The organism is Bradyrhizobium glycinis (genome assembly GCF_016031655.1).
Lineage (GTDB): Bacteria > Pseudomonadota > Alphaproteobacteria > Rhizobiales > Xanthobacteraceae > Bradyrhizobium > Bradyrhizobium glycinis.
This window is the reverse complement of the sequence record NZ_JACCHQ010000021.1, coordinates 1-57671: the sequence shown is the minus strand read 5'-3', so window position 1 is coordinate 57671 and position 57671 is coordinate 1. Positions and strand designations below refer to the sequence as shown.

Below are 57671 nucleotides of genomic sequence, written 5' to 3'. Positions count from 1 at the left end.
ACATGCGTGACGAACAACCGGCCCGTCAGATCTGACTGTTTCTCGATTTGGCCTTCGCGCGCAAGATAGCTGTGAGCTGCATAAACGCTGAGCGTGTAATCGGTCAATTTCGAGAAGATCAATCGCCCCTGTTTGGGCCGATCGAGAGTTATTGCAATGTCAGCTTCTCGGCGGGACAATGAAAAGGTGCGTGGAAGCGGCACCAGTTGAATGATCAGACCGGGATGTCTGGCCGCGAGTGCCCCGAGCTGATCTGCCAGAAAGTAGTTGCCCAGTCCATCCGGCGCCCCAACGCGCACGGTGCCAGTGATCGCTTCAGCGGCGCCCCGGATACTGGCGCCCACCCTGAGCAACTCGCTTTCGGCGCGTTCCGCCGCCACGACGAGGGCGTCCCCTGCCGCTGTCAACACGCAGCCAGAAGTATGGCGCTCAAGCAGCTTAACCTTGAGACTCCTTTCCAACGCCGTGACCTGGCGAGCAACTGTCGCATGGTTCAGGCGCAAATGCTTTGCCGCTTTCAAGAATTGCCCGGCACGCGCGACTTCGAGAAAGATCCGAACGCTTTCCCAATCCATCGACTACACTTTCTGCACAACGGAGCCGCGAATTTGGCCGTTGATGCGCATATCTATGCATCCATTATCAGACGCGATCAAGCGGTTTACAGAGGAGCCACTGCCGTGTCGGCAACCATTCGGAACTTCATCAATGGCGAACTGGTGCAAGGACGGAGCGGCAGGATCTCGCCGGTTTTCAATCCTGCAACTGGCCAACGATCCGGAACGCTCGGTTTGGCTTCGGCAGATGACGTGAGAGCTGCTGTAGGTGCCGCGCGTGCCGCCTTCCCGGCCTGGGCCGCTACGCCTCCCCTCCGACGAGCCCGGATTCTCAACCGGTTCCTGCGCATTTTGGAAGAGCGGACTGACGAACTCGCCCACGCCATCACAGCCGAACACGGCAAGGTGGTTTCAGATGCCAAGGGTGAAGTTCAACGCGGAATGGAAGTCGTGGAGTTCGCCACGGGCGCACCGCAGCTCTTGAAGGGTGAAATTACGGAGAACGTCGGTACGCGGGTTGACAGCCATTCGCTGCGGCAGCCATTGGGTGTTGTGGCGGGCATCACGCCATTCAACTTTCCGGCCATGGTCCCGATGTGGATGTTTCCCGTCGCCCTCGCCTGCGGCAACGCTTTCATTCTCAAACCATCCGAGCGCGATCCGTCTGCTTCGTTGATCCTGGCGAAATGGCTCGAGGAAGCAGGCCTGCCCCGTGGCGTCTTCAACGTCGTGCAGGGTGACAAGGAAGCGGTTGATGCGCTTCTTACCCATCCTGATGTTGCAGCCGTGAGTTTCGTGGGTTCGACGCCAATTGCCCGCTACATTTACGAGACCGCGACCCGGCACGGCAAGCGTTGCCAGGCGCTCGGCGGTGCCAAGAACCATATGATTGTCATGCCGGACGCCGACATGGATCAGGCGGTCGATGCACTCATGGGCGCCGCTTATGGCTCGGCCGGCGAGCGTTGCATGGCCATCTCGGTCGCTGTCCCGATCGGCGAGACGACTGCCCAGCGTCTGATCCAAAAGCTGGCCCCGAAGGTGCGCGCGTTGAACATCGGGCCCGGCACCGATCCCGATGCCGAGATGGGGCCCTTGGTGACCAAGCAGCATCTCGAGAAAGTTCGCGCCTATATAGATGGGGGTGTTGCCGAGGGAGCGGAGCTCGTGGTCGATGGGCGTGACTTTAAGCGTCAGGGTTATGAAGACGGCTATTTCATTGGGGGAACGCTGTTCGACCGCGTGAGGACGGACATGAAAATCTACCGGGAAGAGATCTTCGGCCCGGTTCTCGCCGTCGCTCGCGCCAATTCATACGATCATGCAGCAGAAATGATCAACCAGCACGAATTTGGCAATGGCACCGCGATATTCACCAGGGACGGCGATGCTGCCCGGGAATTCGCACATCAAATTCAAGTTGGTATGGTCGGGATCAATGTGCCAATTCCGGTCCCGATGGCATTTCATTCTTTCGGCGGCTGGAAGGCTTCTTTGTTCGGCGACCACCACATGCATGGACCGGAAGGCATTCGATTCTATACCAAGTTGAAGACGATCACGACCAGGTGGCCGACTGGTATTCGGGCCGGAGCCGAATTCGTGATGCCGACGATGGGATAGCCCTTTTTATGCTTAACAATTGCTTGGCACCGCCGGCGGCGCGCATTTCGAGCGGTCGCCGCTGCAGCGCCCGAATTCAGCGGACATCGCCGACGCAGGCTGCTGTCCCGAATGGACCTTAATGGGACTTCCGGGGCGCACGGGCTCCAAGCGTCGGATCGGGGCTCACCTGCACGAGCATCTTGCCGAAATTGTCGCCGCGCAGCATTTCGGCGAAAGCGCTCGGGATGATCTCCAATCCCTGGCGGATGTCCTCGCGGTACTTGACCTTACCCGCCTTCGCCAGGGGCGCGATGTAGGCCAACATCTCGTCGTGCTGCGCGGCGAACTCGCTGACTGAGAGATTCCTGACCCTCACGTTCCGCGCCTTGAACACCGGTTCACCTGTCTTGATCAGCGCTGCGCGTCTGTCGACGCCTCCGTCCTCATCACCGTAATGGGCGATGAGGCCGCAAATGGTCATCCGCGCGCCCTGATTGAACAGCGGAAGCACTGCCTCGAACACCTTGCCGCCCACATTCTCGAAATAGACGTCGATACCGGCCTGGCAAACGGCGGCGAGATCGGCCGGCAGAGTGGGCGAGAGATGGGAGACGCAGGCATCGAACCCCAGATCATCAGTCACGAACTTGCATTTGTCATCGCGCCCAGCGATCCCGATGACCCGCGCGCCCCGTTGCTTGGCGAGCTGCCCAGCGATCTGTCCGACGCCACCCGAAGCCGCCGAGACCACCACTGTCTCGCTCGGTTGAGGCGAGGCCATCAAATTCATGCCGGCGAAGGCGGTCAGCCCCAGCATTCCAAGCACGCCCACGGCCTGCGAGATGCGCCCGATGGACGGATCGAGCTTGCGCGGCACCATGTAGCCCGGGCGCCAGACCCCCTCACCCATGAGCGCATATTCGGTCCAGCCATTGGTGTTGAAAACGAAGTCGCCGGCCTCAAATCCCTCCATCCGGCTCTCGATGACCTGGGAGACAGTGCGAGCATGGCAGGGCGCGCCTTCTGGCCCGGTGCGCTCCCGCTGGTAGTACAATTGATACGGGTCGAGCGACACATAGATGGTCCGCGTCAGCGCCTGCCCCAAGGCGGGTACCGGAACTGCGCCCTCCTTCAGCACGAACGTGCCCTGCTGTGGCCATCCCGTCACCGGCTCGTTCGTCAACGCCCAATATCGATTTCTCACGACGTCACTCCCTTGTGGGCACCGGCCCTGATGCTCGGGTCTCAAGTCTGTCATCAATGCGTTGCGGCGATATTCCCCGGACTGTGAAGCGGGGCGTTCTGCCTTGCTAACAAGTCGGTTCAGAACTACTCCTCCAATTCCCCCGGTTTGCTGCTCATGTCTTCGGACCAACCGGGCAAGGCAAAGGATGCCAAAATAAAATCTGGGGAGCGCACCTGGATTCGGCGCGAACACGTTTCAACACATAGTACGCACTAAGCTCTAGGGTTTTAACTCCACTGCAATCCCGCCGGCTGCGCGAGTTCGATCTCGCGGTCTGGAGCCAGTCAAACCACTGGCCTTCATTGCTCCACCGACACGTGGCCTCATAGTAACGATGCCTGATGCAATTTTCGCCGATAATCGACGCTGACGCGCGTTATTCCAGCGCGAATGCCCCCAAGCATCGTATTAAGTTGTCGCACTGGGCTGACGGTGAGATTCTCGGTAGAGAGCAATGGGCTATGCTAGGCTCTTACTCATGGCAGCCAAACCCGAGACGCTCGGTTCGATGCGCATGCTGCCACACCTCGCCAAAGTGCCCCGAACCGCCGCCAGTCGATGCAGCTGGTCGTCAGTTCGCGCCGAAAGATGTTGTCGAACTTCGTTTTTTCTTGTCTTCAGCGGGCTTGTTGAGCCTGACGACAGCCTTCTCAAGATATCTGCTTGCCCACATGATGTCGTTTGCCAGAGCAAGCCGTGCGCCTGCGCCATCTTTTGCAGCGAGGCTAGCCAGGATCGCCCGGTGCGGATGATCCTTCGCGGTAGCTGATGCACTGAAATCATTCAGCGTGAGAAGCGGACCTATTTGAACCCACAGGCTTTCGATCAATCCGCAGACCACAGGCAAGTCGGATGATCTGTAGATCCTGAAATGAAATTCTTCGTTGATCGCGAGGACTGTCTGCACGTCGCGCTGCCGTCTTGCCAGCATCAGCTGCTCCTGCATCTTCTCCAGCGCGATGATGTCGCTCGGCGAGATGTTGTTCGCCGCAGCTTCTGCCGCACGCCCTTCCAACTCGATTCGAATGTCACGAATTTCCCTGAACCGGGCAACGCTTAAGACTGGGACCATCATCGTGCGCGACTGATGCGGAACAAGGCCGCGCTCGGAAGCCAGCCGCAGAAGCGCCTCCCTCACGGGAGTGACACTAACTCCAAGCTCTTCGGCCAATGGCTTGAGAAGAAGCCGCTGGCCCGGCCGGAACCGGCCAGCAATGAGAGCTTTGCGAAGCATCAGATATGCCCTCGCGTGTAAGTTGTCACGTCCGACGTGCGGCCAATCAAGTGCAGTGGACATGGGGAGTGCGGATGAGGAAGCAGAGCGGTTCGCGTGTTGAGATCCCGGTTTTCTCATTTTCTGTTCGCCGTCTCGACTGGCGCCCTTCTGGTAGGGCTGCTCCTCACAGGCAAGTCCGTGTATCACGGCGTTGGGGTGCCACAAAAGATTAAAGGGGCCGCCCGGCCCCTTTAAGACATGTCTGGCCAAGGGAGTACCGGCTTAGCTTCCGGAGGACGGGGTCCACGGCAAGGGAGCCAGCGCTTCAAACTCAGTCACCACGTCGATGACGGCGGGCTTACCGGATCGGCGCGCATCATCGAAGGCCTTTGCCAAGTCACCGGGCTTCTCGACCCGCACGCCGAAGCAGTCGAAATCGCGTGCGATTTTCGCGAAATCCGTGTCTCGATAGGCAAAGATCTCCTCTTTGTTACCCTTCCTTCCTTCGTAGGCAATATCGATGTTTCTCCTGCCCTGTCCAAGGCAATGATTGTTGTTCACGATCGTGATTACGTTAAGGCCATACCGCCGAGCCGTTTCCAGTTCGGGGAGATGATACATAAAACCACCATCGCCGGTTAAGCAGACGACGGGACGATCTGGCACCGCACACTGAACGCCGAGTGAAGCAGGAAAAGCCCAGCCCAACGACCCGGCGGCTCGCAGATATCCCTGGGCCGGGTCGGTTAAATAGACGAGCGTGCCGCTCCAGTGCGATGCGTATCCGGTATCGGCCACCAGCATTGCGTTCTTCGGAAGCCAGTCCGAGATCTCCCGGCATAGACGCTCCGGCCTGATCGGCGTCGCCTCAGAGGATCGCGCGATCTCCGCTTCCGCGCGCCATTCGGCGACGTAATCATCGACCTTTCGCTGCCAGCTTGCTCGCGCACGGGATGGCAGTTCCAAGGCAAGGCGATCGAGAGCCGCTTTCGGGTCACCATGTACACCAATCGCTTCGGGGAAGTTGCGGCCAAGCTCCGCCGGATCGATGTCGATCTGTACAATTTGTGCCTCCGGCCTTGGCAGCTTCCAGTGATTCGTGATCATGTCGCCCGTATCGCTGCCGACGAACATGACAAGATCCGCATCATGCAGGATCTTGTTTGCACAGCTCCGCGAGTAGGTCCCGGCTACGCCACCGTTTTGCGGATGAAACTCCGGAAGAGCGTGTTTTGCATCGAGCGACATCACAACTGGAATTCCGTGGCGTTCGACGAATGCCTTAAGGGCGTCTTCGGCGCCCGACATCATCAAGCCGGCGCCCGCAAGGATCACAGGGCGCTCTGAAGCCGCGATCGCGGCCGCAGCACGGCTGACCGATTCCGCATCCGGAGAAGGACGGAACGCTGGCACCTTTGCGAAGGTCTCTTCGGGAAAGATGCTAGCTGTGAATTCGGCGGCGCCAACGATGTCGCCCGTATAGCCGGCGATGTCGAGATGGACAGGGCGCGAGGCACCGGTTGTCGCTTCTCTGAATGCTTGACGAAGGAGATGAGGCAATTGCGCCACCTCATCGACTCGACCTCTGAACTTCGTGACGGCGGCGTAAAGCGGCTCGTGCGGAAGCTCCTGATACGCGTTTCGGTACTGGTAGTTGGCCGCGTGGCGCCCCGTCAACGCGACGACAGGCGCGTACGCAAACCACGATTCCTGGAGAGCCGCGGCAAGATTGGCAGCTCCCACTGACTGCGCCATGCAAACGGCAGGGCGTCGCAGCGCCCGCGCATAGCCATCCGCCATATACGCGATTCCCTTTTCGGAATGCCCAAGAATTCTTTTGATGCCGAGGTCCTCCATCTCGGTGAGTGCGCGCCGCAGAACAGCATCCATGAAGAAGACGTGAGAGATACCCTTCGCCTTGATGGTCTCGGCAATGAAGCGCCCCCCAGTCATGCGGCGCGACGGTTGGAGGGCGGGGCTAGCGTTCGGCAACTTAGACTTGTTCATCTTACTCTATCTCTTTGTCGGTTTGGCACGATGCAAACTGGCTCAAAGCGGCACTGTGCCTATTCCCTGGCGACCTAGCCAGGCGGACTATCTCGCGTTGCGCGAGCATTTTATATGATATAAAAAGTCACGTCAATGTGCGTTCACCGCTCGCGTCGGGCGCTGGCGCGTGCCGGCTCGCTCATCAGAGAAGCCAAAAAGGAGAGACCATGATCCGCTACGAACTGTCGGGAAAAAGAGCGCTCGTGACCGGTGCCGCTTCAGGCATCGGCTTGGCGACCTTGACGCGGTTGGCAGAGTCGGGGTGCAGTGTTGCGCTGAACCACCTTCCCGACGATCCGCGGGGGCCTGAGGAGGTGAGCAAGCTTCGCGCGGACGGTTACGACGTCTTCAGCGTACCGGGCGCTATCGGTGACGGAAAAGAGGCAGAGCTCGTAAACGCTGCCGTTGACAAGATGGGAGGGCTCGACCTTCTCGTTAACAATGCCGGGACGCCGGGAGCACGGAAGTCCATTTCGTCCTCCGATCTCGACCTTATCACTGACGAGCTGTGGTCGGCAGTATTGGATACGAACCTCATCGGGCTCTTCCGATGCACGCGCGCGGCTGCCCCCTCGTTGCGGCAATCGAGAGGCGCGATCGTAAGTTTGGCCTCAGTGTCAGCCCTGACGTCGAGAGGGTCTAGTTTGGCCTATGCGGCAAGCAAGGCTGGTATCATTGCGATCACGCGTCATCTTGCGCAAGGTCTCGCACCGGAGATCCGGATTAACGCGGTGGCGCCGGGCGCAGTTGACAGCACCTGGCAGATCGAGTGGACGGAAGCGCAGCGGCAAAGCTCGATCGAGCGAACTCCCTTGCGGCGCAGATGCGTTCCTGAGGACATCGCCGAAACGATCGTCTATCTTGGCTTCGCAGCGCCCATGATCACGGGGCAGACGATCGTCATCGATGGCGGCCTGACGCTGTAGCTACGGCGGGACTCGATCCTGAAGTTTCCATACAGAAATCATCATTTTTACCTGGATCGGTTCGAATGAGCTAGCAGCCTCCGCTGCTGAAAGAGGCGCCTGAAGTCGGATGCTGGCAACTAGATGCTGCCGTGCAAGAAGGCTGGCGAGTTGACCGCTAAGTCGCGCGAACCGCGGCTTTGCCGTTTGCTGTGACCCGGTCTGCGGAGACGTCCGCTTCTCGCGCGTTCTCACGACACAGCTACTCATGTTTGGAAGATGAATTGAGCGGCCAAGGGCTTGTTCGACGAGATCAGGTGTCGACGAGCGCGCGCATCTTGATGAGCCGGGCGGCCTGGAACTGCGCGAACTGGCCGAGGCGTAACGCAACTGTCGTCTTGGAATCGCGCGAGAGAAGCGAGCTGCGTAAAATGGAGGCCGCAGAATCCAAGCCAAGTATGGTCATCTCGCGTTCGAAACGCTGCACCTGAACAATGCCGCGATGTTGCGGATAACTTCCAGCACAGCATGCTTGTCCTGCCGGCTGCCGAGAAACGGAAAACATGTGAACGAGCCCGTAGAGCGCCCACTCAACATTTTCGTCAAGCAGAACTCGACCTCCGCAAAGCATTGATTGTTGATGGCGCGATGCAAGGCGACCGATAAGCGCCAATAGCAATGCTCTGTCACGCGGGTACTTTCTGCAGGTCCGTTTTGAGAAAAGAAGCGGTTGCGTTGGCGTCTATCCGGATAAGCTCAAAGGTCGTTCGATTTCACTTATTCGCGGAATGTGAACCGCGTGTAGCAACGCGGGTGACTCTATCAGCATCCCGATGATCGAAATGCTGGCGCGTCTTGATCGATCGGGAGCTAGCAGCGCCCGACCACAGAATATCGCTGGCGTTAATCAGCAGGCCGTCAACGATCCTTCACAGACATGAAGCAGTGCCCCCAGATTGCGTTCTGTGGGCGCAAACGAACGAGAAACTGCGCCCGCCGCCAGTGCGACACGGACACGGACGCCAAGTTCAGAGCCAGGCGGCCGGCTTGGCATCAATCCATCAAGCTGACGTGAAACATTCACCAGCGAATCTTCACGCCGCGGTAGTCCTGAAAGACGCCGCTGGTGGCTGGCGTGAGCTCCGCGATCCGAGCGATAAGGCCGCTCGCGCACTCGTCAGCCGATATGAAAGCAACTTGTCCCTTGACCATCTCTGTTTGTACATAACCTGGATTTAGCAGCGCCACCAGGATCCCATCTCGAGCCCAGGCACGCGACAAGCCACGCATGCCATTGTTGAGCGCCGCCTTCGAGGCTCGATAAGCATACTTGCCGCCTGCAGCGCTGCTCGTCGAGCCCATAATGCTGGTGATTGCCACCAGCTTCTTCTGCGTGCTGTGTCTCAAATTGTCGTAGAGGGTCTGCGCGATCAACATGGGGGCCAGGGCGTTGACCCGCATCGTGGTCATGTAACCTTCGGCCTCGATCCAGTCGGCCGATAGACCGCTGATTCCGGCATTGTTGATGAGAATGTCGATTGGTTGATCGCCCAGGGTACGCTTAAGGGACGCGATCGAGGATTCGTCAGCGACATCCAGTGCAATAATCCGAACGCGACCGCTAGAGGACGCGGCGAGGGCTTTGAGCTCATCAGCTTTTGCTGGATGACGGCAGCAGCCAAGAACCTCGGCACCCTCAGTCGCGTACTGCTGCGCAAGCGCAAGTCCGATGCCCCGATTTGCGCCCGTAATCAGAACTGTGCTCATCTAAGGAACGTCTCCCGTTCGCCCGAACTGCGCAAGCCTTCCTATGACTTGCGAATGATCTCACCCTCTCTGATTCAGTCGTAGTACACGAAGAAGCGCGCCTCGACACTCCTGCGGGGTTTCGCATCTGGGTAAGCGCGACGATTGTCGAACGCCGCATGAGCGGACCTCGGATTGTGATCGTCTTCGGAATCATACCCCTTAAACAAAGCGAACTCCGCCGACGTCATGTCCGGGAAGTAATACCAGCGGTGAACTGGGCTGTAGTGGACCAGCCATGTCTTGTGCTTGACGTCGTATTTCTCGTAGACGGTATCGACCAGGTCCGTGTCGACAACCGAGTTGCCATCGCAGAACGCCAAAGGAAAATCCTGCGGCGGCTCGGAAAGTGCATGCCAGGCTTGGATGATCATCAATCGAGAATAGGCCCGGATCGGAATGCCCTGGAGTTGGTCTTCCCGCGCGGCCATCACCGGGCCGGCGATCGGCGCATAGTCAATATGCGCAAAGCTGGCCACATACGGCCTGACCAGACCGCTCCCCTTCTCCGCCGGCGGAACAGAGCTTGCGCCAACAGAGCGAATGATAACGGCATCCCGCTTGGGTACAACCCATGAGGCCTTGAAGTAGTCCTTGATGAACGGGACCATCTCTTCAAGATACCTGTCGCGCATGACCTCCGGATCACGCTCGTTCGCGCAGGAGATCTTGTGCTGAATGAGAGTGAAGCCTTCGCTGTCGAGAGAAAGTTCGTCCACAATCGGACGCGCATCGCGTATTGTCACGTCATAGCTTACCAGGGGCCCATCGGAGCCCGGCACGACAATTGCTGGAGCCTTCTCGCCCGGCGAGCGGCGAGCAAAGGCGATCTGACCTTGCACCGATGCTAGCTGTTCACGGTTGATTTGCGCCGTCGACGGAACTCGCATCGCCGCTCCCATCTCTTTTTTTCTCCGCTTCAGAGATAGAATTTAGTCGAGTACTATAGCGGGATAGCTGCGAAGATGGGGGCGAAGATGCCGAAATTCTTCAGGAAGTTGGCGAACGTCGGAACATTGCCCCTGTTCGCCCTGACTTGGTGAGGCCAGGCCGCGGTAGGCTAGGAGGGATCAGCAGTCAGGCGACCAGTTCGGCGTGTCGCGCTTGGTACGATCAGCTTGCGCAGCACGAAAACCGGCACAGACCGCAACCGTGCCGGTGGGGTGATTAACAGAAGGCGACACTGAATCCACTGAGGCACTGCCCTCATAAACCGGAGGCAGGATCAGATGCATCAGCCCATCTTGCAAATACACCGACGCAGAAGCAGAGCGAGCGCCGCGAGACAGGGAGCCCTGAGCTGCGAGCATCCCGCGAGTATACTGGCAACGTCCCGGGGGACGTTGCCAACTTCAGCGCGGCGGGCTCTTCACCGGAAGAGCCCGCAGCCGGGTTAAATCTCGAAAATCTGACGCGGCACCCGGGTCAACACGTCAGCTCCGGACTCCGTGACGCGGAATGTCTCGCTGAGAACATAGCCGAAATCCTCATCGATCCAGTTGCCCAGCATCAGATGGAAAGTCATGTTAGGTTTAAGAACGGTCATATCTCCTTCTTTAAGGCTAGTGACCGCCTCGTTCCAATCAATGCCGATGCCATAGCCACAGCGGGATTCTTTCTGAAAACCGAACTTCCCGATCGTGCGATTAAATGCTTCGGCGACGTCGCTGCAGGTTGCTCCGGGTCGGACTTTTTCCAGCGCGGCCTCTAGGCCCTCGACCTCGGCCTCATGAATGCGCCGCAGACGGTCGGAAGGCCTGCCAATCGAGAAGGTGCGCATGACTGCTGCTGTATAAGTGTGGCGCACGCCGCCGAGCTCAAGATTGATTTGTGAACCTTGGCGGAAGATGTCGTCGCTCCAGATGATGTGGCTTGTCCCCGTGCGTGGTGAGGAGCACATGAAGATATTCGCGATTCCGGTCCCGTGCTTACCATTGGCGCCGCGCGCCAGGGTCGACAGAATCTCGGCGACCGCGTCCGCTTCATGTACACCGGGGCGAATGACTTCGGCCGCACGCAACATACCCGCATCGGCAATCGCGGCAGCTTCTTTCATCAAAGCTATTTCAAGGTCGGACTTGATGACCCTGATCCAAGTGACGACGTGTGTACAGTCAACGAACCTCGCAGCCGGCAGTCGTTTCTTGAAGTTTTCCGCCGCTCGCGCTGGAAGCTGTCCCATTTCCAGTCCAACCCCGTGGTTGGCAAGGTTGGCTTCTTGAAGGAAATCGATGACAGCGTCGTACCCATCCTTCTCGGGGTTGCCAACGAGCGATTCGGGATATCCAATTATCTTGTTCCGTTCGAGAAACGTCAGATGGATTCCGGCTGGCACATCCATGAGGCGCAAAATGAGCGATGGCTCCTCTTCCTGGACGGAAACCACAAGAGCCTGCGGGACGTAGGCTGATCGCGCGGTGTAGCCGGTCAGATAATTGATACTGCGATCAAAGGTGACCACTAGAGTTTCGATGCCGCGCTTGACCATTTCTGCTTTTACCGCGGCAAGCCTTCGCATGTACTCTGCGCGCGGAAACACCTGAGGTCCTTTAGCGACGGTCATTGTCTTAGCTCCTTCGTTCCTGGCTTCTAAAGTTGTCTGAGGTGAGCCCACACGTTTAGGACGACAGCGCCATTTCACCTGCAAAGCGCAATACGACTTCGCTCGTTATGGCACGCCCGCCGTGCATATCCTTCCAAAGGGGCCAAAGAACCTGATCGCGAGAATATAGAGAATCCAGGAAAGGCGAATTCCTCTAAATAACAGGAGTATCCGCCTAAATTCTGCGTGTAGGACCTGATGATAGTGCTCAAATAAAACCGAATAGGTTTATTCTGTGCAGCTCGCCCGGATGAAATCTGGTCAAAGCCACCGAGTTCAGCTCGTGCACGAGAAAGGCCCCCGGCGGGCATGCCGGAGGCCTTCTTGGAGGTTATAGAGCCTTGTTCGGTACTCCTTTCGCCATAGAAACTGCTTAGAAATTGCGTTGAGCGCGGAGCAGCAGCACAAGGCTGTTCTGATCCTTCAGCTCATACACAGCTGCGGGCTTTGCGATACCTGACTGCAACGGCAGGGTCACCGTGCTTCCTCCCGCATACTTCTGGTCGAGCATGAGGTACGCGAGTTCGCCGGTGAATGTCAGATTTTTGATCGGAGTCCAGGACGTCTTCGTACCAACTACCGCATAGTTAAAGTCGGGGTTGCAGCCAGCAGCACCGGTCGACAATGCAAGGTTTGTGACGAACGCACCGCAGATGTACCCCTTGGCCGTGTTGTTGTACCTGACAGCAGCCCACGCGCCGAAGAGAGAGGTGTTCCAGTATGGATCCCAATTGTGGGTGTAGCCACCGTTGAAGCCATAGGTCGTGGTCAACTCTTGGCCGGCTCCGGTGACGAACACGGAGTCAGACACACCCGCAACTCCTAGACTCTGGTAAGCGCCCGCCGCGCCCGCGCCGCCATACATCGCGAAGCTGGTCGACATATAGTCCTGGAAGACGTAACGGCTGGCACCGTTTGCATACACGCCGGTCAAGTTGATCGTGTCACCTGGACCGGTGGGGAGATTCTTAATCGACAATGCCAGCTGACCAGCCCAGCCCCATTTGTCGCCCGGATGGCCGGTCGATTCAGCAGCACCGTAGTAGGCAGCATGATTGTCATGCGCGGCGACCGAGGCCTGGAAAAGACCCCAGGCCTGATCGACACGAACCATCGCGACGAGGTCTGGCGCTCGCGAGCCTCCAATGTCGTTCGCACCGTACGCACCGCTAGCCAGGCCCGCGGCTGTCGCCCCGCTCACGTTCCAGATATTGGTTGTGTAATTTTGGACCTGATCCTGGGCCGAGAACGAGGCTGTAATTCCTTGACCGAAATCAGCGGTATAGGTGAACTGGTTAACCGGATCCCAGCCACTTCCCGGCAGCTCGAGGTTATTCGCAGGGTATTGGGCCCAAGGCGTCCTGAATTGCGACTCCGCTTTACCGACCGTGAACCCAGCGAATTGGATGAAGGCATAGTAGACACCGAGCGAACCACCAGCGACCTGGGCAGCAGGTGACGTGGTATAGGTTGTTGCGCCATTCACACCGGTCGTGCCCGCACCAGAATAGGTACCGGTTCTCCAGGTGAACACACCCTCATAGTAGGTCCGGACCACGCCCCACTCGGTCGCAGTGCGCGTATCGATTCTCAAAGCTTGGCGCGCCAATGTCTCGTAGTAGTTGCTCAGGCGGTTCTGAGCGCCCGGCGCGCCGCTGCTGGGAAAGTCGAAGTCAGAGCTGCTTCCCAAGACCGCATCGGCACGAAGATAGCCGCCAAGCTTGATGCAAGTGTCGGTGCCGGGGATGTAGTAGAAGCCCGCGCCATACAGTGAGCAGACCTTTACGTATTCGATCGCTTTGGCCTTGACGGGGAGATCGGCGGCCTGCGCGCCAGCCCCCACGAACATTGCCGCTGATCCAAGAATAATACCCTTCATCACTTTCATCGATGAACCTCCAAGTTGGAAACCGCGTTTCCGTCCTTCAAAGATCCGCTGCCAGCTCCACCCCAGGCGGACCGCTTGACGGAACGACTTCGAGGACCCCCTCGCTGTCCTAAGGAGACATACTTTCGATCATCAATTGCTACAATCAATTAATGGTTGGAATTATCTGTTTGTGAAGCATCGTTGCTGATTGGCAACAGCCAGCCGCTCAAGATCTTGCAAAAAGAAGGATTTGCAAAAAATAAAGCCCTTGGGGGGCATCCCGAGGGCTTACTTGGAGATTTCGTTGAGCAGGACTTCTAGCGAGCGCGGTATTGATATCACCCGTCAATTGCATTAGTCAATTGATAAATTAGATGGTGGGCAAGATCTCGGTGGGCTATTTCAGTCTTCCTGAGATTGAATAGGATGCAGCGGACTCCGCTCCCGCTCGCCGCCGCGGACAATCAAAACTGGCAAAAAAGAATGAAGATGGCCACACAAGAGCAATTTGACAGGGCTGTAAGGGACCTGATCTGGAACATCGTCGAGATTCGCGCTCAACTGGAAGAAATCGATAAAAGTTGGGCTGAATTAATCGGTATAAGCGAACCTCAATGGCTGATGCTGATGGCGATCGATGAACTCGACCACGGCAGCGGTGTTTCCGGCATTGCAGTCGCCAATAAACTGGGGTTTCACCCCGCATTCATCACGACTCAGACGAAGAAACTTGAACAGCTGGAATTTTTAATCCGCGCAACCTCGCCTGATGATGCGAGATTCTTGCAGATCTCGTTGACCCCAAAGGTGCGGACAGAAATTGCTAAGCTGTCGGACAAAAGACAAGCCGTCAATTCGACGATCCTAAATGGCTTGGATGAGGAGTCGCTTGCGTATCTCAATAAGCGGCTAAACGCGATTGCCAAGAACAGCAGATTGGCATCTCAGAAATTGAGCCTCGGGCTGCTATGAAGCTGGAGCGCGATCGAGCTTGCGCTCGAGCCATTCGAAGACGGCCTCATCGCATGCTATGAAGTTCTCGAATGCCCCCTCTGGCGTCCGGGGCATTAACAATTCCAGGTCAATGCTCGCCGAGGCGCAATCAGCCTCTAGTTTGATTGCCTCAGACGCGTTGAAAATACTGCGCTCGCCAGCAACGACGAGAATGGGACATCTTAACTTCCTCGCCAAACGCGATCGTTGCGTCGTGGACAGTTCCGCGTTCGGAGTCTCGGCAATCCTAGTCATCCATTCAATAGACGACCGCGTCCGGGTCCAGCTCCAAAGCCCCCCGTCGCAAATCGCAGCATACACGCGGCGGTCAGCCGCAGCAAAATTGGTCGCGAGCGCGGCTGAAAGGCCTTCTCCGTAGATTGCCATTCGAGACGCATCAATCTCCGGCAGGGTCGACAAATGATCCAAGCAACAAGAAAGCAATATTTCTGACGGTCGAAGCCAATGACTTGAGACATCATCGTAAGAAACGACGAGAACCGCCATGTTTCGACCAGTTATAAGGGGCAAGAGTCTACCAAGCAGGATCTCTGCCGTTTCTTCTTCCCGGCTGATGCAAACAATTGCGGGGACGCACGAACTGGAAGTACTGGCGGGCACGTAGTAGGCAGACAACTCGCCGTGATCATAGAGTGTGATTTCGACACGCTCCACCCTCTGATCTAAGGATCCGAAGCCCCCGACGCTGGCCTCCAGCTTGGCCACAACGTCCACCCTTTGCGGATCGTCTTCATCGGATAGTCGCCTGGCAACTTCAAATGCAGTAAGCGCGCAAAGCCAGGCATGGGCCGCTTCATCATGATTACCTCTTTCGACGCTAAGATTGGCAAAGAGGCAATGAGCGTCTCCGATACTTGTCCATTTTGCAGCACAGTTTCTCCTGCTTGCAACGTCGCTTTCCTGATCGACACCATCAAGGAACACGACAGCACTTTGCCGTGTGGACGCAAGATTGCCTGTCACTTCAGGCCAAGCAGCGCGCAACATCCGTTTCATCCCTTCAGCGCGAGTCCTCAAAACCGGTCAGGATTGCTCTAGACAACCCAAACGGGAGCTTCGTATAAAGCCAACCAATCCACGGTGACTGACCCGCCGGTGGGTTCCGCTTTGCTTAATTTTTGATGATACGATTCCTCCGAGCTGAGGATCGCCGATGTGCGGCCATTTGCCGCCGAAATTCTGCTTCATCTCCACGAAATGTGCTTTATCTGAGCTCGACTCGACGACGCTCATCGCTGTCAAAGGTGCCCATAGATCACTTTCATCGAGAGCAAGCGGTTATGCGCTCATTCGAAAATGATCTTTCGACCGATAGGAATCGAAGAATGAGCCTTGCGCCTTTGGGTCCAGCGCTTGCGCCGGTCAGGCCAGGATTGTCGCCCTCTTTCTTGGTAGGCTTAATTACCAAAACTCCACTCTTCTGCTAATGGAAAGCAGAATTTCGGCGACCGCCAGCCGGAATTGCAAATAATTCCACCTAAAAATAGGCTATGGTTGTTGGATGACCTCGTACCTAACCCCCCGCTCCCTTGGTATCCTGCATCTCGAGCGCGGGCTCACCCCCGGTGCTATACCGCCTGCCCCGGCGTCCGGCTCAATGCTGAATCCGGCGACGTTCGATTTTCAAACCATCTCGGAAACGGTCGCGGGAGCTTGGGTTGAGAACGTCGTACGCGGCGATGCGGCGCTTGAGCCCGCCTTCATAGCCGCCGCCAAGCGCCTGGTCGAACGAGGGGCCGTCGCGATAAGTTCGACCTGCGGCTTTTCTATTCGGCATCAAGCGGCGGTGGCGGCTTCGGTCACAGTGCCGGTCGTGATGTCAAGCCTGCTGTTGTTACCCACATTGCTTCGTCAATTGCCGGAGCGCGCCAAGATCGCCGTCCTGACCTATGATTCGACCTGTTGCAGCGAAGATCTGCTCGGGATCGATGATCGGGCGGAGCGGGCCAGAGTCGTGATCGGCGGCATCGAAGGGGGCAAGTTTTGGCATGACGAGCTCAAGCGCCCGGCGCCGCCGCTCGACGTCCCCGCGATCGAGGCAGATGTTGCCGCGTGCATCGCGCGTCTCCGCTCAGCCCATCCGGAGATCGCCATAATTTTGTTCGAATGCGCGGCGTTTCCGATTGTTGCTCCGGCGGTCCGCCGAATCACGAAGCTCCCAGTTTACAGCATCACAGACCTCTGCCGACTGACGATGGCATCGACGAGTTGATATTGTTCGCTAAGCACGTGGCGCTTCGCGCGGGCTTTAACTCGTGAAAGCCTCCGTCTGCCTGGTTCCTCCAACATTAACCGTCTCCCGTAGTCTTGAAGAATGCGCGCACAATATTCGCGCTCATGGAACGCTTATCGGAGACACCGGTAGCGCCGCCGGCACAAACAAAGTCGGCCGATGTGCTGCACAGACGCACGGATACAACTGTAATCCGGCAGTTATGTTTGGCTGAGGGAGAATGTGCAGACGAAGGCGCCTGTACCGTCCCGAGCGGCCTCTGCAACAAACTTTTATGGCTAAGATTCAGTTGCGCGGCTCGAGCGTGGCATTCGCCGAGCTCGGTCATGACGGCATCTAGGGGACGCAATCAGCTGCGAGACACAATGCCCGGTATCTCGCTTCTCAAGAGTTCACGGTACAGTGCTGGCGGCTGTGAGGCGTGAAACGCCTGCAGGCTTTGGACAACTATCTTGCGCCTCAAGCAAAGCGCAGCAAAGGGGCCCGCCTAGAGGACCGGAAAGATGTCCGTGAGAGCGCGCGAAAGCTGCGAATTCGTTCGCCACGAGCGGAATATCCACGAGGGATTGGCATTCACCGGTGAAAACCTGTTTTTCGCCGTCGCTATTATAGTTCGAGATTCCTTTGCTAGCTTTGAGGAGGAGAGACCATGTCAAGCGATGCCTCGGATGAATGGGACATCCGCTGCGATTTGGCTGCCGCTTATCGTCTGATCGCTCACTTTGGCATGGACGACCTTATCTCCACGCACCTGTCAGCGCGCCTACCTGGGAAGGCGCATCGTTTCCTGCTCAACCCCTACGGCATGATGTTTGACGAAATCACGGCCTCCAGTCTCGTCGTTGTCGACCCGGATGGGCATGCGCTTCAGAAAGAGAACGAGGCTAAAGTAAACAACGCAGGCTTCACAATTCATTCCGCCGTACACATGGCTCGTCAGGATGCTCATTGCGTAATTCACACGCACACCTTGGCAGGAATGGCCGTTGCGGCTCAAGAACAAGGACTGCTGCCATTAAACCAAAAATCGATGTGCTTCTACGGTGGCATTTCTTATCACAATTATGAAGGCGTTGCGCTCGATCTCAACGAGCGCGAGCGTCTCGTGCGCGATCTTGGGGACAAAGACGTCATGATCCTAAGACACCACGGCTTGCTTACACTTGGCCGTACCGTGTCCGAAGCCTTCCTCAACATGTACCTTTTGGAGCAATCGTGCCGGGTCCAGGTCGCGGCTATCCAAGGTGGACACAAAATCGTCCTGCCGTCGGACAGAGTGGCCGCTCATACGGCGGAGCAGTTCCAACGAGAGGGTTACAATAGGAACCTTCGGCCCTGGACGGCTCTCAAGCGCCGCCTCGACCGCATCAGCCCCGATTACGCGACATAATAGATCTTGAACGTCCGGGAGACACGTAGACCCCGACGAAACGTGTTATGTCACGTTTCATTCCAATCCATCGGTCTGCTGGTAACACCCGCTCCCATCTTCCTGTTCAGCGAGCTAACTAAAGATCGCTTCTAAAAAACGGGGGTTAGATGCTGTCGAATCTAACGCTCTACCGTTTCATACCGCCATCGAAGTTCAGCACTCAGCATAATCGACTACGTTCGGTCGGCATCCGGTAAGTGCCGCTTGAGAAGTCAACAAGCATCGCCGCGAGCACCGGCCGCGCCTCGTTGGGCCCTCCAGTTGCGCGAGGTTGAAACGCCATCCGCGGATGCCCGCCACCGCCTGTCGCGACAGAGAAGGTGTGGCGCAAGCAGGCTCAGAACCTGCTTGCTCGAACAGCCGGCAGGCAGCTACGATGCAGACCCGGTCGAGCGCTGCATCGCCACACACCCGGCGGGTTCAAGATCTGGAGAGAGAGCACGGTCGTTGATCTCATTTGAGACTCCAGGCGACAGCGCAGGACGGTGGAGAGTTCACGGAGCCAGCACCGTCTCGACGACGTTCACCCAATAGCCGATGCCATAAGGCAGCGCGTCGTCGTTGAAGTCATACGCCGGGTGGTGCAAGCCAGCTGTCGATCCGTTGCCAAGAAAGATGATTGCGCCTGGCCTTGCTTCAAGCATGTAGGCGAAATCTTCCGAGCCCATCCGCGGGCTTATCTTCTCATCGACGCAAGCGGGTCCAACCAGATTGCGTGCTGCTTTGACCGCCAGATTAGTTTCTTCCGGATGATTGATCGTGACCGGCGCGGACCTGCAGTACTCAAATTTGACATCTGCGCCAAATCCCCGCGCTATCCCTCGCGCAGCCGCAAATATCTGCCCTTTTGCGAAGTCGCGCAAGCCGGGCACAAGCGTTCGAATACTACCCGCCAGCTCGACCTGATCCGGAATGACGTTGTAGGCCTGAGCCGCATTGAGTTTGGTGACGGATATCACGAGCGCCTCCATCGGGTTTGTATTCCGAGAAACCAGAGTTTGCAGGCCGACGATGATCTGCGCGGCGATGACTACCGGATCAATGGCCTCATGAGGCTTGGCGGCATGGCCGCCCCTCCCCTTCACGATGAGGTCGAACTCGTCGAGAGCGGCCATGATCGGACCTGGGCAGATGCCGAACTTGCCGACTTCGATTCCCGGCACATTGTGCAGGCCGAACACCTTGGATATTGAAAAACGATCCATGATTCCTGCCTGGACCATCCTTTGGCCGCCCACTCCGCTCTCTTCAGCGGGCTGGAAGATCAAGGCGACCGATCCCTTGAAACGCCGAGTCGTCGCAAGGTATTTCGCGGCGCCTAATAGCATGGCCATGTGACCATCATGCCCACAGGCATGCATCTTTCCCGGTACTTTCGAGGACCAGAGCTTCTCGGACTGTTCTCGTATCGGCAGCGCGTCCATATCCGCGCGCAATGCGATTTTCGGCCCGTTTCCACATTTGCCGTCAATTAAGGCGACGATACCAGTTTCAGCTATCCCCGTTTCAATATGATCAACGCCGAAAGAACCGAGCTTCTCGGCTACAAATCTAGCAGTGTTGTAAAGACGATATTCCAGCTCGGGATTCTCATGAAGATGGTGGCGCCAAGCAGTTACCTCCGCCAGCAAATATTGAAATGCTTCGATGCCATTCATGTGGAGCCCACAGCATGAAATAGGTTGTGATCTGTACGGCTGAGCACTTCCGCGCCAGAGTCTGTGACGACCACATGCTCGCTGCAGCCAAACAGATGACCGGTTTCGCCAAACAGAATGATGGGAAGATGAAAGGTCATTCCCGCCTGTAAAATTTCCTCTGCGGCAGGCTCCAGGCTGAGGTTCCCTCGTTCTGTCCAGTGGATGCCACTTTGGTACCCGGTACGATGGCGAAAGGCGCGCGGGCGTCCAGATTGCTCAATCACCTTCCGCGCGGCGGCGTCCACGGTCGTCGCGCTTACCCCAGGCTTAATCGCGCCAATGGCAGCTTCGAGCGCTTCAACCGAAAGAGCGTGCAACGATTCGGCCTCACGATGCCGACCAAGCACCGCGCTGCGGACCAGCCCTGCGGCATAGCCATGCTTGACGCCGCCGATCTCAATCATGGCGGGTTCATTGTTTCGGAGTGCGTGTGGGGTCGGGACACCGTGCGGCATCTTCGTCCGATCACCGAACACGAGAGTAACGGATCGCCATATTTCGCCGCCAGCTTTGCTAGTTTCTCCAACTATGGCTTCGTACGTTTCTGTTTCGCTCACGCCTTCGCGAACCGAGTTCCGAAACACGCGCACTGCGAGATCAGTTATCGCCATTGCTTGACGCATCACATCGAGCTCAAGCGCGCTTTTGACTGCCGCGACTGACGCAACCAAATTGGAGCCGTCGGCGACTTTCATGCCTGGACACAGTCCTTGCACTGCACGCACATCGGCGGGCGCCAGATTCCAACATCCGAGTTCGAACCCCACTCTCCGATCCTGCAGCCGATGCTGGCGAAGAACCTCAGCACAGGTCTTGGCAACATCGCGAGGGTGTCTATAACACACGACCTCATCGACGCATCCTTCGGCGCGGACAGCCTCGGCATCGTACTCTCTTACAACGAGAACCGGGGCATATCCCGGTACTAGAATCAACGGGAACGGAGCGAAGTACCCGCCAAATCCATGATAGCCAGTGAGATATCTGAGGTGGCCGATAGCGGTAACCACAATTGCATCAAGTTCGGCGCGCGCTACCGCTTCAAGCACCTTCTGCTGTCGATAATCGTACTCCGACTTTGGGAATGGAGGTCCCGCCCAAGGGATTTCCGAACCTGTCGCTGTGAGCATAGAAATCTCCATCTTGGGCCATACTGCGCCTTCGCCTTTTCCTCTCTCGGGCGCCCTTCTCAAAACTCTGCGCTTGGATAGACCCCGGTCTGATTCGTGCCCGGCGGCCACAGCCCTCCGCAGCAAACACTGAAGCGCCCCGAGACCGACGTAACAACTGCCGGGTTTAGTAGTTTCAGAGCTGACGAGCTAAGCATTCGGGCGACAGTCAGCCTAGCGAGGATCATGTCCCAGCCAATCACTTGGACCAATGACGACAAGGTAGCGAAGGTCAGTCTTGTTTACGACGTCTTCAAACCGAAAAGCGTTGTGAGCACTTCAACCGAGCCAGTGCGCGGCCTGAGTTGGCCGATGAACACTACGGTTTGTACCGGGCCTCCGTACGATGGTGCAATGCTCAGGCGCATGGTCAGGCATTGCCCTGCCGATATGGATTGGCCAACGGCACCGCGAATGTGTTTATGGATGGAATAAGGTCCTAACACCACAGACTTCATCGCAGAATGAAAGATCCGGAGCGTCGGGAAGACCGTATCGACAGTCGCCTGAGTATCGAGGATGTGATTTTCCAGGCATCAAATGGTCGTTGAGCCACTCCTTTGTTCGCGCGAAGGCACGCTGGCAAGCAGCATGGACGGGCCACTTCTCACTCGCTCGCTCAAGCCAGGCTTTCCCCGCACTGCGCAAGCTCAGCGTCGCTCGCGGACCGAGCCCTCCTGGGCGACCGAAGCCACCAGCGTGCCGTCGCGCGTAAAGATCAGCCCACGAGCGAGGCCACGTCCGCTCTGCGCGCTTGGCGATTCCTTGGCATAGAGCAGCCAATCATCGGCACGGAAAGGACGATGAAACCACATTGCGTGGTCAAGACTTCCGGACAAAATGCGTTCATCGAACAGCGTACGCCCATAGCGTGCCATCACGGCATCCAGCAGCGACAAATCCGAGGCATAGGCCAGTGCGCAAATGTGCAGCGCCGGATCATCGGGCAGCTTTGTCGAGGCCTTCATCCACATATGAACTCTTCCGTCCTCGATCTTCTGGCCAACATACCGGCCGATATCGACGGGACGAAGCTCGACCGGACGATCAGGTTCATAGTAGCGGTGAACAATTTCCGGTAGATCCGGATATAGTGAGCGCTTCGACAACTCTTCGGCTGCGAAATGCTCCGGCCCTGGCACCTCCGGCTTGTTTTCCTGGTGTTCGAACGCGCCTTCCTCACCCTTATGAAACGAGACCATGGCCGAAACGATTGTGCTACCGCCCTGCATCGCCGTGACGCGCCGGGTCGAATAACTTTTACCGTCGCGTAGGCGCTCGACCTTGTAGATCAAGGGTACCCGAGGATCGCCGGTGTGGATGAAATAGCAATGTAGTGAATGCGGCAATCGGGCTTTGACTGTGCGACACGCTGCAAGCATCGCTTGTCCGATCATTAGGCCGCCGAATACCCGTTGCTCGCTTGCGTTCGGACTGTAGCCGCGAAATAGGTCGATCCCGACCGGGTCGAGGTCGATGATGGCTGCAAGGTCGATTTGACTTTTTTGCATTCAGGAGGCTCTTAGCTTGTCCAGTGTCACCGCTGGAGCGGTGCGATCATGAAACCCCAGCGTCGTGAGGCTTCGAGAGATGAAACATCCTCCTAGCGAAAAGCCGCGTTTGAGATCCGGTGTTCGAACTGCCTCTCCACGCAGCACTCCATACGTGCGACAGCTCACCCGCCCATCTTTCGATAGGCTCAGCGCCCGTGACCGTCGTTCAAGTCTAAAGCAATCGGCATGCCGCCCCGCACATCAGCTGATCTAGCAAAGAACGGGGAGCTTCTTGTGCCGTCGATACTGGTCCACTGTCAGCGGTTGGTTCCGGACCTGTCGTGAACCAAACAGCTGGGATACGATTGGTGTATGTAAGCAGCTATTCGAGCTGCTTGCTAGAAGCGCAAGTCGTACCCGCTGCGACTCAAGGGGATGCTTCACCGCGGAAGACATAGGCGGTACGCTGAATACGACCATCTCGCCAACTGAACGATTCAAACTGAAGGCGCTCTGAGCTTGCAGCATGGATCGCATATGGTCGCCCACGCGCGGGATGAGCCGAATGGCCTGCCTTGAGGCCCGCAGTTGAAGTACTCCGGTTGAAGTGCTCCGAACGCCTCAGGTTCGTTGCGCGACCCTTCTACGCAGACGTTGCCGCGGACCTTTCATGCATGTCGGCAAGAACCGCCAAAACAGCGCGACAAACTCGCAGCCGAATAGATACAAGGAACGGTCCAAAACCTGCTCAGTGTAGCACCGTCTGCCCATTCTTGACGACCGTAACCCGACGCTCTTTTACGCAAGCTTCGAATGAGATCGAATTACCGTCCTTCCAAAGATTGACGGTAACAACTTCTCCCGGGAACACGGGCGACGAAAAGCGGGCGCGGTGACGATGAAAGGCAGACGGATCGTAGTCGGCATAGCTCTGCAGGACGGCTCTGCAGGTCAGGCCATACGTGCACATTCCGTGCAGAATGGGCCTTGGAAAGCCGGCTCGACAGGCGAACTCCGGATCACTATGCAAAGGATTTCGGTCGCCAGAAAGACGATAGATTAGGGCTTGGTCAGGTCGGGTCGGGATATCCATTGATCTATCGGGTGCTCGGCGGGGCACTTGGTGCGGCTCGGGCATCCCCTCCGATGGCCCGCCAAAGCCGCCGTCACCTCTTGCGAAGGTCGACGAGAGGATTGTGACGATCTTGTCGCCGCCCCTATCTCTGACCACCACCTCGTTCTGAATGATCGCGCCTTTGTCCTTACCCTTATCATAAATTCCTCTCACACGGGCGTCCGCCGTCACGTTCGCCGCCACGGGCATCGGCTTGTGAAACGTAAGGTCACGTTCGCCGTCAACAACCATGACGCGATTGAGGTCAATGACTCCGGGGCGTGCGCCCCAAACGCACACGGAAGCAAACGTCGGGATCACCTTTAATGGCCTCGACGTTGCAAACGCCTCGTTGACAAATTGTAGCTCCTCCTCCTTAAGGGGATCTGAGCCCATGCCCACTCCAAGCGCATAGAGCATTACCTCCCGGTCAGTCCAGGAATAGCGAGCTCCACAAGTCCTTAGGTTTAGTGCAGCGGGATAGTCGAGGGGCATCTGAGCCTTTCTACAGTTGAGACAAGGGCGCCCCGGCGGCGGCTCAACTTGAATGCGCTTCGTGGGGCGGCGGGCGTACCGCACTCGCTCCGAGCCTGTGGGCTGGAGCGCGTGCGGCAGATCTCATTGTTCAGGCAGATCATCAAGCCAGCAGGCTGTCACGACGTGCGGTCGGGAAAAGATCTTACCGATCTTCTCGGGAACCTTATCCTGGTGGTATCGCATATACACACGACCATCCTGTCCTATGTCCAATATCTCTATTTTTCCTGTGTAATGAGACATGATGTATTTAAATGTCTTCTCAATCCCGCTCAGACGTTGGTTGATGCCGCGCACAATTTCTAGTCCGCGCCCCAGCGGAACTTGGAAGTGGGACGCGCCCTTCACCGGCCTCGCTTGAAATAAGTAGTAGGGCCGCACTCCGATTTCGTGGCATTTGGCAAACGTCGCAGCCAATATCTCGGGATCATCGTTGACCTTGGCGAGAAGCACGCACTGGTTAAGGAATTGCACGCCCTGTGCTCGCAAAGCGCGTACTTTGCGCTCCGCGCCGGATGAGATCTCACCTACGTGATCGAAATGCGCGACGATGATTGGGGATTTACCCGCCTTGTGGATACGCTGGAATAGCGCCGGTAGAGCGGAGTCATCAAACCGCTTTGGCGCATAGGCCAGCATTTTTGTGCCAAATCTGATCGACTTCAAATGCTCTATTGGCAGCAGATGGTCGACGATCTTGTTCAGATTGGACGTGCTGAGCACGAACGGGTCACCTCCGGAAAGGAGTACGTTCGTCATCTCAGGATGGCGAGCAATATATTGCGCGACCCGACCGAAGTCTGGTGCGATTTCATCCGAAACTTTCCCCACAATGCGCTTTCGAAAGCAGTAACGGCAATATGAACCGCAGCGTTCCGTGACCAGTAATAAGCCGGTTTGGGCGTACTTGTGCTGGAGTCCCGGCACGACCGTATTGTCGTGCTCGCCGCTCGTATCCAAGGTGCCTGGGCTGCCGAACTCTCGGATTGAGGGCTCGACAATGTACTTCAGCTGATCGTAGTAGCCGCTCTTGACGATCTGTTCGCGATAAGACTTTGTGACATGATAAGGCGTGATGTTGTTAACTTGCAGTTCACTCTCGCTTACGACGCGAGTTTCCTCGATGAACTTCAACTCGTGTGCTCTGCAATCCAGCTGACTAGCTGCGGTTTCCATTGCGCACCTCGCCCGCGCTTTTCAGCGCGTTTCAGATTCAATGCGATCTTCGTCGTCTACAATACGGCACCATCAGTGGATCGATACCTACCTGGTGTGGTGAGGCCTATCGGGATCGACAATTGCGAAAAGTACGCTGATACTCGCGCTAAATGGCCGCGAAGGACCGCAGCGACCTAAGTGCAGCCAAAGAGCGTGTTAAGATCGAACTGAATTGCAAGGGATAACTCAAATCTGGCGGACCATGATTATGCCTTGGCAAGCATGGCCAATAGGAAGGCTCTTGCGATGTAGGTGATCAGGGCGGTTTGAAAAGGCACCGCAAAGCAGCTTTGCCGATCGCATGCCGGCCGACGCTCTCCCGGCACCGAACTTACCAGCAACCGGGCCGATCGGTGCCGCGTCGCCTGGCATTATATCGCTTCGGGCAAGCCATGCAGAATGGCTTCATCGAAAGCTTCATGTATAGACGGCCCCGCGGATGCAAGGGATTTTTGGCAGCATACTTTGGATACCGGTCGGGTGCGTTCATGTATACGGCCTGTTAGTGCGACCGATGCCATGGCCGCCGGCCCTGATGGAGATCACGGATCGAGGCCTCATCAACGGGTCGCGCTTGTTGCGCTTAAAGCTCTTCGGGCTTGCTCGGTCCCCAGCTCCCCCGGTGTCCATCATGCTGTCATTTGCCCTCACACCATAAGGTGGCCAACATACGCGGAAAGTCAGGCCGCGAGCTTCGGGCGATAGAATTCCCAGGTGGTCATCATTGCCCAGATGATCCGGGCCAATTTGTTGACAACGGCGATGGCGACCACTATGGGCCGACGCCGTTCAAGCAGGGCTTCGATCCAGCCGCATCCGGCCCTGGACCGTGCCTTTGGGTACGTACGACGTTACGTGCTCCGATCACGAGCAAATGCCTGAGATAGGAATCGCCCTGTTTTGTTGTCCTACCCAGCCGATCCTTCCCGCCAGTTGAATTCTGCTTAGGTGTCAGGCCAAGCCAGGCCGCGAACTCTCGCCCGGAGCGAAACATTGTCGGGTTCGGCACGGTCGCAGCGAGAGCCGTGGCCGTTAAGGGACCAATGCCGGGAATGGAGGACAACAACTTCGCCATCGAACTAGTTCTCTGCATGAGAGCCAGCTCACGCTCGATGGCCTCGACCTGCTGATCCAATTCCTTCAGGTGGTTCACGAGAGCGGCGAGTGCCAGACGAGCATTGGCTGGTAACGCCAGGGCCTCGTCATCCAATACGGTTTTACATAGGCAGGCGGAATGGCGGAATCAATCTCACCTCGTGTCCAAACCGCTGAATCTCGGGTGCCCAGTGGTGAGCGGTGGCGCAGGCTTCGATGCTGACCAGACACGGCTCGATCGCGGAGAAGAACGACACGATCTCGCCTAGCGTCGCCGGAGGCGTTGGCGACTGGTTATTTGGCCCTTGCTGTCAACTGCATGGACGTGAAATACGTGCTTCGAAATGTCCAACCCAATTGTCGCGGCTTCCATTGGTCAATGGCTCCTGTTAGCGATTCCGTGCATCGGCAGTATATCGCCGGCTCCGAGGGAGCGGGGCCGTCTTCCCCATCAACGGTCGGCTTCGGGATGAATTGCTGAACGAGACGCTGTTCGCGTCGCTGGCTCAGACCCGCGTCGCGCTCGGATGCTGGCGCGCCGATTATAACTACACACGACCGCACTCACAGCTCGGATGGAAGACGCCCTCCGAGTTCGCCTTCACCTGCCACCCGCGCCGGGATCTGGCGCCGCGCTATGCCGATGGCTCCGCGCCAGCTCCCGTCGCTACCACCGCCCAACTGGGCAAATCCAATGGCCCTGGATAAAACTTGGGGCAAGGTCAGCAGGTTTCGCCGCATCATCATCCGCGAGCCTGTCGCCAGCGTCCCACGCCCCTTGCTGGATGGCAAACTGCCAGGGGTCGGCCTCGTCGAACACATAGTTCCCATCGAAATACCCGGTTTTCCAGCCGCCGACCGCACCGCCGATGCCTCCTCGACTGGCGCGCCATACCATTTCATAACGATGCGATGAACCTTGCCCAACAGCGCGCGGTGTCCATACTGATGTTAGCACAGGGATCAAGGGATCAACGAGATCTGGCTTGAGCTCGGCTGTGTCTGTGACGCCGAGCCCTGCCGGATATTGCGTTACTCCGACGCGGACCATGGCTTGGCGGACGCAACGGCGAACTAGCTCCCACTTGCCCGGGGCGTAACGGGAGCCTAATCTGGCGATCTCAGACGTTGAGCGCGAAGCCGCGTATAGGTCTTTGTCAACTCCAAGAAATCACTCCTTCTCAACTTGAGCGTTTGAAAGTTGTCCCCGCTTCCCATGTACACATAGTCTTCACTCGACCCCTCGAAAGCCTCGTCTATGAAATAGTTAGCGTTGTGCTGTTCAAAACCAAATGGCGAGACCGCACCTAGGACGAACCCCATCCTCTTGATTTGCTCGTGGGTAGCCAGATTAACCAAGTTCTTTGACATGCCAAGCTCTCTAGCAATCTCCTCCTTTGCGACTTCCTTGTCTCCCGGCACAACAGCGATAGCGACGCGAGGCATGCCGTCTTGCTTTTGCTTACCAACCGAGAAGATGACCGTCTTGGCCATTTGACTGTCTTTCAAATTCAGCACTCTGCGTACATCTCGGATCCGAAATACCGCGGGGTGTCGTAAGGTCTCGCATGCTATTTGCCTCGATGCCAAGAACGACCGAACGCGTTCGTAACCCGAAGCGTCGACTCTCTTGACCGCATAAACGAGAACATAGTGACCATAAAAGTACGAGTCGTCTCTTATCAGAAGCTCATCTAAATGGGAAAAATAGTCCTTAGCATTTTTTAAGTCGAACATGCTGTTCGGGAGGATAGCTGTGATGCAAGGATATGAGATCATACTTCGGATCTCAAACAAGCCGCTAATTTGCTCTTTCATTTGTGGTTGATAGGGCTTGCAGAAAATGTAGAAGGTCATATCCTCGAGCCCGACTTGGGCCGTCTGTCGATCGGCGTCTATGTGTGCCGCCAGCGAGGTGTCCCTCCAGTTTGGCTTCATACTCTCGACGATCGTGTTTGAATTGTAGAAACTCAACAACACGGCTCCGCCGGGCTTCAGCCACTCATGGAAGCGCCGAAGCATTCTGGGCGTGTCCTCCACAAAACTGCCCATTCCAAAGCTTGCGCAGACGAAGTCCACTTTTCCTGCGAAGTCGCTTTCGCCGTCCACCTCCTCGTATTCGAAGTCGGCAACGGAAAAGGCTATGCGTCGATCGTCGCACGCGACTTTCTTCTCCTTAGCCACCCTTATCATGTGCGTGGAGAAATCGAACGCATAAACACGCGAGAAGTATTTCGAGATACGGAAGGCATGCCGACCTGTTCCGGTCCCAACATCGACAGCGATAAGTTGCTGAGTCGATTGCCGGCGTTCCAAATCTAGGTCTGACATGATCTGGTCGACAAGACTCTCCTCCTTCCTCATCGCAAGCTCGGTAGCAAACTTCGTGCTACCGTAGAGTTTATCATAAACTGGAGCCGCAATGTCGGAAAGCACAGTATGAAAGAGCTTTTTGAGTCGCTTGACGATCTCATCACTGACCAGATTGACGTGAAGGTTATGCACCTCCGTCAATTTGTTGTCGAAGACAAAACTGCTTAATACGTGGCCTTGCCCCAGCGTCCGGCCATCAAGAAATACGACATGAACGTCATGGCTTTTTAGAAGAGAAATAGCTTGAGAAGAAACCTCTCTCACGCCTTCGGAAAAGATAACGAACTGAGCAATGTTCTCCTGCTGTTTGAGATGCTCGAAATCGCCTAAAAGCGCTCGGAGGTTCTGATCAGAAAAAATATTCTGCCGGTGAATCTTGAACAGGACAAGTATCCGATAAAAAGAAGAAACATAATCCTCAGGGTAGCGCTCTTTCAGCGTCTTAAAGCTGATAATAATGCCCTCCCTCGCAGTGTAGGCGACGCGCGCGCCTTTGAAGTGGGTTGGCATCTTTTGAAAGAAACGAGATATCTGCTCAAGGTCGAGGCGCTTGATCACGTTCTCGTAGATAAGCTCCGCCTTTATCGCGCTGAGATTAATCTGCCGGGCTGAATTCGATCTCGTCGCCAAGTGCCCCTCCTCGGCCCAGCTTGCCCCGGCGTTTCAACCAACCGTGCTGGACGGCATTTGCGCCCCGCGGGGTGATGGACCTAAATTTAGATTTTTTAGAAAGAGAAAAGTACAAAACTCAATAGTAGTTCTTCTCAATCGATGCAACCACTACGCCGCTTCGTGAGCCGCAACGCCGAAAATTGCCACTCACTTTCTCGCACCTGCGCAGCAGTTCAATTCGGAGACACTGCGTTTGCGTTCACTCCTGGTCGACATCCGCAAGCTTGCCGCCACTCAAATAAGCCCGTGCTCCGCCGAGCCGTCGCGCTTTTCTTGGGGCGACGCGGCTTACTATCTACCGACACGAGTTACTCGGGACGCTTCAAACGAAGCAGCCCCACCTAGCGCTCGTGCTCGTCCTGGTAATCTCTCGCAAGAGGAAGAGCCAAAGTCCGTACTCGGCACTCATCGAAAATTCCGCCCCCAGGTAGCCTGGCTAGGCTTGCAGACGGTAAGTGTCAAAAGAATCATTCGCGGCTACACCACGATTCCGAGAAGCGATTTCAGGAACTGGGCTGAACTATTTGGTTATTCACTCTGGAGAGTTCACGTACCGTATTGGTCCCTCTCAGCGGAATATGGTGAGCTGGCGCCCTCACCAATGCTACCTAAGGGTCTGGCACCTCGACGCGGGGGTCGTCCGCTCGCACGGAGGTTTGAAATTGAGCTGGATCAACCTTCTTACGCTGCGCCCACTCGACAATGTTCGCTGGGCGATACGTTGGATCAGCTCGCCATCGCTTAAATACGTTAGCGTCGACGGTCTCATTGACGCTGATATGGCTGCCATCTTCCCTGACACTCGGCTCGCTGCCGACGGTCCGATACAGGGGCGAAGTGAACCAGGCATAGAGACCAGAACCAAAGGACGTATACGAGTCGGCAATCGGCGTTGTTACGGCGTCTCCATCAAGATCGACCTCAGATCGGAACGAAAGACCGTGCAGTTCTGCTTTCTTCATCATCCAACGCAGCGGAGCTTGGGCGAGAAGATCGGTCTGATAGCCGCCCCCAACATTGGCATGGGCACCTACGAACCAACGCTGCTCAACTGCGGAAAGCGGGCGCGGCTTTGCGATGACCGCGCTGGGATCCTTTGGATGACGAACATCCCAAAGCGTGGGAGCGAAGTCGTTGCGATGCTCATCAATAGCAAGGGCGTGATAGCCGTTTAAAATATGGATGCGCAGTCCTGTTTGGAGATAGTCGAACTGAGAACGGCTAATGCCCGGAATGTTCCCCGCCGCTAGACCGACGGAACCGACGGTGTCCCACACACCCATTACCTTTACTTGGGCCGGCTGCGAATATTTGAGAAGCCACTTTTCTTGTTGCGTCAACTTGCTGGTCTCGCCCGTCGCTGCGATATCCTTCAATCGCCAAATGCTCTCCTCATCGCCCTTCTTGTAGCGATCAAAGAGCTCTGTCACCCCGATCGGAGAGCCAGCTTTCAGGACCCCATTGATCGCAACCAATCCAGCCAAGGCTCTGGCTGTGAAAGCCCCCCGGCTAAAGCCGAAAATAAATATCTCGTCGCCTTCTTTGTAATTTTCGATGAGCCACTCGTACGCTAGGCGAATATTCTCATCGAGTCCCTGACCGAAAACACCGCCCAAAAACCCGTTAACCCCAACCTCATAGTAGACGAGTTGAGGTTTGCCGTCGGCGCTTTTGCTCGCGCAGAGAGCCCGCATTCGCCAGACGTTGGTGTTACTGTTGACACTATTCCATGTCCCGTCGAGAAAGACTGCGAGGCGCTTTTGCTGCTGCTCTGCGCCTGCAAAGTTCGGTTGATTGCCACTCTTCTCTGCAGGACGACCGACGATCACTCCGATGGCGACAATCGCCACGATCGCGAGTAACAGCCCGATCGTGTGCCCGATGCGCTCAACCCAGCGAAAAACATTCATGGAACGGCTCCCGACGGCGCCGCCCTCAGAGAGAACTCTGACAGCCGAGCGCACCTATAAACATAAACATGGCGCTGGCAGGCGCACGACAAACTCTCAGCTTGTGGGTCAATCGCAACATAGGCGACGCAAGCTCGGACAGCAGATACTGAAGGCGAGTCGCAGCAACCCATTCTCTATCCCAAGTGGAATCGCTGTGATTCTGAGCGATGCCGGCGGCGGGAGTGCAACACATCACCCTGACCAAAGTCCGTATCTCCACAGACTAGAACAACGGCGGCGCCGGTTTTTTGCGTTTACGCACGGAGTCGCGCTGAACAACAGCGCAAGGTCTTGTTTTCCAGCAGCAAGACGTCTTATCGAGGCCCTCGATCGCAGCTTCGTCGCGGATCATCACGCACCCCGTGCCTGGCAGGCGCGTATTCTTCCTACAGGCAACGGTGCGGTTCGTACTGAGCGTTTGCGGTCAGACTTTGCAAGCCGCCGCAAGAGGAGTCATACGTCGGCAAGTGATTTGCGCTCCAATGCAAACAAGTGGAGGCCATTCGGAGGAAAACTCTCCGATCGCCGCGCAGAACATATCGACAAAGCCGGCACACTCCTATAGGGAAGTGCACAATATTTGACGCGCTACCTGCGAGCGTGCCCTGAACGACAATTTTTTCAAGTCGCCCGTATGCTACGGGCTGAAAACATTTCAATGTGAGCTGGCGCGAATGCCCGATACCAGAGCCCATCTCAGTGGCTTGCCAGCAATCTCCAAGAACGTGTGAACGGAGATGACGCGATGACTGTGCGCGAGCAGCTGTTTGCCTTATTTCGCAATCTTAGATGGATAATTGTTCTGTCGTTAGCTATCTCAGTATTGCTCTACCTGCCAGATCAGATTCAGGAGCTCTACCGGATAGCCGCCGACGACCTTGGTTGGGCGACGTTCAGGGAGTTCGCTGCCCTGGGCCTGATTGCCATAACAATTTGGGCAAGCTCGTTTCAGCTCACAACAGCATCCGTGCGGCAAATCCCTAAGTCTTCGGGGCGCCTGGCCTTCTATATAAGACTTGCTCCCGTCCTACTTGGAGCACTGCCGATCATCGCCGCCACAGCAGGCCAATTCGCCTCGCGACCGGCGCGAAAGATTGGGGAGGTCGAGGAAGTCGGCAGTATCTTCCGCATTCAGGACCAGGCGCTCGCGTTTGAGCGGAACATGCTGTTCATCCTCGCGATCGCCATGCTGATCATGCTCGCCTGTTTCGTGGTATTTACCTGGCGAATAGGATCAAGCGATCGCTCGATTGATATCGCGAGCCGCGCCAACAACGCTTACTTCATCCGCTACAGGTTTCTCGCGCTCTCGATCGGCGGCATCGTGATATTGACAGCAGCATTCCTCCTGCTGCCGGATACGCTCGCACAATTTCTCGGCTCGTTCGGCGTGATCGCTCTCTTTGCGGTTTGCGTCATTGGTCTCACGGTCCACTTTGCTCTCTTGACGATTAGATTTGCGTTCCCGTTTATTCCGGCTGTCTTTGGCGGCTTGTTCCTGCTTGCCTCCCTACTGGGAGGTGACAACCACGAACTGCGTACCCTCTCTGAAGCAAACAGTGCGCCGGAAAAGGCGCGCACGGCAGCGGCCGCCGCGTTCCGCGAGTGGCTCTTACAAAAGCCGCGGGTGGACGAAGCCAAGAGGCTTGGCGAATATCCAGTATTCGTTGTAGCGGCTCAAGGCGGAGGAATCTATGCCGCGAATAACGCGGCGCGGTTTCTTGCCCGGCTGCAGGATCTCTGTCCGGCATTTCGCCAACATCTGTTTGCGATAAGCGGCGTGTCCGGGGGCAGCGTCGGTTCGGCAATCTTTGCCGCTGCGCTCCACGCCGGAGATGCGTCCCTTGATTCAAATGCCATCGACGAAAAGACATGTCCCAAAATCGCGGATTTCCTTGCCGGGTTGGGGCGGGTCCAAGATATTGATGCTCCTGGGCCGGTCGAGCAGCGCGCTGCAAGCGTTTTGGCAACCGATTTTTTGTCGCCTTTGGTTGCCGGATTTCTGTTTACTGATTTCACTCAGATGTTTTCACCGGTCGCGATCCCCGCCTTCGATCGCGCGCGCTTTCTCGAATACACCTTGGAGAACGCCGTTGACAGGATGCTCAGCAACCACAAGGGTGCCAGCGATCGAACCAATCTGCTTAAGGGCGACTATCAGTCCCATTGGGCGCCCGATAAAAATATGCCGGCGCTGTTGTTCAACACGACAGATGCCGGCAGCGGCAAACGGGCCGTCATTTCCCCCTTCGATTTCGATCCGCTGCACCCGAAAGACACGGACCTGTGTGTTCTTGCCGCGCTAGAGCGCGCGGGCACCGGGGCTGACCAAAAGGTCAAGAGCCACTCGCTTCGTATTCCGCTCAGCACAGCAGCTTTCACGAGCGCGCGATTTCCGTGGGTTACACCGGCGGCGACCGTCTCGGTTAGGAATGACTGCATAACCAACAATCCGCAGGCGCGCCTGGTGGACGGCGGATATGTGGAGAACTCCGGGATCGAGACGGCGCTCGGTCTCATTGAGAAGCTTAACAGCATCAAGGGCACCTCCGACGCACCAAAATTCCGGATTTACCTGCTGTCTCTCGTGAGCGGACAATTCGGTGATCATGGGTCATTCATGTTCGGCGAGCTCATGGAGCCGGTACGCGCTCTTCTGAGCACGCGAACCTCCCGAACCTATGTCGCGCTCAATCAGGCAACCAGCATTGATCGCCGACACGACACCGAAGTGCCCCCCAGTGTGCAGCGCTTTCCGACGTTCGGCCGGACGGACATAACAGGCCTGTTTTATAGCCTTCCACTCGGCTGGACGTTGTCCCAGAAGACCGAGGATATCATCTCATTGAGCAGCGGTCGCTTTTGGGATTGCGTGCCGAAAGATGACTTCGATCAGTCCCGCGAGAGGCAGAGCAACGCCGATTGCCTGCAGGTGAAGTTGTTCCATCTTCTGAATGGATCGGTCGCGTCCGCATTTGAAACGCTCAAGGACGCCAAGCTCGCACGGGCTGCCTACGCCGGCCAGCTGGCCAAGGAATATCAACTAACTTCAAAGATTAAGCCGCAGCCGTTGCTTGCTTGCTATGAGAGCAATTGGCTGCAAGAGCGCGGTTATGAGAAGTATCAGGAAAAAGTCTCAAGCTATGAGCACCAGTTAAGCGAATCGAGCAAGGGCCATTCACCGGCGCCACTACCGGTTCCGCCATATCGCAAGAGCTACATGGCTTATTATCAGGCCGAGCAGGTCAGGGCTTTGTTGCAGGAATGGGATCGCGTCCAGGAGACAGATCCTCGTATCCTGGCCTATATTCTTGGGTCATTGTCCTACGACAGCGCCGACTTTACGCGCAGCAGCGAGAATTTCTCGTACAGCGCGGCTTCACAACTCCCACAGAAATGGCGCGATCGCATCGACCAGAATAACGCAAAGCTTGCGGCCGCAAACAAGCCCGTGGTCGACATTAGTTCACTACTCAACCATCCCAAGGAATTGGCCAACTTCGTCCTTGGCTACGACGGCAATCTGTTCGGCAACCAATCCGGAACGGATGACGGTTGGCTGTTTCGCCCGCGAGGAATGTATCAACTGGTCGGCCGCGAGCAATATCAGGAAGCGCAGGATCAAATGCAGCAGCTGGGCGAGCTCGAAGGACTCGATCTGCTGACGCTACCCGACGCGTTAAGGGATGCTAAGATCTCGGCCAAGGTCACTTTCGCCCACTTCCGCTTGCACCGGTATAGGGACGACCGATTATCTCCGCCCAACAATCGCCGAACACTGTTCGAGTTGCTCAAGGATCGTGCGAACGACTGGACGGCGGTGCGCGCCTTGCAAACGGACATGGCACATGAGCCGGTTGACAGGGAGCGGGTCAATGCAAGGGGTGAGATGTTCCTCAGCTGTATCGAGAAGGCGTTGCATCCGACGAAACTCAAGACCTTGCAAAGCCAATTCTACGGTGAGGAATGAGGAGGTTGCTCCCGTTGCTCGCATTGCCATGGCGAGCGTAGCGGCCGATCGCCGCTTTTGACATCTGATGTTTGAAGTTTTTTGTCTTACAGGGACTACCAATGGTAGGGAGGGGTGAAATGCATAGATCTATGTTTCGTCGGCGGCTCGCACGACTGTTTGCGGCGGGAGCGATGTTCGCATCAACTTTGGATGTCACAACGGCTCCGGCGCAAGCCGCATCAAAGCCGCTTGCGCCAAATGATGTGTCCATTCTCTTTCCTCCGCCGAAGTCGGCAGGCGACCTCGCCAATCTGATCGCGGTATCCGATCTCTCCGGCCCCACAGGATCGCCCCAGCGGCTGTTTTCCGACGCGGACTTCGCGCGCTTTATTGCCAACGCCGAACAGCCAGAGCGCCCCGGTGTGCCGGACTCGGGTGTACGCCACATTCAGTTGCCCGATGCCGTTAAAAAGATCGACGCCTGGTTTGTAGCCGGGATCCGTATCGATCCGGGCGCGCCGGGATTGTCGGCCGATATCATAGCCCAATTTGGCCGGCAACCGCAAATCCGCCTCATCATACAGCCGGTAACGAATGGGCCAGACGGCTTCAAGGTTCACGACACCGCGGGCCACCTTATCTTCAGCTTCACTCTCGACGCGGATCCGCCTCTGGACGGTTGCGCACCGTTCCCGCGATTCAAACCGGACGACGAAGCCTTCAAGGCGATCGTTCGTGACGTAGCGACCTTGCGCGATCAGCTTGGAGCCGGACATTTCAGCAATGTCAAAGTCTCGACCGCCGGTGATCTGAAAGTGCATCCGGGCCTTGTAGGGGCATCGGCGAAGGCGTTTCGCGATGCGCTCAAAGCCTTGGTTGAGAAGCATCTGTCGCCGCAGCGTCTCAACTCGATGGCAGTGATGGGCATCGCACCGCCCGAACCCTGGATTTTCGTGTCGATGTTGAGGGTTCCGCAAGCTGGGTTGATACCCGTGCCCGGCCCGACGCTTGATGGCCTGCACGTAGCACAGATGTTCAGCATTATCGGCGGAAAACACGTGGTCCCGCAACCGGGTACGAACAATCGAAATCCGATCACCTGTCGACACGCGGCATTGCAAAATCCGCCTTTGGCCGCCGCCGAGCGCAAGGGCGTTTCAACCTCCGAGTTCATCGACGGCAACGTGCCGAACAGCCGCGTCATCGAGATCGTCAACACCATTGCCGATCCGAAGAAGAGCCACTTCTTCAATACCGATTGTGTGAGCTGTCACACCGAGACAGCGCAGCCACTCGCCAAAAAGATTCCAAACTTCGCGGTGCCTGGCGTCAACCGCGCGGTCTGGCCGAAAGAAGATTGGAATGTTCGCAACTTCGGTTGGTTCCCGTCGTTCTTGCAGAGCGGCCCGGCGGCGGCGACGATAACTCGGCGCACGGCAGCCGAGACGGCCGACGTGGTGGCCTTCATCAATAGCCGACTGCTGAACAAGTAACAGACGCCGTCCCGTTTACGGCAGCCTCCCGGTTCGCCTGGACGCATGAAACGATTGATGGAGGTAATTGTTATGGGGAGACGTTCTGGCTCTCGTGTTTATTCCTGGGTGATGCGCTGGCCTCATATTACCGGGCTTTTGTTTGCAATCGTTGTTGTCGCGATCGTGGCGGCCGCCCTGGTGTATTTCGCGCCGGAGAGGGTTCGCGATGCAGCCCTTAAACTCAAGAACGACGCCAATCTGATCGCTCAATTGCTGCCTGCGACTCTGCCGGAGCCATCAAAAATCGAAAGCGCTTATTGGCTGCCGCAAAATTGGAGCCCCCGCCAGCGTTACTGGTTTCACCACACATCGCAGGGGACGGCGACCATTCCTGTTCCCTATCAGTGGTTTTTGGCCCTGGAACGCCCGGAGCTGTCGTTCTTCTACACGAGCTTGACAGACCAGGACTACCTGCGCCGCCTCGGCTTCATCCCAAGTCCTAGCTCAAAGGACTTCGTCGGTAGTGCGCCCTCATATGGTTATCACGACGATGCGACGAATGGGGGCAGTTGGGCTCCAAGCGCGCCCGACAATCCGAATGCTTTGCCGGTCGGCTTTGCCATCCTCGAGGGTGGCCTCGATCCGACGACGGGTGCCAAATATGAAGACCAGATCGGACTAACCTGCGCCGCCTGTCATACGGGGCATCTCGAATACAAGAATGTCAGCATACGGTTCGACGGTGGGCCGGCGATGGTCAATCTCGGCGAGGTCGAAAGAATCATCGGACTATCGATTGGCTACACGCTGATCTTCCCATGGCGATTTGAGCGTTTCGCCAGCAAGCTGGAGCAGATCAAAGGGCAAAGCGTCGATCGGAAGCAGCTGCGAAACCAGCTCGAGCTGGCACTCCAAAAGATCAAGAATCAAAAGGCGGCGACCGACAGAATTTTGACGGAACAGGGAGTGGCGCATCTCGATGAAGGGTTCGGTCGACTTGATGCGTTGAACCGGATCGGGAACCAGGTTTTCTATACCAACATGCTCGATCCACTAACTGGCGAACTCCGAGACCCACTCCTGAAGAGCAACTTCGCCCGGCACGATGCGCCTGTGAGCTTTCCGCCAATCTGGGACACGCCGCATTTCCTTTGGGCGCAGTATGACGCCTCTGTCCTCAACGAACTCGTCCGCAATTCCGGCGAGGCGCTCGGTGTCAGCGCGAAAATCAATATGACAGCGGCCGCGCCCGGACGGCCTCTTTTTGCCTCGTCGATGCATCTATCCGAAATCGCACAGTTCGAAGAGCTTCTTCGCGGCGCCGATCCCTTTTCGGCGGGCCATGCAGGCGACAGAAAATTCACCGGGCTCGTAGCGCCCCGATGGAAGGACGCAGCGGAGAAATTCCGCAGTGACCCGGCCTGGGCGATTGATGAAAAGCTCGTCGAAAAGGGGCGCGATCTTTACCGCGCTCACTGCTTTGAATGCCACCGAGGCCCGGTCAACGATACCGCCTTCGACAAAAAGTGGCCGGAAGATTCGTTCTGGAGCCTAGAGAACCCCGATCGCTCAGCCAAGAACGAGACGAATTGGGTGGACATCGGCGGCCGGCATTATTTTAACGTGGTCCAGATGCCGGTCTCAGCGATCGGGACCGACCGCCAACAATCCAGCGTCCTCACGACGCGACGCGTTCACCTACCGGAGTCACTCGGATTAAGTCCTACAGATGACCTCAATAAAGCCGGAGCTTGCGGCCTTCCGGCAGATAAAGGGGCAGATCCTCTGTTTGTACTCGCACTCATGGACGTGGTCGGCAAAACGATCGACCAGTGGATGATTGCGAACGGCACTTCTGATGAAACCAAGCGTCAAATGTGGGGGCCAAGAAAGAACTGCCAAAATCAGCGGGTCTATGTCGAGGCGCGGGCAAGCCGCAAGGGCAAAGACGAAGTTGTTCTCGCGCTTGAACCTCAGTACCGGGCGCGCCCGTTGGACGGTGTCTGGGCGACGGCTCCTTATCTGCACAATGGGTCCATTCCGACGCTGAGAGACATGTTGGTACCGCAGGCCCAGCGGCCGACGTCCTTTTGCGTCGGCAGCCGTGCGTTCGACCCAGTCAATGTCGGACTTGTTACCAAAGCACAATCGTCCGTGAGCTGTGCGGCAGGCCTGACGAACTTCGATGTGTCGCTGCTTGGGAACAGTAATCGCGGACATTCCTTCGAGGGCAAGGAAACCGACGTAACGAAGTTGCCGCCTGGCGTGATCGGACCAGAATTGACCGACGCCGAGCGGCGAGCGCTTGTCGAGTATCTCAAGACTCTATGAGTCAGGTGTTGCCCACCGATCTGTGCGTCGGCGGCTACGTTGGACCTTCCACCGAGTTCGGAGCCGCCTGGTTAGAACACGTGCCATTCGGCATGCTCACGCGAGGGGTCATGGTGTCCTGCCTGCCGAGACCTCGTCGATCATCTTGAAGCCCCACGAGCTCGCCCGTCCTGAGTAGATCAGGCGGCTGTTATCGATTCGATGCGTATAGCGGACGAGATAGCCGAGGCGAGGATTTTGGGAGAAAAAAGAGCTCCGCACGGATGAGTTCGCCACAGCGCGCCAAAGTGCGGGGCTAGCGCTGCCCCCACGACCTCACAGAACCAGGTTCTCGCGGCGAACGGAAGACGATGACGTTCCTGCTGGCAGTGCGCCATGACCCGATCGATGTGCCACGGTTAATCGAAGGCCCAATCGATCCGATGAATGCGCAACTAGCAAGTTGCCACCAAGACCATCAGCCGGACCCAAGTCAAGGCACGGAGTTGTGGACGCGGTGGTAATAGTCATTTTCGCGCGCTGTCCTCTGTCATCGGAGCCGCGCACACTAGGTGTTTACTTAACCAGCCAGCAACCCCTCTAAAACACAAGCAGCCAGCGATCGCGAACAATGCCGGCACGGCCCCTCGACGAGCGAATATTTCCTTCGAGAGAATGTTCTGAGCCGCGGCTGCCACAAGTGCTCTGAATTGCTCGGCAACATACGAAATTGCTCGGCAACATACGAACAAATGTCCGCATCCGCGGCGGCCGATTGATCCCTCTGCCGGCGGCGCGCTCGATTGCCGGGAGGCGAGAACGCCGACGCGACTTCGAGCCCGAGTCTTGAGGGTTCGGACGATGCCGCCCCTCGCGCATCCCAGTGTCCGATTGCCGCTCAGGAGGTCGACGCAGAATTGAGCTTCCCGGCGGCGCCCTGCGAGATCCGGTGCCTGGTCGGCTGGCCCCATGCGACCGCCAAAGCATAGAAGGCGAGAAGTGCCTGGCCGATTGCGGCGCAGACTGCATCAACAATGGACCACACGAAGATCGGCGCCGTTCTCTAGAAGATGAGTCGCAAAACTGTGTCGCCTGTGTGCACCGTCACTCGCTTGTTCAGACCCGCTGCGATGTGAGCCGAGCGGCACGCAGCATATAGCACGGTCGGATCAAGCAGCTGCTAACTGTCGCGGCCGGCAAATAGCCGACGTGTCCGTCGGGTTAGCCCTTCTCGCGTCCGGATCCGCGAATGTTGCCTTCCTCCTTCAGATTGACCAGCGTGCCCAAGACGATCTTGTCGTTGTCGAGAGCATGTGGGAGTCGTTCCGCTCGCAGCAGACTGGCGATAATCGAACGCACGCGAAAGGTGTCCGTACTCGCGAGATGCCATGCTGTCTTGCCTATCACCCATGTGATTGGAATCGGCGCCCTCCCCGAAGTTCGGACAGCCGCAGGCTCAGCGGGCAGCACTGATATGACGCGGAGTGCGCTAGAGTGCTGGCAAGTGCCTGCTGGCCAGCGATGAGATGGTGCTCCGTCGCATTGGCATCTGGGCTGCGGCGAACCGACAAGTGCAAATTCGCGTTCTTGGCACAACGGGGCGCGTCGCAGAGGCGACCAGCTCCCAACTCGAACTCCCGGCTCAGTGCCTGTATCGCCGGGCCGGCAATTCGCCCTCCGCTGCTTCTGTGCCGATGGTTGCGCCCTATACCACACTGTAGAACACCGCAGCGGAACATTGGCACCGGGATATCTCGTATCGGTTACCAACACCATTGAACGGCCGCAGGATGAGTTCAAGCGACGGATCAAAATCCTGTTGCCGTCAGCGGACACCGCGCCAATGTTGTCCTAGCCTGCTCACCTCCGGCCAGATCAACTTGCGCAAGGTCGATGGCTGGACGACCCTTACCACAAACCTTATCGATAGGCGATTGACCTCGCTGCACGAGCAGGTAGCTTCACGTTACTGGAAATCGCGCCACAACTGGTGAGCAGACCTTTTTAGCAACACTTGCTCGCAAGCACCTATTCCATCGCGATTCTTGGCTATCAAATCGACGCCCTCGATCCGAAGCATATGGAATTTCGCATGAATCGCGCCAGGATCGCGTGGCTGATATACAAAGGATGCGATTTCGCGCCTAAGCGCGCATCGTCCGCAGTAGGACTCCAACTTCCTCTGAGCGGCGGATTGCGCTCGTCGGCGGTGTGGCCCGCTAGAGTCCCATTCACGGCGCAGTAAGTCCACACCGGGCCCTGCTAAGGGAACCCCCATACGAGCGCCTGACGCGCTCGCCCGCCTAGTCATTTGGTTTTGGGCCGCTTCCGTTGAAGTACATCGTCGAAGCGATTTGAGATCTGTTGTCCCCGATCCGCGGCAGATGAATGGTAATAGAAGAGGTCGCTCCAAGGGCGGGACCTTCGCGGGCAGGGTCAGCACTTCTCCTAAGGACATACCTGTATCTGGCGCGCTCACATAAAGAAGTGAGCCCGGCACGGGAGTTTTCGCCAAGCTCGGCTCGCCTCAGGTCACGGTCCAGTGCAGGCTTCCTGAGGCACTTGCGTGTCCTGGGCCGCCACACTCCGACATTGAACAATATCTGCTTTATGAGGACGACAGCGTGCATGCGATGCTCATGACCTTCCAAGAACGAACATCACGGCACAGCAAATGTCGCGCCACTTTGCGACCGGCGAAATCCCCCCTGAAGAGACGCACTCACAGAAAGACGGTCTCATCTGAGGTGTTTGAGGGGATGTGACATACGTCGAACATGCGACAAAGTCGCAGACGCGACATGGAATTGGTATAGATCAAGAGCGCGATTGAAGGCGGGTTGCGTCACCTGCATCGACGCGGAACGAGGGTCGGCGTGGCCTTTGATTGCGGCCCCAAGGCGTGAGCCAAGTCCGGTACGAGCCTCCCCATCATTGCAATCGAGTGCGGAGCAGCGGTTTAGTCCAGCCGGGTTAGTCTAGGACCGGTGCTATCGGCGTTTTGCTGTCGCGCGCCTTTGCGAACTGCCCCATTGGCGTCACGAGGACTTGCCACCTCCTTGGAAAGCCGAGGAGAGAGCGACTGAAAGAGGAAGGAATCACGGAACGCTCGTCGTCGATTGATCCCGAGGGCAGTTGATAAACAACTCCGGCTGACGTAGCGGAGATGTTGCGCCTGCGGAGGTAGGAGAGCGGGCCTGTTCAGTTCAAACACATGCTCATCGCGTTCGCGAAGCACTGGGGTTTCCGTCCTCGCGCCTGCGTGCCGGATTGGGCGGGAACCAACGCAGAGACGGAGAATAGGCGTCGGCTACGTAAAGAAGAACGCAATTGAGGCATTACTTCGCGAGTTAGGAGGTACCTGCTGCATCGTTTTCAGGGACTTCTGCCTGACTTCGCGTGGGAATGAGACGAACCGCTCATCATCTCGCTTTTATGCCATCTCGGCCCAAAGGTTAGCCAGCGAAGCTAAGCCGGCAGCTAACCAGAGCAAAGCGATCAATGTCTGGGTGTTCCCTCCTCGACTGCTGATGCGCCGCTGAGGCCCACTGAGATGTCCGGGCTAGCGCTCGCGCACCACGGTCTTTAGGTGATGGTAAGTCTTGATGAACTCGACCAGACGATCCTCCCCAGAGCGATCGCCTCCATTGGCATCGGGATGGTGCTGCTTGACCATCTCCTTGTACTTCGCCTTGATACCGTCGAGCGTCTATTGGCATCCAGGCCCATTACCTGCAGCGCTTTCCGCTCGGCATTGAAAATCTTGCGCGGCTCAGGCTTGGCTTCTGCGCGGAGGCGGGCACCGGCGCGTCCGTTCAGCTCGGCAAGCATGCAAAACGCATCCCAGCCGCCATCGGAATTGGCCGCGCTGCGGGTCATTTTGCGCACGCTAATATTCTCGCCCATCTTCCAGGTTGGACGATGGCCAGTCAGCGCATCCTTCTGGTAGCGCGCGACCGCTTCGACGTCGATCCCCGCGAAGAAATTGTAGGACTGATTGTAGTCGCGAACATGATCGATGCAGAAGCGCCAATATTCGCACTCATTGTACGCGGCCCTTAGGCGCGGGATGGGCCGCCTTGTTGTGGCAATCAGGCCATTCGCACAGCGCCGCGGTCTGACTCTCCTGCGCTTCCTGCTTGTTGATGCGAATGGAGGCGAAGATCTTCGATGTGTCGACCAGCATGACCTGGCTCCCTTGGCGGAGAGCTTGCTGAAGGCATTAAGTATGTAGCACCATACGATTTTGCAGGCTGCAGATCCTATTTTTCCGGGGTATGACGCCCCCCACGCGCGGATCGTCCGTGCTAGATTGGTTGCGGCCGAGTTGGCTGGTCGAGACTAGAGCGATTGGCGTTGGGCCCACTTTGCCGCCAGCCAAACGCGTAACCTGCGGCTGGTTCGGTCGGCGAGTCCGTTTGGAAGGCACTCGATGTCACGATTTCTAAATGGCGCAGCGGGATCTTTCCTCGGCGACCGTAACCGCGGCAAGGCCCAACATGACTTCGCCGGTGATTCCGAAATGGAGGCGATAGATCCACCAGACTGCGCAGCACCGGTCGAGATCATAAAGGATCAGCGCGCGCCTTATTGCTGCGGCCATCCGCGCCATCGGCCTCATTGCACGTATCCTATGGAACCTCGACGTCTCGGGGCCAGCGCCCTCCATTTTATGAACCTTCGATCGGTGATGGCTCGCTGTCGGTCGCGTGCATCTGCCATAGGTTCGGAACTGAGATTGGTGTTCCCCATTTCGCTCGTTCTTTCCCTGCGTTTCGGAGATGGTTGCGCACACACCTATGTGTATGCAGTCCTCCGTAAGCTTATGGTGGAGGTACTGCTTCCAAAACGCCCAGTTCTGGTAGTACAAATTGACAACACTCACGCAATTCCTTGCTACGCAATGCTCAGCTTCACTCGCGATCGTCGTTTCCGCCACCCGAACTTTGCTGCCATCTCGTTCAAAAATACCTCCGCGTCCACCAAGAGTATCTTGGCTCGCACGGGGAGCGCCTACGCCGTTTCCGAGTAGATCTTGGACGGGGGAGAAGGCATGACTCCGGTGAGCGCTCTAGGTTGCGGTCTCAGAGCTGTTTGTTCGGCCATCCAGGGGTGCGTCGCCACCCGCTACCTTACCTAAAGGTCGCAAGCTGAAGCGGGCACGGCGCAAAAAGACATAGCTTCGGACCGAACTAGCTGGTCCGTTGCGCTGGACCAGAGCTGGGACCACATTTCATTCCCGAGTCGCATCAAGTTATATTGCAACCAGGACATTTTCTGCTTCTCGCGATTGCTGCACCGAAACAATGTCTCGGCATACGCGCCCATGCGGAGTCGGTAGAAATGGCTAGCCATATCCTGCTCCTCTGCCGCGCCACCGTATTAAGATGGGGGCGACCAAGTCATCGTTGCTGGGCCGCCAAACAGTCGGGTCGGTGAAACGGATCGCGCCTAACCCCTGCATCATAAGCGCCATATTGATATCGATCACCTGCAATATATCTCGATCTAGCGCTCAAAATCCGCGCGCACGCGCTTCTGTAGACGGATTTCAACGCACCGAGTTCGCTGCTGATAGAAATCGCTACTACCGAAGTCGTCATGCCAGTATCACGTTGTCGATGAGTCGCGTCGAGCCGACGTAGGCTGCGGCGCACATTGCGGCCGGCCGGCATAGCGGACTCTCTGCGGCCTTGAGCGTATCCTGGTCGACAAGCTCAACATATTGCAACCGATCGACCTCATCCAAATGCCCTTTGGCCAATGAAACCAACTTTTCGACTTCGCGCTCCCCTGCGCGAAAGCTGTCCACCGCGGCGAACAATCCACGGCTAATCGCAAGGGCCCGTCGACGTTCTTCCTCGCTGAGATAGCGATTGCGACTGCTCATTGCGAGCCCGTCCGCTTCCCGGACCGTCGGTACGGTAACGATCTCGATAGGAAGATTGAGATCAACTGCCATGTGACGCACGACCGCGCATTGCTGAAAATCTTTCTGTCCGAAGAACGCGATATCCGGCTGCACCATGTTGAACAGTTTGCAGACGACCGTCGCGACACCCCGAAAGTGCCCGGGCCTGAAGGCTCCACAGAGTGGCTTTGCGAGTTCGCCCGGCTCGATGAAGGTCTCAAATCGGCCCGGATAGACCTCCCTCGCATCCGGTGCAAAGACGATGTCAACGTTGGCATCGCGGCACAGTTTCTCATCGCGCGCAAAGTCGCGCGGATAGGTGCTTAGATCCTCGTTTGGTCCGAACTGAGTGGGGTTCACGAAGACGCTGACAACTGTGACGTCAGATTGCAGGCGGCTCGCCTCAACCAACGTCAGGTGGCCGTCGTGAAGATAACCCATGGTCGGCACGAACCCGACGCGTTTACCGGCCCTGCGGTCGCTCGCGAGAGCGCGACGAAGTTCAGCAACTGTAGTGATTGTTTGCATCGCTTTACGGTGCATCAGGTTAGGTTGGGGCCCAGCTTGCGATCGTCTCGCCAAGACCTTCTGGAAGCCGATAGGACTCCCTCGGTCCCGGGAATACGCCGCTGCGGACATCTGCAGCCCAGCGCGACAGCGCCTCCTGCAGCAGCTGAAAACCGTCGGCATAGGCGCGAACGAATTTCGGCCGATGCCCTACGGTCAATCCCAAGACATCATGGAATACAAGCACCTGGCCCGAGCAACTGGGGCCGGCGCCAATTCCAATGGTTGGAATCGTCAGGGACTCGGTTGCTCGCGCAGCGAGCTCCGCCGGGATGCCCTCCAGGACGAGAGCGAAGCATCCGGCCTCCTGCAGACGATGGGCGTCGTCGAGCAGACGTAAAGCATCATCGGCGTTCCGGCCCTGCACCTTGAAGCCACCCATGACATTGATGCTCTGCGGGGTGAGCCCGAGATGGCCCATCACAGGAATTTCGCAATCGACCAACGCGCGAACCATTTCGGCACGCTTGGCACCACCCTCGAGCTTAACGGCATCCGCCCCACGCTGCAGAAACCCTCCGGCGTTGCGGAGCGTCTCGTCAGCGCTGAGGTGAAAGCTCAGAAACGGCATATCAGCCACCAGCAGTGCATGCGGCCTTGTGCGCGCAACAGCTTCAAGGTGATGATTCATCATGGCCATGCTGACCGGTAGCGTGTTGTCGAATCCGAGGCAGACATTGCCAACGCTATCCCCGACAAGGACGATGTCGACGATGGGATCGGCGATGCGCGCCGTAACCGCGTCGTAAGCGGTGGTCATCGCGACACGCCGCCTCTCCTCCTTCCATCGCTGCAGCGTTGGAATTGTGACGCGTTCAGTGCGCGCCTCTGCAATATGGCTCATGTTGGTCCTGTGATCCGTGGATTGCCCTTTGCAAGCCTTGCTTAGAGGCTTCCTAGGAAAGGCGAGGTGAAACTGTCAATGGGAGGACATTGGAAACCTATTGCTCCTCTTTCGGGAGGCTGAGGCAGCGGAACGTCCAAATGATTGCGCAACCATCTGGCAAGTTTTCTCAATCGCTCTTACCATGCAGAGCGGCTTTAGCAGGGCTTCCTACACCGCGTCGGAGCATGACTATCCTCCTGACCTGTTGAATCTACGCAATCTTTAGGCGGGTGCGGGGTCGGCGTATTGGCGACATTGTCTCAGCTCCCCGTCAAAGTAATCCTCGGCTCCCCGGGCAAAGGCAGCGCTCCCGAGTCGTGCGAACAGAGAGTTCAAGTGAGCGCATCGGCAGCATCCTGTATGCCAGCGTAGATTTCATCAAGGTCTGCCGCCGTGGCGCAATATGGCGGCATCACGTAGATCGTGTTGCCGAGTGACCGAAGCAAGAGATTCCGCTCGCTCAGGAACTCTCTAAGTTTGGCACCGACATTTGCGAGATAGCGGTCATCGCGAGTTTTGAGATCAAGCGCTGTGATGGCGCCGATCGGACGGACATTTGCAAAGCGCGGGTCGGCGCCGAATGGGATCATTGCGTTCTCTTGCATCCTGGTGAGCGACTTAACGCGCTGTCGAAATTCGCGATTCTTGCCAGAGATCAAGGTTGGCCCCGGCTAGGGCGCAGGCCACTGGACTGGCCGTATATGAGCTCGAATAAAAGAACGTACGCGTACGAAAAAGAGCGCCGTCTCCACCCAATGAACTGAGCCGCTTCCGCTTCGAGACGTTCGTGCTCTTCGTAACTTTCGCAGAAGCCGCGACCCACCCGCTCCGATCGGAGTGTCGGCCTCGATTGCCGCCAACACTGCCTTTTTCATCGGCGGTGCGTTCGAAAGCGCAAGATAGTCGTTCGATAGGAAACTGATGCCTTCGCGCGGCTCGAGGCAGCGCAGCCGGTCCTCTTCTTTCACAGAGTCCAAGGCTGCGACATGGTACGCTACCTTGGCCGTCTGTATTGAACTCATACGCAACGATGATGACTTTATCTCCAGGTATCGCAAGTCGCGCGACCGGACCATTGAGGCCTATTATGCCGGACCCTTGGGTGCTTCGATCACGTAGGTAGCAAAGCGTGCTCCTGTGTCGATGTTGTAGATTTCGACGCGTTCATTGATCAAAAATCCCGCAGCTTCCAACAGCGCGAGATCAATCGATATCGATCCTTCATAGTGCAAATCGGCTTCAGTGACCGAGGCGCGATGGATTTTGCCTTTCATCAAGGTAATCTGCATTTGTCACCTACATTCGAGCTTCGCGCAGCCGCGATCGCCGCCCTGTTTCACTCAAGCCAGCTTGGACGTGGTGCCGAACCTGGCGCAGCAACTCTGCGTCGCGTTCGACTTGCGGATGCTTCGTGCTCAACAGAACGTCGCCGAGGACGGTTGAACTCCCCCCCGGCCAAAACGCACAGCGCCTGCAGTTCGTTCGTCAGATGCTGTCGCTCTGGCAGGCAGAGGAGCACGCTGTTCGGCATCATGATGCGGGTCGTTGCCACCAGACGCGCCACCGCGCACGCGACATTGATCAACCATGCCAACCTGCTTGCGCGGCACATTCAAACGATAGAGCGCCTGTCCGGGTCTTGAGCGGCAGTAAGATCTGCCTACTTTCATAGTGGGACGCAGGATCATCGAGCTCATCCGCTATTCTCTTGCCGATGCAACGTAGGAGGCGCGAGCCGCCGATAACTGCCTTCGCAGGGTCGGTCACAAATGCCTTTGCAAGAACGACTCCAGCACAGCTGAAGGGCAACACGTCCATCGCGCACAAAGCATTTTTTGTCTCAAGGACTGCAAAAGCCGCATGGCCCCTTCTCAACCCTGCGCAGTTACGTTCGGAAATTGAATGTGCTGGTCGAGCGCCTGCTCGACCAGATCCAAGGTGTCAACGAGCACGCGCATGCCGACGAGCTGACCGGCCTTGAAGTGAGCGAACTGCGCCGCTCGCAGCGACATGGGCTTGTCGAAACCCCGGACCGTCAAGGAACATCGCAGCATGGACGCTGCACAATCGACGCCGAGCACCACAGTCTCGCGTTCGAATCGGCGGATCTTGAACGTGTCAGATATCTGGCGAATCGTCTCGAGCACGTCGTGCTTGCCATGCCGGGCTCCAAGATATGGAAAAATGTCGGTCGGACCATGGACCACCCAGTCGACATCGTCATCGATGACGGCCTCGATGTCCCCGAATTGTCGGTCGTTGATCGCGCGATGTAACGCTCGCGAGAAGCGCCAGAGGCTGTGTTCTGCCATTTTGATGCTCCTGAACTAACGTCGCAGAGGCGCGCTGCTTTTCGGCGTCCGCGTCGACCGCCTCAAGGTCCGCTGAATTCGTTGCAGTGGGGCTTGGGCCACATTGGCACCCCTGTCGTAGGCGCGCACTCAACGCTTACATGTTCTCCTTGAGGGGGCTGGACAGTTCTATGGCAACGAGCCCCGCCACCCGCAGGCGACCTTGGCGAGTGAAATCGAATACCAGCACGAGGCCGCAGCAAACGACGCCATAAGCTCGAACGGCAAGGTGGGAAGCGCTCCGTCACCTGGATGGGAAGGTGAGGCTTTTAGCCCGGGGATAAATAGGCTCTTGGCCTCATAGCGGAGGTAGCAATCGTATGCGCAATACAGTCTTTGGGTCGACACATCGCGCAAATAACCAACGGCGAGAGCTTGTGCGCACTCGGCGCAGGTCACCGCATCAAGCGGCCCCCTATGATTGACTAATACGAACTTCATGATGGAGTGCTAGGCCTCCACTTTGGCCGCGCGCTATTGGCGAGGCGGCTACTGTTTGATCCTGCATGGCTTCTAGGGCCGCACATGGCGCGCCAAGCCGCGGCAGCAAGGCACACCCTCACGCCGCCGAGCTGGGGGCCTTGGTCGACAATCCGGCATCGATGCCCGCTCTCTCAGCGACCAAAAAGCTTACGCAGCACGTAACCTCCGTAGCCAACTGCTATCAGCCTCGCAGCGGCACTTGAAGCGCTCAACGCATCTCTTTGAACAGAGCGCATTTCGTGAGGAGTAGTAACGAATTAGGCCAAACTTACCTGCGCAAATGGCGCAGCGTTTGACGGTCATCTTCTGAATCTGCTGAAGATCTTTGGACATCGCCGCCTCCAATTGCTACGTTTCACATTCCGCGTTCGCGATTTTGGCCGCACGAAGCGCCGCGCAACGTGCACATGAAACAACAGTGTTGGGCTCGCTCGACCGCCGCGTTACCCTCGCCATCCGATAAAACGCTGCTTTGTTCCTGCGCCGCACATCTGGCTTGGACTTTGCCCCGCTTTGCCTTGGACCTTGACTCGCGCCGCTTCCCACAGCCCCGTTCCCAAGCAAACACTTACACTCGGTTTGCAGAATAAAACCGCCAAATCTCGCCTTCATGGCGCATCTGTCGCGCAATATTGGGCAATTTCACGCAGAAGTTCGTCTCGTTTCGAAGCTTCGGCGTATATGATGCGCGTACATGGAAAGGCCGATCGGCTGACATCAAAGCATCTCAGCCCGATCTCAAAATCGTTGCAGAACGATACTCTGCAGGAGCGAAAGTGAGTGTGCGCCTCCGCATCGAGGGCAATGTCCCGCTTCGGCTAAGCTTCGTAGCACCTGGTCTGAATGCCGCTCGAGAACGCTGAAGGGAATGTGCTGCAATCTTCATTCGCTTGAGATGCCGCAGTGCCGCCACGGCGGTGATCGCGACGGCGCGTGCGCAAGGTTGCAACGGGCTCGATCCCAGGCTAGTTGTGCGGCACGAGCTGTCGCAAAAGACTACGGCCATTCATGATTCGTCATATCGTTTTGTTCACCGCCAAGGATAAGGCCCACATCGATCGCATCGTCGAAGGCCTATCGGTCCTAACCGCAATCCCCCATGCACGTCGGCTTGAAATTGCTCGCAACCGCAAGACCGATCAGCTGAGCAACGATGTCGACGTCGTGGTCTATGGTGAGTTCGACAACGAGATGGAACTCGCGGCTTACAAGGCGCATGATCTGTATCAGGAATCGATCAAGCAAGTACGGCCGCTCAGGGAACTGCGATTCGCGGCCGATTATCATGTAGCAATGGATGCGCGTTGCGCCTCTGAGGCCGCGATGAACGATCTTGCTCGGTACACCGAGCCAACGGGCGGGGACGAGGCCTGACGATCGATCCGGCTAGCTCGGCACTCGGGGCGTCGCTCTCGGCGTGGTCGCCAGAGCGTCGTCACCCCATACGTATCATCGCTGTCTGAGAGCGCGATGCACGTTCGCGAACTGCAGTGGCATGATCCTGTCGCAGCGATGCGACGTATCGCCACTCGCGCGCACCTTACGTTTTTCGATAGCGCGGCAAGGCACGAGTGGCTCGGCCGTTATTCCTATCTGACCTGCGACCCGTTCGGCACCTACATGGTCACGGACGGACATGCGAGTTGGAACGGCGAGCCTCTTGAGGGCGACCCTTGGGACGCTCTTCGCGCCCTTCTCGCCAACTATTCGCAAGAGCATCGCTCCGCTCTCCCCCCGTTCCAGGGAGGCGCGGCCGGCTTTCTGGCCTACGATCTAAACAGAACGTTGGAGCACTTGCCGACCCCGACAATTGCCGGCCAGGGTTTGCCCCAATCGCTCCTGCATTTCTATGACGTGGTCGTCAGCTACGACCATCGGCACAACAGATGCTGGATCATTTCCACAGGATGGCCGGAACACGATCCGGTACGTCGCGTAGAGCGTGCACGGCGCCGAGCTGACGAATTTGCAGCTCTCCTTGCTACTCCAGAGACGCCGCGCGATGCATTCTCCGGCAGCGTTGGCGCCTGGCTATCGAACTTCCGTCGTGACGACTATATTGCGGCGGTCAAGCGCGTCATCGGCTTCATTCTGGCCGGAGACGTCTTTCAGGTCAATATTGCGCAGCGCTTCAGCGCCAAGGTCCGGACGTCCTTCGACCCCCTCACCTTCTACTGCAAGCTCCGGTCATCGAACCCCGCACCTTTCGGGGCGCTCCTGCGCTATGGCAAGCTGACCATCGCATCGAGCTCGCCGGAGCGTTTTCTAAAGCTCGGCGGAGGCCGGGTCGAAACGCGCCCCATCAAGGGCACGATCGCGCGGTCCGCTGATCCGAAGGAGGACCAACGCCGGGCTGAGCTCCTCGTTGCCTCTGAAAAGGATCGCGCCGAGAACGTCATGATCGTCGACCTCCTACGCAACGATCTGTCACGTGTCTGCACTGCGCCTTCGATCGAAGTTCCAGCACTGTGCGAGCTCGAATCCTATGCCTCGGTGCACCACCTCGTATCGGTCGTTACGGGTGAACTTGCAGAAGACCAGGACGCCGTCACCTTGCTTCGCGCCTGCTTTCCGGGCGGCTCGATTACCGGAGCGCCAAAGGTGCGTTCGATGGAAATTATAACGGAAATCGAGCGTGTGGCCCGCGAACTCTACTGCGGAGCGATCGGGTTCATCGGCTTTAACGGGCATATGGACACAAACATTGCGATTCGCACCGTAACAATCGAGGGCGATGTGGCTGTGTTTCATGCAGGCGCCGGCATAACGGCGATGTCGGACCCAGAAGCCGAATACGAGGAGACGCTCGCCAAGGCGCAGCGCATCTTCGATGCGTTTTCGCGCTGAACGACGTGGTGCATTTTGATTGTCATCATCGACAACTACGACTCCTTCGTCTTCAACATTGCCCGCTACTTCCGCAGGCTTGGTCAGGCAACGGAGGTGGTCCGCAACGACGTGATCAGCGTCACGGACCTTGTTGCGCTGAAGCCGCGCGCAGTGGTGATCTCGCCCGGTCCCTGCACTCCACTTGAGGCCGGAATATCCACAGCCGTCGTTCGCGAGCTTTCAGGTCGCGTACCACTTCTCGGCATTTGCCTCGGACACCAGTGTATCGGGAGCGCTTTCGGCGGAGGCGTAGCGCGTGCACGTCGCCCTATGCACGGTCGGCCCTCCTACATAACGCATGAGGGCCGAGGACTGTTCGAGGAGCTCCCATCCCCACTTCGCGTCGGGCGCTATCATTCTCTTGTTGTTGAGCTCAATGAGCCATACGCGCCGCTTCTCACGGCGATAGCGCGTTCGGAGGAGGGCGAGATCATGGCTCTCGCACATCGGTATGAACCAACTTTTGGCGTGCAGTTCCACCCGGAATCGATCCTCACGGAACAAGGGCAAGTGCTGCTTATGAACTTCCTACGCTTGACGGAGGCTTCCTGGGCGCGCAGCCCAGCGTCTGGATAGAGCGTTGCCCCAGGGCTGCTATTTCACACACCAAGAGCGGTTCGCAAACGCCAACATTGAACGAAAATTCAATGCTGTGGGGCGCCGACAGCCGGCTGCCTGAGAAGAGTCGCAGCGGCCGAATGAACTGGTTTTTCCCATGCGGCCCAGGTTCTTCGTGGGCCTTTTGTTGCATTGGGACTCCGTTTATCGCCGCAACATTCCCGAAAACGCACTTTCTTTTGCGCGAATCACCGCTCAGTCAGAGGCATGCTGATGTCGCCTCCGAGAATCGTCGGAATGATTGCGCATGCGAGCAAGTGTCATAGGAGGCGGACCATTCGAGGCCCCGCACCATCTGACTGTCGTTTGCGTGCCGTGCAAATTGGCGCGCCGGCAAACGGCCGTTCTGAGGCGCCAGGATCTTCTTCAGTTACCCAGGGAAATCGCTGGATCGTAGCTGGTCAGCCACGTGTGGGCACTGGCCGAAATAGGCCAGTCCGGATTTCAAAGCAGGCCCCTGCGCAACACCAGTAGTTTTACGGACTCCAACTACCATGACGCGAACCCATTTGTGGACTCCACCATAATGGAGGTAGGGAATGTCCCGAGTTACCGAAGCTGAAGTTGCCGAAGCGGCCATCAAAGTTCTTACCGATCGTGCTACGGGTCGTGCGACCATTAAAGAGTTGATTGAAGAGATTCCGAACTATCTAGCGCTTTCAGCCGAAGACCTTGCGCCGTCCCCAACCCGGCCGGGTGAGGCGCTATGGGAACAACAGGTGCGCAACATCACATCCCATAAAGCATCGCCCGGAAACGCTATTTACGAAGGCAAGCTGGTTGCCATCTCCGGCGGCCTTGCGTTGCCGGGCTGCGAAGCTGCCGCGTAGCTAAGCGAATTTTGCCTTGTAGCCGGGCTTGAACCACTTTAATTCGGTTCGGCTCGGCGCATCCTTATCCCAAACAAACCAGGCATAAGCAGTCGTCCCGCTTCCTTTGGGCTCAACGCCGCTCGGGTAAAACGTGATGCGCTCACTGAAAACCCAAACGCGGGCGGGCGGGATCTTCGCGAAGATCGTATTTGCGCGATTAGCGCCCTCTAGAAAAGCCAACCGCAATAGCAGCGCGAACTTGCGGTTCGAATGCTTGACGCCGCTCGCGACGAAACCTTCGGCGCAGTTATATGGCGGGTTGGTCACGATGTTATCCGCTGACCATTTTGGCTCAAGAAAGTCAAAGCCGACTTCACCATAGCCGCGATCGTACAAGTCAGAACTGCGAACAGGTTGCCCAGTCTGCTCTAGTACCCGGGACATCGTGCCATCGCCACATGCGCTTTCCCAAATCTCGCCGCTGAACTTTTCGTTGTCGATGAGAGCAAATGTCGCCCATGGCGGCGTTGGGAAAAAATCAGGCCCGCTGAGATCAGCGAACCTTTTCATTGTCGGCTTAAAGCCACCGTTCAAGTTGTAAGTTGGGTCTGCCATCCGAATCTCCTTAGATGGCAGAGTAACAGAATCATTGATTCTGCAAGGGTTTTTGGTGAGTCATTTTGACTCACCTTTCCGCCCTCAATTACTACGAACTTGCGGCGCCGATCTGGCGGGTCTCAGTAGGCAGCGCCAGGATCGATCTGCACAACTTGTTAATCTTCTTACAGCTCCGCATGCACAAGCATGCACAGGCTGAGATCAGAAGCTTTGCCAACATCATCGGCAAAGAGATCGTCGCAAAGTGGGTTCCGACCGTTTGGCACGTTTTCAGTCACCTTGTCCCGTATGGAAGCGTCCATTATCTCTTCAATCGCAGCAGGAAATGATGATCGATCAAGGTCGCTTGCACACGAATTTGGCCTGTTGAACCGGAATCCTGACGGCAGTCTCAAAGCAAACCGCGAGCGACGTGAGCTCGAAGAAAAACTATCGACGATGGGGCTAATTATCAACTGGTCATAGATCGTTTGTGGTGTCGCTTGTCGCCTTACTCCACGCACCGCGGGTAAAGCGGCGCTTTTCCATCTCTGATTGACGCAGCTCCGCAGCTTACCTAGATTCGAAGCATGTTTGAAATCACCGGGGACGATATTTCTCTTCTGAATGATACGGATCTGCGCGCGCTGATTGGTCGGCTTTGCGAAGCCGAGCTGCGCCGGCAGGGATATGCGGTCTCGCACGTGACTTGGGGCGGCAGCCAGACGGCCAAAGACGGTGGCCTTGACATCCATGTAGGGCTGCCAGCCGGCTCCAGCGTCGAGGGTTTCATCCCGCGTCCTGAGACCGGGTTTCAAGTCAAGAAGCCGGATATGCCCAGACAGGATATTCTTGATGAGATGAAGCCGGACGGCGTGGTGCGCCCCATCCTTGGGGATCTCGCAAAAGCATCAGGAGCGTACATTATTGTAAGCTCAACAGGATCGACGGCCCTTTCTGCACTCAAGAACCGCAAGAAGGCCATGACCGATGCGGTTGAAGGTGTCGAGAGTGCATCGAAGCTTGCACTCGATTTCTATGACCGCAATCGCGTTGCTACATGGCTCCGTGATCATCCGGGGCTCATTCCGTGGGTGCGATCCCTGGTCGGCAAATCCATCCCTGGCTGGCAGTCCTTTGGCTCCTGGTCGCGTGTACCTGGAGGAACTGAGAACTCGTATCTCTTCGATGCCGAAGCTCGCATCAAGACCGGCGATGAAAAAGAGGGCGAAGGGCTCAGCGCGGTCGATGGTATCAACAGCATCCGGGACGTTCTTCGTCAACCGAAGCAGGTTGTCCGGCTGGTTGGCCTTTCAGGCGTCGGCAAAACCCGGCTTTGTGAAGCGCTGTTCGACGAGAATGTCGGCAAGGGAGTGCTTGATCCTTCACTTGCCTATTACACGAATGTAGCCGAGGACCCTAACCCCGCGCCCATCGGCCTTGCCTCCGACCTGATTGCCGCGCGCAGGCGCGGCATTCTCGTCATCGATAACTGCCCCTTCGAGCTGCACAGTGAGCTGGCAAAAGTTGCTCGCGAGCCAATTTCGACCATCAGTGTGATCACAGTCGAGTACGATATCCGCGATGATCAACCCGAAGGAACCGATGTCTTCGCGTTAGATACATCCTCGCTTTCTCTTATCGAGAAACTGGTCGCGCGCCGCTATCCTGAGGTCTCACAAATCGATGCGGGAACCATCGCGCGCTTTTCGGGCGGCAACGCGCGCGTGGCACTCGCGCTGGCCGCCACGGTTGGCAAGAATGATTCCATCAGCAAGCTCAGCGATCCGGACTTATTCAAGCGGCTCTTTCAGCAGCGGCATGAACACGACCCTGATTTGCTCCTGATCGCGCAGGCCTGCTCGCTGGTCTATTCGTTCGAAGGTGTCAAAAAGAAGGCGAAGGGGCTGAGCTACCCATTCTTGCCGGGCTCATCGGCAAGCCGGTATCGGAAGTTTACGCTGCGGTCGCCGAGCTGAAACGACGCGATCTGTTGCAGAAACGAGCGGAATGGCGCGCGGTACTGCCGCACGCCATTGCCAATCGCCTTGCTGCACTCGCCTTGCAGAATATTCCTGCCGCGACGATAATGAAGGCGCTAGTGGCCGATGCACCTCCGCGCCTGAGGCGCTCGTTTTCGCGAAGGCTTGGATATCTCGACGGAAGCAAGGAAGCCCAGTCCATCGTCCGGGCCTGGCTCGCCCCGGGAGGGATGCTCGCGGACACCCCCAATCTCGGCGAAGATGAGCGAGCGATGTTGGCAAACGTTGCACCTGTCATGTCGGATGAGACCCTGGCAGCTATTGAGCACGCCTTGAAGGAAGCCGACGAACCTACGCTGGCCAAGACCACGCACGTCGCGCGGCTCCTTCGCTCGCTTGCCTATGAACCTGAACAATTCGAGCGGGCGGTTGCCATACTAATCAAGATTGCGCTTGCGGCGAAAGATGATGATGAAAACGGCGCTGCGGGAATCGTGCCGTCGCTCTTCTACATCGTTCTGTCTGGCACGCATGCGCCCATCGCCATGCGGCTCAAGGTGCTGGAGGGTTTTCTCAAATCCGATGAGCCCGAGTTGCAAGCGGTGGGATTCAAATCGCTGGATGCAGTGCTGAAGACCGACCACTTTTCCTCGGCCCATGGCTTCGAATTCGGCGCGCGCTCTGACCTTGCCCCCGGAGCTTAATCCAGCTTGAAGTTCGTTCTGGCCCACGACGAGGACCAGAGCATGAAGCGTAGCCGCTTTACGGAAGAGCAGATTATCGGGATCTTGAAGGAGCACGAGGCCGGGGTGTCGGTCGCCGATCTATGCCGCAAGCACGGCCTGAGCGACGCCAGCATCTATAAATGGAAGGCCAAGTACGGCGGGATGGACGTCTCCGAGGCCAAGCGGCTGAGGACGCTGGAGGACGAGAACACGAAGCTGAAGCGGCTCCTGGCTGACGCCATGCTGGACAATGCG

General features: G+C 57.2%; 39 protein-coding genes and 8 pseudogenes (1 of these 47 running past the window's edge). 19 read left to right on the top strand and 28 right to left on the bottom strand.

What is annotated here, in order from left to right; translation table 11 throughout:
* On the bottom strand, positions 1 to 575 hold the 5' portion of the coding sequence (locus tag HZZ16_RS26145) for a LysR family transcriptional regulator (RefSeq protein ID WP_197952721.1). 313 nt of this gene lie to the left of the window's left edge; the window shows 575 of its 888 coding nt (coding positions 1-575); the start codon lies at positions 573 to 575; its stop codon lies off the left edge, out of view.
* 105 nt (positions 576 to 680) lie between these two features.
* On the opposite strand from HZZ16_RS26145, the gene HZZ16_RS26140 reads away from it, so the two are divergent.
* Positions 681 to 2180, top strand: coding sequence for a CoA-acylating methylmalonate-semialdehyde dehydrogenase (locus HZZ16_RS26140; RefSeq protein ID WP_197952720.1), 1500 nt, complete (start codon positions 681 to 683; stop codon positions 2178 to 2180).
* Between the two features lie 118 nt (positions 2181 to 2298).
* Here HZZ16_RS26140 and HZZ16_RS26135 read toward each other — a convergent pair whose 3' ends face one another.
* The 3 genes from HZZ16_RS26135 to HZZ16_RS26125 all read right to left on the bottom strand — a co-directional run bounded on the left by HZZ16_RS26135 (position 2299) and on the right by HZZ16_RS26125 (position 6631).
* Complete coding sequence (locus HZZ16_RS26135; protein ID WP_197952719.1) at positions 2299 to 3345, bottom strand: MDR family NADP-dependent oxidoreductase; 1047 nt, start codon at positions 3343 to 3345, stop codon at positions 2299 to 2301.
* A 634-nt stretch (positions 3346 to 3979) separates the two neighbouring features.
* Complete coding sequence (locus tag HZZ16_RS26130) at positions 3980 to 4705, bottom strand: GntR family transcriptional regulator (protein ID WP_283815872.1); 726 nt, start codon at positions 4703 to 4705, stop codon at positions 3980 to 3982.
* A 201-nt stretch (positions 4706 to 4906) separates the two neighbouring features.
* Complete coding sequence (locus HZZ16_RS26125; RefSeq protein WP_197952717.1) at positions 4907 to 6631, bottom strand: thiamine pyrophosphate-binding protein; 1725 nt, start codon at positions 6629 to 6631, stop codon at positions 4907 to 4909.
* A gap of 209 nt (positions 6632 to 6840) precedes the next feature.
* On the opposite strand from HZZ16_RS26125, the gene HZZ16_RS26120 reads away from it, so the two are divergent.
* Positions 6841 to 7599 (top strand): SDR family NAD(P)-dependent oxidoreductase, encoded by a 759-nt coding sequence (locus tag HZZ16_RS26120; RefSeq protein WP_197952716.1) that lies wholly within the window; start codon positions 6841 to 6843, stop codon positions 7597 to 7599.
* Positions 7600 to 7891: 292 nt separating this feature from the next.
* Here HZZ16_RS26120 and HZZ16_RS26115 read toward each other — a convergent pair whose 3' ends face one another.
* The 5 genes from HZZ16_RS26115 to HZZ16_RS26095 all read right to left on the bottom strand — a co-directional run bounded on the left by HZZ16_RS26115 (position 7892) and on the right by HZZ16_RS26095 (position 13874).
* On the bottom strand, positions 7892 to 8251 hold the full coding sequence (locus HZZ16_RS26115) for a hypothetical protein (protein WP_376707595.1): 360 nt from the start codon (positions 8249 to 8251) through the stop codon (positions 7892 to 7894).
* 407 nt (positions 8252 to 8658) lie between these two features.
* The gene (locus tag HZZ16_RS26110) at positions 8659 to 9345 is read right to left on the bottom strand and encodes an SDR family oxidoreductase (protein WP_197952715.1); all 687 of its coding nucleotides are present in this window, start codon (positions 9343 to 9345) and stop codon (positions 8659 to 8661) included.
* 74 nt (positions 9346 to 9419) lie between these two features.
* Positions 9420 to 10286 (bottom strand): CmcJ/NvfI family oxidoreductase, encoded by an 867-nt coding sequence (locus tag HZZ16_RS26105; RefSeq protein WP_246510440.1) that lies wholly within the window; start codon positions 10284 to 10286, stop codon positions 9420 to 9422.
* A gap of 491 nt (positions 10287 to 10777) precedes the next feature.
* A complete protein-coding gene (locus tag HZZ16_RS26100) occupies positions 10778 to 11947 on the bottom strand; it encodes a M24 family metallopeptidase (RefSeq protein WP_197952714.1) in 1170 nt (389 codons plus the stop codon).
* 412 nt (positions 11948 to 12359) lie between these two features.
* Positions 12360 to 13874, bottom strand: coding sequence for a porin (locus HZZ16_RS26095; protein WP_197952713.1), 1515 nt, complete (start codon positions 13872 to 13874; stop codon positions 12360 to 12362).
* Positions 13875 to 14282: 408 nt separating this feature from the next.
* Between HZZ16_RS26095 and HZZ16_RS26090 the strand changes: the two genes are divergently transcribed.
* A complete protein-coding gene (locus HZZ16_RS26090; RefSeq protein WP_246510438.1) occupies positions 14283 to 14828 on the top strand; it encodes a MarR family winged helix-turn-helix transcriptional regulator in 546 nt (181 codons plus the stop codon).
* Here HZZ16_RS26090 and HZZ16_RS26085 read toward each other — a convergent pair.
* Positions 14823 to 15857, bottom strand: a complete 1035-nt coding sequence (locus tag HZZ16_RS26085) for an alpha/beta hydrolase family protein (protein ID WP_197952712.1) — start codon at positions 15855 to 15857, stop codon at positions 14823 to 14825. The genes HZZ16_RS26090 and HZZ16_RS26085 overlap by 6 nt on opposite strands.
* 610 nt (positions 15858 to 16467) lie before the next feature.
* Here HZZ16_RS26085 and HZZ16_RS37525 point away from each other — a divergent pair.
* A complete protein-coding gene (locus HZZ16_RS37525; protein ID WP_311974241.1) occupies positions 16468 to 17082 on the top strand; it encodes an aspartate/glutamate racemase family protein in 615 nt (204 codons plus the stop codon).
* A 670-nt stretch (positions 17083 to 17752) separates the two neighbouring features.
* A complete protein-coding gene (locus HZZ16_RS26075; protein ID WP_197952711.1) occupies positions 17753 to 18493 on the top strand; it encodes a class II aldolase/adducin family protein in 741 nt (246 codons plus the stop codon).
* A 536-nt stretch (positions 18494 to 19029) separates the two neighbouring features.
* On the opposite strand, the gene HZZ16_RS26070 is transcribed toward HZZ16_RS26075, so the two are convergent.
* The 6 genes and pseudogenes from HZZ16_RS26070 to HZZ16_RS26045 form a co-directional block, all read right to left on the bottom strand.
* Complete coding sequence (locus tag HZZ16_RS26070) at positions 19030 to 20193, bottom strand: M20 aminoacylase family protein (protein ID WP_197952710.1); 1164 nt, start codon at positions 20191 to 20193, stop codon at positions 19030 to 19032.
* Positions 20190 to 21365 carry a M24 family metallopeptidase gene (locus HZZ16_RS37985; protein ID WP_283815871.1) on the bottom strand — a complete coding sequence of 392 codons (1176 nt, stop codon included), beginning with the start codon at positions 21363 to 21365 and terminating at the stop codon, positions 20190 to 20192. The genes HZZ16_RS26070 and HZZ16_RS37985 overlap by 4 nt, the downstream gene beginning before the upstream one ends.
* 689 nt (positions 21366 to 22054) lie before the next feature.
* Positions 22055 to 22915, bottom strand: coding sequence for an acyl-CoA thioesterase (locus tag HZZ16_RS26060; RefSeq protein ID WP_197952708.1), 861 nt, complete (start codon positions 22913 to 22915; stop codon positions 22055 to 22057).
* 730 nt (positions 22916 to 23645) lie between these two features.
* On the bottom strand, positions 23646 to 24506 hold the full coding sequence (locus HZZ16_RS26055) for a MaoC/PaaZ C-terminal domain-containing protein (protein WP_197952707.1): 861 nt from the start codon (positions 24504 to 24506) through the stop codon (positions 23646 to 23648).
* 123 nt (positions 24507 to 24629) lie between these two features.
* On the bottom strand, positions 24630 to 25724 hold the full coding sequence (locus HZZ16_RS26050) for a KamA family radical SAM protein (protein WP_197952706.1): 1095 nt from the start codon (positions 25722 to 25724) through the stop codon (positions 24630 to 24632).
* A 722-nt stretch (positions 25725 to 26446) separates the two neighbouring features.
* A pseudogene (locus HZZ16_RS26045) lies at positions 26447 to 27234 on the bottom strand (IS110 family RNA-guided transposase).
* 80 nt (positions 27235 to 27314) lie between these two features.
* Here HZZ16_RS26045 and HZZ16_RS26040 point away from each other — a divergent pair.
* Positions 27315 to 27569, top strand: a pseudogene (locus HZZ16_RS26040) (integrase core domain-containing protein); the annotation flags it as partial.
* Here the strand turns inward: HZZ16_RS26040 and HZZ16_RS38410 are convergent.
* From HZZ16_RS38410 to HZZ16_RS26025, 3 genes are all read right to left on the bottom strand, one after another.
* A complete protein-coding gene (locus HZZ16_RS38410; RefSeq protein ID WP_376707599.1) occupies positions 27529 to 27981 on the bottom strand; it encodes a lysozyme family protein in 453 nt (150 codons plus the stop codon). The pseudogene HZZ16_RS26040 and the gene HZZ16_RS38410 sit on opposite strands and share 41 nt — an antisense overlap.
* Positions 27969 to 29864, bottom strand: a complete 1896-nt coding sequence (locus HZZ16_RS26030; RefSeq protein WP_197952704.1) for a YbaK/EbsC family protein — start codon at positions 29862 to 29864, stop codon at positions 27969 to 27971. The genes HZZ16_RS38410 and HZZ16_RS26030 overlap by 13 nt, the downstream gene beginning before the upstream one ends.
* Positions 29865 to 30514: 650 nt before the next feature.
* Positions 30515 to 31816 carry a T6SS phospholipase effector Tle1-like catalytic domain-containing protein gene (locus HZZ16_RS26025; protein ID WP_197952703.1) on the bottom strand — a complete coding sequence of 434 codons (1302 nt, stop codon included), beginning with the start codon at positions 31814 to 31816 and terminating at the stop codon, positions 30515 to 30517.
* A 787-nt stretch (positions 31817 to 32603) separates the two neighbouring features.
* Here HZZ16_RS26025 and HZZ16_RS26020 point away from each other — a divergent pair.
* The 3 genes from HZZ16_RS26020 (at position 32604) to HZZ16_RS26010 (ending at position 39616) form a co-directional block, all read left to right on the top strand.
* Positions 32604 to 35828 carry a hypothetical protein gene (locus HZZ16_RS26020; RefSeq protein WP_246510434.1) on the top strand — a complete coding sequence of 1075 codons (3225 nt, stop codon included), beginning with the start codon at positions 32604 to 32606 and terminating at the stop codon, positions 35826 to 35828.
* Positions 35829 to 36001: 173 nt separating this feature from the next.
* Positions 36002 to 37303: a c-type cytochrome gene (locus HZZ16_RS26015; RefSeq protein WP_246510431.1), complete on the top strand. Its 1302-nt coding sequence runs from the start codon at positions 36002 to 36004 to the stop codon at positions 37301 to 37303.
* A gap of 57 nt (positions 37304 to 37360) precedes the next feature.
* Entirely contained in the window at positions 37361 to 39616 is a 2256-nt protein-coding gene (locus HZZ16_RS26010; RefSeq protein ID WP_283815870.1) for a di-heme-cytochrome C peroxidase, read from the top strand.
* Positions 39617 to 40632: 1016 nt separating this feature from the next.
* On the opposite strand, the pseudogene HZZ16_RS37510 reads toward HZZ16_RS26010, so the two are convergent.
* Positions 40633 to 40799, bottom strand: a pseudogene (locus HZZ16_RS37510) (tyrosine-type recombinase/integrase); the annotation flags it as partial.
* Between the two features lie 561 nt (positions 40800 to 41360).
* On the opposite strand from HZZ16_RS37510, the pseudogene HZZ16_RS37505 reads away from it, so the two are divergent.
* A pseudogene (locus tag HZZ16_RS37505) lies at positions 41361 to 41589 on the top strand (hypothetical protein); the annotation flags it as partial.
* A 1205-nt stretch (positions 41590 to 42794) separates the two neighbouring features.
* Positions 42795 to 42927 (top strand): annotated as a pseudogene (locus HZZ16_RS37500) (IS21 family transposase); the annotation flags it as partial.
* A gap of 230 nt (positions 42928 to 43157) precedes the next feature.
* On the opposite strand, the pseudogene HZZ16_RS26005 reads toward HZZ16_RS37500, so the two are convergent.
* The 7 genes and pseudogenes from HZZ16_RS26005 to HZZ16_RS25980 all read right to left on the bottom strand — a co-directional run bounded on the left by HZZ16_RS26005 (position 43158) and on the right by HZZ16_RS25980 (position 49271).
* Positions 43158 to 43781: pseudogene (locus HZZ16_RS26005) on the bottom strand (DnaJ domain-containing protein).
* 1413 nt (positions 43782 to 45194) lie between these two features.
* Positions 45195 to 46034, bottom strand: a complete 840-nt coding sequence (gene panC / locus HZZ16_RS26000) for a pantoate--beta-alanine ligase (RefSeq protein ID WP_197952780.1) — start codon at positions 46032 to 46034, stop codon at positions 45195 to 45197.
* Between the two features lie 19 nt (positions 46035 to 46053).
* A complete protein-coding gene (gene panB, locus HZZ16_RS25995) occupies positions 46054 to 46917 on the bottom strand; it encodes a 3-methyl-2-oxobutanoate hydroxymethyltransferase (protein ID WP_197952702.1) in 864 nt (287 codons plus the stop codon).
* A gap of 374 nt (positions 46918 to 47291) precedes the next feature.
* Positions 47292 to 47549, bottom strand: a complete 258-nt coding sequence (locus tag HZZ16_RS37495) for a hypothetical protein (RefSeq protein ID WP_246510430.1) — start codon at positions 47547 to 47549, stop codon at positions 47292 to 47294.
* 141 nt (positions 47550 to 47690) lie between these two features.
* A pseudogene (locus tag HZZ16_RS37490) lies at positions 47691 to 47981 on the bottom strand (8-amino-7-oxononanoate synthase); the annotation flags it as partial.
* Positions 47980 to 48248: pseudogene (gene panD, locus HZZ16_RS25985) on the bottom strand (aspartate 1-decarboxylase); the annotation flags it as partial. The pseudogenes panD and HZZ16_RS37490, both read right to left, overlap by 2 nt.
* A gap of 582 nt (positions 48249 to 48830) precedes the next feature.
* Complete coding sequence (locus HZZ16_RS25980; protein ID WP_197952701.1) at positions 48831 to 49271, bottom strand: nuclear transport factor 2 family protein; 441 nt, start codon at positions 49269 to 49271, stop codon at positions 48831 to 48833.
* A 1530-nt stretch (positions 49272 to 50801) separates the two neighbouring features.
* On the opposite strand from HZZ16_RS25980, the gene HZZ16_RS25975 reads away from it, so the two are divergent.
* From HZZ16_RS25975 to HZZ16_RS25960, 4 genes are all read left to right on the top strand, one after another.
* A complete protein-coding gene (locus tag HZZ16_RS25975) occupies positions 50802 to 51167 on the top strand; it encodes a Dabb family protein (protein WP_197952700.1) in 366 nt (121 codons plus the stop codon).
* A gap of 96 nt (positions 51168 to 51263) precedes the next feature.
* Entirely contained in the window at positions 51264 to 52640 is a 1377-nt protein-coding gene (pabB, locus tag HZZ16_RS25970) for an aminodeoxychorismate synthase component I (protein WP_197952699.1), read from the top strand.
* 15 nt (positions 52641 to 52655) lie between these two features.
* Positions 52656 to 53258, top strand: a complete 603-nt coding sequence (locus tag HZZ16_RS25965; protein ID WP_197952698.1) for an anthranilate synthase component II — start codon at positions 52656 to 52658, stop codon at positions 53256 to 53258.
* 581 nt (positions 53259 to 53839) lie between these two features.
* Positions 53840 to 54130, top strand: coding sequence for a hypothetical protein (locus HZZ16_RS25960; RefSeq protein WP_197952697.1), 291 nt, complete (start codon positions 53840 to 53842; stop codon positions 54128 to 54130).
* Here the strand turns inward: HZZ16_RS25960 and HZZ16_RS25955 are convergent, their stop codons facing one another.
* On the bottom strand, positions 54131 to 54727 hold the full coding sequence (locus tag HZZ16_RS25955; RefSeq protein WP_197952696.1) for a hypothetical protein: 597 nt from the start codon (positions 54725 to 54727) through the stop codon (positions 54131 to 54133).
* Positions 54728 to 54792: 65 nt separating this feature from the next.
* Between HZZ16_RS25955 and HZZ16_RS37980 the strand changes: the two genes are divergently transcribed.
* The 4 genes from HZZ16_RS37980 to HZZ16_RS25935 form a co-directional block, all read left to right on the top strand.
* Positions 54793 to 55059 (top strand): FAD-dependent thymidylate synthase, encoded by a 267-nt coding sequence (locus tag HZZ16_RS37980; protein WP_210342625.1) that lies wholly within the window; start codon positions 54793 to 54795, stop codon positions 55057 to 55059.
* Between the two features lie 240 nt (positions 55060 to 55299).
* Positions 55300 to 56688, top strand: coding sequence for a hypothetical protein (locus HZZ16_RS25945; protein ID WP_197952695.1), 1389 nt, complete (start codon positions 55300 to 55302; stop codon positions 56686 to 56688).
* Positions 56689 to 56702: 14 nt separating this feature from the next.
* Complete coding sequence (locus tag HZZ16_RS25940) at positions 56703 to 57395, top strand: hypothetical protein (RefSeq protein WP_197952694.1); 693 nt, start codon at positions 56703 to 56705, stop codon at positions 57393 to 57395.
* Between the two features lie 42 nt (positions 57396 to 57437).
* On the top strand, positions 57438 to 57671 hold a 234-nt coding region (locus tag HZZ16_RS25935), incomplete at its 3' end, for a transposase (protein ID WP_197949286.1).

Bases quoted from the DNA above. Each gene is read 5' to 3' on its own strand.
- HZZ16_RS26085 (WP_197952712.1), bottom strand. From the start codon at position 15,857: ATGTTGCGCGCTGCTTGGCCTGAAGTGACAGGCAATCTTGCGTCCACA.
- panB (WP_197952702.1), bottom strand. From the start codon at position 46,917: ATGAGCCATATTGCAGAGGCGCGCACTGAACGCGTCACAATTCCAACG.
- HZZ16_RS25980 (WP_197952701.1), bottom strand. From the start codon at position 49,271: ATGGCAGAACACAGCCTCTGGCGCTTCTCGCGAGCGTTACATCGCGCG.
- HZZ16_RS26070 (WP_197952710.1), bottom strand. From the start codon at position 20,193: ATGAATGGCATCGAAGCATTTCAATATTTGCTGGCGGAGGTAACTGCT.
- HZZ16_RS25955 (WP_197952696.1), bottom strand. From the start codon at position 54,727: ATGGCAGACCCAACTTACAACTTGAACGGTGGCTTTAAGCCGACAATG.
- HZZ16_RS37985 (WP_283815871.1), bottom strand. From the start codon at position 21,365: ATGCTCACAGCGACAGGTTCGGAAATCCCTTGGGCGGGACCTCCATTC.
- HZZ16_RS26060 (WP_197952708.1), bottom strand. From the start codon at position 22,915: ATGCAAAAAAGTCAAATCGACCTTGCAGCCATCATCGACCTCGACCCG.
- HZZ16_RS26120 (WP_197952716.1), top strand. From the start codon at position 6,841: ATGATCCGCTACGAACTGTCGGGAAAAAGAGCGCTCGTGACCGGTGCC.
- panC (WP_197952780.1), bottom strand. From the start codon at position 46,034: ATGCAAACAATCACTACAGTTGCTGAACTTCGTCGCGCTCTCGCGAGC.
- HZZ16_RS26125 (WP_197952717.1), bottom strand. From the start codon at position 6,631: ATGAACAAGTCTAAGTTGCCGAACGCTAGCCCCGCCCTCCAACCGTCG.
- HZZ16_RS26050 (WP_197952706.1), bottom strand. From the start codon at position 25,724: ATGGAAACCGCAGCTAGTCAGCTGGATTGCAGAGCACACGAGTTGAAG.
- HZZ16_RS26010 (WP_283815870.1), top strand. From the start codon at position 37,361: ATGGAGGTAATTGTTATGGGGAGACGTTCTGGCTCTCGTGTTTATTCC.
- HZZ16_RS26110 (WP_197952715.1), bottom strand. From the start codon at position 9,345: ATGAGCACAGTTCTGATTACGGGCGCAAATCGGGGCATCGGACTTGCG.
- HZZ16_RS26020 (WP_246510434.1), top strand. From the start codon at position 32,604: ATGACTGTGCGCGAGCAGCTGTTTGCCTTATTTCGCAATCTTAGATGG.
- HZZ16_RS26100 (WP_197952714.1), bottom strand. From the start codon at position 11,947: ATGACCGTCGCTAAAGGACCTCAGGTGTTTCCGCGCGCAGAGTACATG.
- HZZ16_RS26090 (WP_246510438.1), top strand. From the start codon at position 14,283: ATGCAGCGGACTCCGCTCCCGCTCGCCGCCGCGGACAATCAAAACTGG.
- HZZ16_RS26095 (WP_197952713.1), bottom strand. From the start codon at position 13,874: ATGAAAGTGATGAAGGGTATTATTCTTGGATCAGCGGCAATGTTCGTG.
- HZZ16_RS26075 (WP_197952711.1), top strand. From the start codon at position 17,753: ATGTCAAGCGATGCCTCGGATGAATGGGACATCCGCTGCGATTTGGCT.
- HZZ16_RS26055 (WP_197952707.1), bottom strand. From the start codon at position 24,506: ATGCCCCTCGACTATCCCGCTGCACTAAACCTAAGGACTTGTGGAGCT.
- HZZ16_RS25960 (WP_197952697.1), top strand. From the start codon at position 53,840: ATGTCCCGAGTTACCGAAGCTGAAGTTGCCGAAGCGGCCATCAAAGTT.
- HZZ16_RS26105 (WP_246510440.1), bottom strand. From the start codon at position 10,286: ATGGGAGCGGCGATGCGAGTTCCGTCGACGGCGCAAATCAACCGTGAA.
- HZZ16_RS26025 (WP_197952703.1), bottom strand. From the start codon at position 31,816: ATGAATGTTTTTCGCTGGGTTGAGCGCATCGGGCACACGATCGGGCTG.
- pabB (WP_197952699.1), top strand. From the start codon at position 51,264: ATGCACGTTCGCGAACTGCAGTGGCATGATCCTGTCGCAGCGATGCGA.
- HZZ16_RS26130 (WP_283815872.1), bottom strand. From the start codon at position 4,705: ATGTCCACTGCACTTGATTGGCCGCACGTCGGACGTGACAACTTACAC.
- HZZ16_RS25945 (WP_197952695.1), top strand. From the start codon at position 55,300: ATGTTTGAAATCACCGGGGACGATATTTCTCTTCTGAATGATACGGAT.
- HZZ16_RS37525 (WP_311974241.1), top strand. From the start codon at position 16,468: ATGCTGAATCCGGCGACGTTCGATTTTCAAACCATCTCGGAAACGGTC.
- HZZ16_RS25975 (WP_197952700.1), top strand. From the start codon at position 50,802: ATGATTCGTCATATCGTTTTGTTCACCGCCAAGGATAAGGCCCACATC.
- HZZ16_RS26015 (WP_246510431.1), top strand. From the start codon at position 36,002: ATGTTCGCATCAACTTTGGATGTCACAACGGCTCCGGCGCAAGCCGCA.
- HZZ16_RS37495 (WP_246510430.1), bottom strand. From the start codon at position 47,549: ATGATCCCATTCGGCGCCGACCCGCGCTTTGCAAATGTCCGTCCGATC.